Source organism: Streptomyces sp. NPDC104581 (assembly GCF_055583685.1).
In genome coordinates this window covers 1-50,125 of record NZ_JBVJNN010000007.1, presented here as the reverse complement: position 1 = coordinate 50,125, position 50,125 = coordinate 1, and the positions used below count along the sequence as shown (strand labels likewise).

General features: G+C 72.1%; 52 protein-coding genes and 1 tRNA gene. 28 read left to right on the top strand and 25 right to left on the bottom strand.

Translation table 11 applies throughout. The features are described 5' to 3' along the window. Window positions 1-122 precede the first annotated feature (122 nt). Both chpH and ACZ61E_RS08435 read right to left on the bottom strand, forming a co-directional pair. Window positions 123-356, bottom strand: a complete 234-nt coding sequence (gene chpH / locus ACZ61E_RS08440) for a chaplin ChpH (protein ID WP_078078129.1) — start codon at window positions 354-356, stop codon at window positions 123-125. 135 nt (window positions 357-491) lie between these two features. Then, window positions 492-1,817: a M20/M25/M40 family metallo-hydrolase gene (locus tag ACZ61E_RS08435; RefSeq protein WP_469698708.1), complete on the bottom strand. Its 1,326-nt coding sequence runs from the start codon at window positions 1,815-1,817 to the stop codon at window positions 492-494. Window positions 1,818-1,944: 127 nt separating this feature from the next. Here ACZ61E_RS08435 and ACZ61E_RS08430 point away from each other — a divergent pair. Continuing rightward, a tRNA-Leu gene (locus ACZ61E_RS08430) sits at window positions 1,945-2,029 on the top strand. A gap of 55 nt (window positions 2,030-2,084) precedes the next feature. On the opposite strand, the gene ACZ61E_RS08425 is transcribed toward ACZ61E_RS08430, so the two are convergent. The 3 genes from ACZ61E_RS08425 to ACZ61E_RS08415 form a co-directional block, all read right to left on the bottom strand. Then, the gene (locus ACZ61E_RS08425; RefSeq protein WP_469698707.1) at window positions 2,085-2,714 is read right to left on the bottom strand and encodes an MBL fold metallo-hydrolase; all 630 of its coding nucleotides are present in this window, start codon (window positions 2,712-2,714) and stop codon (window positions 2,085-2,087) included. Beyond that, window positions 2,714-3,799 carry an S-(hydroxymethyl)mycothiol dehydrogenase gene (locus ACZ61E_RS08420; protein WP_469698705.1) on the bottom strand — a complete coding sequence of 362 codons (1,086 nt, stop codon included), beginning with the start codon at window positions 3,797-3,799 and terminating at the stop codon, window positions 2,714-2,716. The genes ACZ61E_RS08425 and ACZ61E_RS08420 overlap by 1 nt, the downstream gene beginning before the upstream one ends. A 70-nt stretch (window positions 3,800-3,869) precedes the next feature. After that, window positions 3,870-4,571, bottom strand: a complete 702-nt coding sequence (locus ACZ61E_RS08415; RefSeq protein ID WP_469698703.1) for a FadR/GntR family transcriptional regulator — start codon at window positions 4,569-4,571, stop codon at window positions 3,870-3,872. 131 nt (window positions 4,572-4,702) lie between these two features. Here ACZ61E_RS08415 and ACZ61E_RS08410 point away from each other — a divergent pair, with 131 nt between their 5' ends. Further along, window positions 4,703-5,233: a gluconokinase gene (locus ACZ61E_RS08410; RefSeq protein ID WP_469698701.1), complete on the top strand. Its 531-nt coding sequence runs from the start codon at window positions 4,703-4,705 to the stop codon at window positions 5,231-5,233. A 93-nt stretch (window positions 5,234-5,326) separates the two neighbouring features. Next, window positions 5,327-6,733 (top strand): GntP family permease, encoded by a 1,407-nt coding sequence (locus ACZ61E_RS08405; RefSeq protein WP_469698699.1) that lies wholly within the window; start codon window positions 5,327-5,329, stop codon window positions 6,731-6,733. Window positions 6,734-6,779: 46 nt separating this feature from the next. Here the strand turns inward: ACZ61E_RS08405 and ACZ61E_RS08400 are convergent, their stop codons facing one another. Together ACZ61E_RS08400 and ACZ61E_RS08395 are read right to left on the bottom strand one after the other, a co-directional pair. Continuing rightward, entirely contained in the window at window positions 6,780-7,490 is a 711-nt protein-coding gene (locus ACZ61E_RS08400; protein ID WP_469698697.1) for a cytochrome b/b6 domain-containing protein, read from the bottom strand. After that, window positions 7,432-8,097, bottom strand: a complete 666-nt coding sequence (locus tag ACZ61E_RS08395; RefSeq protein WP_469698930.1) for a molybdopterin-dependent oxidoreductase — start codon at window positions 8,095-8,097, stop codon at window positions 7,432-7,434. The genes ACZ61E_RS08400 and ACZ61E_RS08395 overlap by 59 nt, the downstream gene beginning before the upstream one ends. Before the next feature lie 147 nt (window positions 8,098-8,244). Here ACZ61E_RS08395 and ACZ61E_RS08390 point away from each other — a divergent pair, with 147 nt between their 5' ends. Then, complete coding sequence (locus ACZ61E_RS08390; protein ID WP_469698696.1) at window positions 8,245-8,679, top strand: ASCH domain-containing protein; 435 nt, start codon at window positions 8,245-8,247, stop codon at window positions 8,677-8,679. A 113-nt stretch (window positions 8,680-8,792) separates the two neighbouring features. Here the strand turns inward: ACZ61E_RS08390 and ACZ61E_RS08385 are convergent, their stop codons facing one another. Continuing rightward, complete coding sequence (locus ACZ61E_RS08385; protein ID WP_469698694.1) at window positions 8,793-10,448, bottom strand: FAD-binding dehydrogenase; 1,656 nt, start codon at window positions 10,446-10,448, stop codon at window positions 8,793-8,795. A gap of 90 nt (window positions 10,449-10,538) precedes the next feature. Here ACZ61E_RS08385 and ACZ61E_RS08380 point away from each other — a divergent pair, with 90 nt between their 5' ends. The 6 genes from ACZ61E_RS08380 to ACZ61E_RS08355 all read left to right on the top strand — a co-directional run bounded on the left by ACZ61E_RS08380 (window position 10,539) and on the right by ACZ61E_RS08355 (window position 15,142). Then, window positions 10,539-11,069, top strand: a complete 531-nt coding sequence (locus tag ACZ61E_RS08380; protein ID WP_469698693.1) for an NUDIX hydrolase — start codon at window positions 10,539-10,541, stop codon at window positions 11,067-11,069. 45 nt (window positions 11,070-11,114) lie between these two features. After that, complete coding sequence (locus ACZ61E_RS08375; RefSeq protein ID WP_469698691.1) at window positions 11,115-11,507, top strand: YidH family protein; 393 nt, start codon at window positions 11,115-11,117, stop codon at window positions 11,505-11,507. Then, window positions 11,507-11,830: a DUF202 domain-containing protein gene (locus tag ACZ61E_RS08370; protein WP_469698689.1), complete on the top strand. Its 324-nt coding sequence runs from the start codon at window positions 11,507-11,509 to the stop codon at window positions 11,828-11,830. The genes ACZ61E_RS08375 and ACZ61E_RS08370 overlap by 1 nt, the downstream gene beginning before the upstream one ends. A gap of 604 nt (window positions 11,831-12,434) precedes the next feature. Next, on the top strand, window positions 12,435-12,731 hold the full coding sequence (locus tag ACZ61E_RS08365; RefSeq protein WP_469698687.1) for a hypothetical protein: 297 nt from the start codon (window positions 12,435-12,437) through the stop codon (window positions 12,729-12,731). A 165-nt stretch (window positions 12,732-12,896) separates the two neighbouring features. Beyond that, window positions 12,897-13,919: a phosphotransferase family protein gene (locus tag ACZ61E_RS08360; protein WP_469698685.1), complete on the top strand. Its 1,023-nt coding sequence runs from the start codon at window positions 12,897-12,899 to the stop codon at window positions 13,917-13,919. An 8-nt stretch (window positions 13,920-13,927) separates the two neighbouring features. Further along, window positions 13,928-15,142 (top strand): acyl-CoA dehydrogenase family protein, encoded by a 1,215-nt coding sequence (locus tag ACZ61E_RS08355; protein WP_469698683.1) that lies wholly within the window; start codon window positions 13,928-13,930, stop codon window positions 15,140-15,142. An 8-nt stretch (window positions 15,143-15,150) separates the two neighbouring features. Here ACZ61E_RS08355 and ACZ61E_RS08350 read toward each other — a convergent pair whose 3' ends face one another. Genes ACZ61E_RS08350 through ACZ61E_RS08340 form a run of 3 tightly spaced genes read right to left on the bottom strand, consistent with a single transcriptional unit; the run spans window position 15,151 to window position 16,679 of the window. Next, window positions 15,151-15,744 (bottom strand): TetR/AcrR family transcriptional regulator, encoded by a 594-nt coding sequence (locus ACZ61E_RS08350; RefSeq protein WP_329032471.1) that lies wholly within the window; start codon window positions 15,742-15,744, stop codon window positions 15,151-15,153. Window positions 15,745-15,762: 18 nt separating this feature from the next. Beyond that, window positions 15,763-15,912 carry a hypothetical protein gene (locus ACZ61E_RS08345; RefSeq protein WP_469698682.1) on the bottom strand — a complete coding sequence of 50 codons (150 nt, stop codon included), beginning with the start codon at window positions 15,910-15,912 and terminating at the stop codon, window positions 15,763-15,765. Continuing rightward, window positions 15,909-16,679 carry an SDR family oxidoreductase gene (locus ACZ61E_RS08340; RefSeq protein ID WP_469698680.1) on the bottom strand — a complete coding sequence of 257 codons (771 nt, stop codon included), beginning with the start codon at window positions 16,677-16,679 and terminating at the stop codon, window positions 15,909-15,911. The genes ACZ61E_RS08345 and ACZ61E_RS08340 overlap by 4 nt, the downstream gene beginning before the upstream one ends. Window positions 16,680-16,933: 254 nt before the next feature. Here ACZ61E_RS08340 and ACZ61E_RS08335 point away from each other — a divergent pair, with 254 nt between their 5' ends. Beyond that, entirely contained in the window at window positions 16,934-17,545 is a 612-nt protein-coding gene (locus tag ACZ61E_RS08335; RefSeq protein ID WP_469698678.1) for a hypothetical protein, read from the top strand. 130 nt (window positions 17,546-17,675) lie between these two features. Here ACZ61E_RS08335 and soxR read toward each other — a convergent pair whose 3' ends face one another. After that, window positions 17,676-18,146 (bottom strand): redox-sensitive transcriptional activator SoxR, encoded by a 471-nt coding sequence (soxR, locus tag ACZ61E_RS08330; protein WP_469698676.1) that lies wholly within the window; start codon window positions 18,144-18,146, stop codon window positions 17,676-17,678. A gap of 118 nt (window positions 18,147-18,264) precedes the next feature. Here soxR and ACZ61E_RS08325 point away from each other — a divergent pair, with 118 nt between their 5' ends. Then, window positions 18,265-18,726: a MaoC family dehydratase gene (locus tag ACZ61E_RS08325; protein WP_469698675.1), complete on the top strand. Its 462-nt coding sequence runs from the start codon at window positions 18,265-18,267 to the stop codon at window positions 18,724-18,726. Between the two features lie 55 nt (window positions 18,727-18,781). On the opposite strand, the gene ACZ61E_RS08320 is transcribed toward ACZ61E_RS08325, so the two are convergent. After that, window positions 18,782-19,411: a TetR/AcrR family transcriptional regulator gene (locus ACZ61E_RS08320; protein WP_469698674.1), complete on the bottom strand. Its 630-nt coding sequence runs from the start codon at window positions 19,409-19,411 to the stop codon at window positions 18,782-18,784. A gap of 149 nt (window positions 19,412-19,560) precedes the next feature. Here ACZ61E_RS08320 and ACZ61E_RS08315 point away from each other — a divergent pair, with 149 nt between their 5' ends. From ACZ61E_RS08315 to ACZ61E_RS08305, 3 genes are read left to right on the top strand one after another with little or no spacing between them, the layout of a single operon-like run. Further along, window positions 19,561-20,217: a TetR/AcrR family transcriptional regulator gene (locus tag ACZ61E_RS08315; protein WP_385795854.1), complete on the top strand. Its 657-nt coding sequence runs from the start codon at window positions 19,561-19,563 to the stop codon at window positions 20,215-20,217. Between the two features lie 14 nt (window positions 20,218-20,231). After that, window positions 20,232-21,011 (top strand): ArsR/SmtB family transcription factor, encoded by a 780-nt coding sequence (locus tag ACZ61E_RS08310; RefSeq protein ID WP_469698672.1) that lies wholly within the window; start codon window positions 20,232-20,234, stop codon window positions 21,009-21,011. A gap of 44 nt (window positions 21,012-21,055) precedes the next feature. Continuing rightward, a complete protein-coding gene (locus tag ACZ61E_RS08305; protein WP_469698671.1) occupies window positions 21,056-22,054 on the top strand; it encodes a DMT family transporter in 999 nt (332 codons plus the stop codon). Between the two features lie 6 nt (window positions 22,055-22,060). Here the strand turns inward: ACZ61E_RS08305 and ACZ61E_RS08300 are convergent, their stop codons facing one another. From ACZ61E_RS08300 to ACZ61E_RS08275, 6 genes are all read right to left on the bottom strand, one after another. Next, a complete protein-coding gene (locus ACZ61E_RS08300) occupies window positions 22,061-23,140 on the bottom strand; it encodes a Zn-dependent alcohol dehydrogenase (RefSeq protein ID WP_469698670.1) in 1,080 nt (359 codons plus the stop codon). A gap of 19 nt (window positions 23,141-23,159) precedes the next feature. Next, window positions 23,160-24,572 (bottom strand): aldehyde dehydrogenase family protein, encoded by a 1,413-nt coding sequence (locus tag ACZ61E_RS08295; protein WP_469698668.1) that lies wholly within the window; start codon window positions 24,570-24,572, stop codon window positions 23,160-23,162. Window positions 24,573-24,693: 121 nt separating this feature from the next. Next, entirely contained in the window at window positions 24,694-26,055 is a 1,362-nt protein-coding gene (locus ACZ61E_RS08290; RefSeq protein WP_469698667.1) for an ABC transporter ATP-binding protein, read from the bottom strand. 204 nt (window positions 26,056-26,259) lie between these two features. After that, the gene (locus ACZ61E_RS08285) at window positions 26,260-27,555 is read right to left on the bottom strand and encodes an MFS transporter (RefSeq protein ID WP_469698666.1); all 1,296 of its coding nucleotides are present in this window, start codon (window positions 27,553-27,555) and stop codon (window positions 26,260-26,262) included. Continuing rightward, window positions 27,555-29,003, bottom strand: a complete 1,449-nt coding sequence (locus ACZ61E_RS08280) for a CitMHS family transporter (protein ID WP_469698664.1) — start codon at window positions 29,001-29,003, stop codon at window positions 27,555-27,557. Before ACZ61E_RS08280 ends, ACZ61E_RS08285 begins: the two co-directional genes overlap by 1 nt. A 121-nt stretch (window positions 29,004-29,124) precedes the next feature. Continuing rightward, window positions 29,125-31,398 (bottom strand): molybdopterin oxidoreductase family protein, encoded by a 2,274-nt coding sequence (locus ACZ61E_RS08275; protein WP_469698662.1) that lies wholly within the window; start codon window positions 31,396-31,398, stop codon window positions 29,125-29,127. A 296-nt stretch (window positions 31,399-31,694) separates the two neighbouring features. Here ACZ61E_RS08275 and hmgA point away from each other — a divergent pair, with 296 nt between their 5' ends. The 3 genes from hmgA to ACZ61E_RS08260 all read left to right on the top strand — a co-directional run bounded on the left by hmgA (window position 31,695) and on the right by ACZ61E_RS08260 (window position 35,214). Next, window positions 31,695-33,056, top strand: coding sequence for a homogentisate 1,2-dioxygenase (hmgA, locus tag ACZ61E_RS08270; RefSeq protein ID WP_469698661.1), 1,362 nt, complete (start codon window positions 31,695-31,697; stop codon window positions 33,054-33,056). 45 nt (window positions 33,057-33,101) lie between these two features. Next, window positions 33,102-33,851 carry a GntR family transcriptional regulator gene (locus tag ACZ61E_RS08265; protein ID WP_469698660.1) on the top strand — a complete coding sequence of 250 codons (750 nt, stop codon included), beginning with the start codon at window positions 33,102-33,104 and terminating at the stop codon, window positions 33,849-33,851. A 169-nt stretch (window positions 33,852-34,020) separates the two neighbouring features. Beyond that, window positions 34,021-35,214 carry a type ISP restriction/modification enzyme gene (locus ACZ61E_RS08260; protein ID WP_469698658.1) on the top strand — a complete coding sequence of 398 codons (1,194 nt, stop codon included), beginning with the start codon at window positions 34,021-34,023 and terminating at the stop codon, window positions 35,212-35,214. Window positions 35,215-35,255: 41 nt separating this feature from the next. Here ACZ61E_RS08260 and ACZ61E_RS08255 read toward each other — a convergent pair whose 3' ends face one another. Further along, window positions 35,256-35,969: a TetR/AcrR family transcriptional regulator gene (locus tag ACZ61E_RS08255; protein ID WP_469698656.1), complete on the bottom strand. Its 714-nt coding sequence runs from the start codon at window positions 35,967-35,969 to the stop codon at window positions 35,256-35,258. Window positions 35,970-36,043: 74 nt separating this feature from the next. Between ACZ61E_RS08255 and ACZ61E_RS08250 the strand changes: the two genes are divergently transcribed. Both ACZ61E_RS08250 and ACZ61E_RS08245 read left to right on the top strand, forming a co-directional pair. Further along, window positions 36,044-37,027: an ATP-binding cassette domain-containing protein gene (locus ACZ61E_RS08250; protein WP_469698655.1), complete on the top strand. Its 984-nt coding sequence runs from the start codon at window positions 36,044-36,046 to the stop codon at window positions 37,025-37,027. Beyond that, window positions 37,024-37,806 carry an ABC transporter permease gene (locus ACZ61E_RS08245; RefSeq protein ID WP_469698653.1) on the top strand — a complete coding sequence of 261 codons (783 nt, stop codon included), beginning with the start codon at window positions 37,024-37,026 and terminating at the stop codon, window positions 37,804-37,806. The genes ACZ61E_RS08250 and ACZ61E_RS08245 overlap by 4 nt, the downstream gene beginning before the upstream one ends. Before the next feature lie 236 nt (window positions 37,807-38,042). Here ACZ61E_RS08245 and ACZ61E_RS08240 read toward each other — a convergent pair whose 3' ends face one another. Together ACZ61E_RS08240 and ACZ61E_RS08235 are read right to left on the bottom strand one after the other, a co-directional pair. Then, entirely contained in the window at window positions 38,043-38,306 is a 264-nt protein-coding gene (locus ACZ61E_RS08240) for a hypothetical protein (RefSeq protein WP_469698652.1), read from the bottom strand. Between the two features lie 268 nt (window positions 38,307-38,574). Continuing rightward, on the bottom strand, window positions 38,575-39,378 hold the full coding sequence (locus ACZ61E_RS08235) for an SGNH/GDSL hydrolase family protein (protein WP_469698650.1): 804 nt from the start codon (window positions 39,376-39,378) through the stop codon (window positions 38,575-38,577). A 565-nt stretch (window positions 39,379-39,943) separates the two neighbouring features. Between ACZ61E_RS08235 and ACZ61E_RS08230 the strand changes: the two genes are divergently transcribed. The 6 genes from ACZ61E_RS08230 (at window position 39,944) to ACZ61E_RS08205 (ending at window position 45,123) form a co-directional block, all read left to right on the top strand. Then, window positions 39,944-40,855: a glycosyltransferase family 2 protein gene (locus tag ACZ61E_RS08230; protein WP_469698649.1), complete on the top strand. Its 912-nt coding sequence runs from the start codon at window positions 39,944-39,946 to the stop codon at window positions 40,853-40,855. A 53-nt stretch (window positions 40,856-40,908) separates the two neighbouring features. Continuing rightward, window positions 40,909-41,964: a glycosyltransferase family 2 protein gene (locus tag ACZ61E_RS08225; RefSeq protein ID WP_469698929.1), complete on the top strand. Its 1,056-nt coding sequence runs from the start codon at window positions 40,909-40,911 to the stop codon at window positions 41,962-41,964. Beyond that, the gene (locus tag ACZ61E_RS08220; protein ID WP_469698647.1) at window positions 41,961-42,854 is read left to right on the top strand and encodes a polysaccharide deacetylase family protein; all 894 of its coding nucleotides are present in this window, start codon (window positions 41,961-41,963) and stop codon (window positions 42,852-42,854) included. Before ACZ61E_RS08225 ends, ACZ61E_RS08220 begins: the two co-directional genes overlap by 4 nt. Before the next feature lie 100 nt (window positions 42,855-42,954). Continuing rightward, window positions 42,955-43,410: a MarR family winged helix-turn-helix transcriptional regulator gene (locus ACZ61E_RS08215; protein ID WP_469698645.1), complete on the top strand. Its 456-nt coding sequence runs from the start codon at window positions 42,955-42,957 to the stop codon at window positions 43,408-43,410. After that, a complete protein-coding gene (locus ACZ61E_RS08210) occupies window positions 43,407-44,303 on the top strand; it encodes an ATP-binding cassette domain-containing protein (protein ID WP_469698643.1) in 897 nt (298 codons plus the stop codon). The genes ACZ61E_RS08215 and ACZ61E_RS08210 overlap by 4 nt, the downstream gene beginning before the upstream one ends. After that, entirely contained in the window at window positions 44,263-45,123 is an 861-nt protein-coding gene (locus ACZ61E_RS08205) for an ABC transporter permease (RefSeq protein ID WP_469698642.1), read from the top strand. Before ACZ61E_RS08210 ends, ACZ61E_RS08205 begins: the two co-directional genes overlap by 41 nt. A 93-nt stretch (window positions 45,124-45,216) precedes the next feature. Here ACZ61E_RS08205 and ACZ61E_RS08200 read toward each other — a convergent pair whose 3' ends face one another. Further along, window positions 45,217-45,591 (bottom strand): GntR family transcriptional regulator, encoded by a 375-nt coding sequence (locus tag ACZ61E_RS08200; RefSeq protein WP_469698640.1) that lies wholly within the window; start codon window positions 45,589-45,591, stop codon window positions 45,217-45,219. A 97-nt stretch (window positions 45,592-45,688) separates the two neighbouring features. On the opposite strand from ACZ61E_RS08200, the gene ACZ61E_RS08195 reads away from it, so the two are divergent. Together ACZ61E_RS08195 and ACZ61E_RS08190 are read left to right on the top strand one after the other, a co-directional pair. Further along, a complete protein-coding gene (locus tag ACZ61E_RS08195) occupies window positions 45,689-46,609 on the top strand; it encodes a GNAT family N-acetyltransferase (protein WP_469698639.1) in 921 nt (306 codons plus the stop codon). Next, window positions 46,590-47,138 (top strand): ribonuclease FAU-1 family protein, encoded by a 549-nt coding sequence (locus ACZ61E_RS08190; protein ID WP_469698638.1) that lies wholly within the window; start codon window positions 46,590-46,592, stop codon window positions 47,136-47,138. Before ACZ61E_RS08195 ends, ACZ61E_RS08190 begins: the two co-directional genes overlap by 20 nt. Here ACZ61E_RS08190 and ACZ61E_RS08185 read toward each other — a convergent pair. Both ACZ61E_RS08185 and ACZ61E_RS08180 read right to left on the bottom strand, forming a co-directional pair. Next, window positions 47,104-48,240 (bottom strand): methyltransferase domain-containing protein, encoded by a 1,137-nt coding sequence (locus ACZ61E_RS08185; RefSeq protein ID WP_469698637.1) that lies wholly within the window; start codon window positions 48,238-48,240, stop codon window positions 47,104-47,106. The two genes, ACZ61E_RS08190 and ACZ61E_RS08185, sit on opposite strands and share 35 nt — an antisense overlap. A 119-nt stretch (window positions 48,241-48,359) precedes the next feature. Next, complete coding sequence (locus ACZ61E_RS08180; RefSeq protein WP_469698635.1) at window positions 48,360-49,865, bottom strand: tripartite tricarboxylate transporter permease; 1,506 nt, start codon at window positions 49,863-49,865, stop codon at window positions 48,360-48,362. Window positions 49,866-50,125 lie beyond the last annotated feature (260 nt).

Sequence of the window (50,125 nt, the reverse complement as noted above, 5' to 3'; positions counted from 1 at the left end):
TCTCCCCCCCCCCCCCCCCCCCCCCCCCCCCCCTCCTCCTCCCCCCCCCCCCCCCCCCCCCCCCCCCCCCCCCCCCCCCCCCCCCCCCCCGGGCTCAGACCCTTACGGGTTGAGGTACAACGTCACGCGTTGACGCAGGTGTTGCCGAAGGTGGGGTTCAGCAGCCCGATCACGGAGACCGTGTTGCCGCAGACATTCACCGGAATGTGGATGGGCACCTGGACGACATTGCCCGAGAGCACACCGGGGGACCCGACAGCGGCACCCTGGGCACCGGAATCGGCAACGGCCATGCCCGCACCCGCGAGCACGAGACTGCCGGTGGCAGCCGCAGCGGCGACGACCTTCTTGATCATTATTCCTCCTCGTTGGCAAACGCGGTCCCGACCTCGGACCGCACACCTGTAACGAGAAGGAAGTAATCGGGCTACGAGCGTATGGTCGCATTCACTCTTCTCAGTCAAGTGCGTACATGCTGCCGAATACCGGCCTCAGCACGCGTCGATGAAGCGGTCGAGCACCCGTGTGCCGAACTTCAGGCCATCGAGCGGCACCCGCTCGTCCACACCGTGGAACATCCCGGCGAAGTCCAGCTCCGGCGGGAGCTTGAGCGGGGCGAAGCCGAAACCGCGGATGCCGAGGTCGTCGAAGGACTTGGCGTCCGTGCCGCCCGAGAGCATGTACGGGACGGCCCGCGCGATCGGGTCCTCGGCGACGAGCGCGGTCTGCATGGCGTCCACGAGCCTGCCGTCGAAGCTGGTCTCCAGGGCCTTGTCGCCGTGCACGTCCTCGCGCCGCACCCGCGGGCCGAGGATCCGGTCGATGTCGGCGAGGAACTCCTCCTCGTACCCGGGCAGGAAGCGGCCGTCGACATGGGCGGTCGCCTGGCCGGGGATCACGTTCACCTTGTAGCCCGCGCCGAGCATGGTGGGGGCGGCGGAGTTGCGCAGGGTGGCGCCGATCATCTTCGCGATGCCGCCGAGCGTCGCGAGGGTGCCCTCCATGTCCTCCGGGTCGAGCGGCACGCCCAGCGCGTCGGACAACTCGTCGAGGAACGACCGCACGGTCTTGGTCATCCGCACCGGCCACTCGTGCCGGCCCAACCGCCCCACCGCCTCGCAGAGTTCGGTGATGGCGTTGTCGGTGTTGGTCATCGAGCCGTGGCCGGCCGTACCGTCCACGGTCAGCCGCATCCAGTGCATGCCCTTCTGCGCCGTCTCGACGAGATACAGCCGCAGGTTCTCGTTGACGGTGAAGGAGAAGCCGCCGACCTCGCTGATCGCCTCGGTGACGCCCTCGAAGAGATCCGGGTGGTTGTCGACGAGGTACCGCGCCCCGTACGTACCACCCGCCTCCTCGTCGGCCAGGAAGGCGAGGACGATGTCGCGCGGGGGCTTGCGCCCGCTGCGGAGCCGGTCCCGCACCACGGCGAGCGTCATGGCGTCCATGTCCTTCATGTCGACCGCGCCGCGCCCCCAGAGGCAGCCGTCGGCGATCTCGCCGGCGAACGGGTCGTACGTCCAGTCGTCCGCGTTGGCGGGGACGACATCGGTGTGGCCGTGGATGAGCAGCGCGGGCCTGGAGGGGTCCTCGCCGGCGATCCTGGCCACGGTGGAGGCGCGGCCCTTGTGCGATTCGACGATCTTCGGTTCGAGTCCCACCTCGGCCAGTTTCCCGGCCACGTACTCGGCGGCGAGCCGTTCACCGGGGCCCGAGTGGTCGCCGTAGTTGCTGGTGTCGATCCGGATCAGGTCGCGGCAGAGGTCGACGACCTCGTCCTCGCCCCGGACCGTCCCGCCCGTGTTCGGCTCGCTCACGCTGCTCACTCCCGCTGTCGTTGCCGGTGGTCGTCCCATCCTCCCACCGGGGCGGGATCGGGCAGTGCCCGATGTTTGCTATGGTTTTCCACGTCGGAACGGCCTCTGGCCGCCCGGCGGACACCTTGTCCGGGTGGCGGAATGGCAGACGCGCTAGCTTGAGGTGCTAGTGCCCTTTATCGGGCGTGGGGGTTCAAGTCCCCCCTCGGACACTCGATCGGAAAAGCCCCTGCTGAGCAGGGGCTTTTCGCTGTTCGTGGGTCGTGTTCAGCCGCCGGACCTGATCCATTCGTCCAACTGCGGCGCCTCGTCGCCGATACGGGTCGAGTCGCCGTGGCCGGTGCGGACCACCGTCTCCGGCGGCAGTGTCAGCAGCCGTTCGCGGATCGACTCGATGATCGTCGGGAAGTGCGAGAAGGACCGCCCGGTGGCGCCGGGTCCGCCCTGGAAGAGCGTGTCACCGGAGAAGACCGTGGACAGGGCGGGGGCGTACAGACAGACGGCGCCGGGCGCGTGGCCCGGGGTGTGCAGCACCGTGAGGGTGGTGCCGGCCACCGACAGGGCCTGGCCGTCGGTGAGTTCGCCGTCCGGGAGGCGGTCCGGGTGGGTCTGCTTCCACAGCGGGAGGTCGTCCGGGTGGAGCAGGATCGGCGCCCCGGTCGCGGCGGCGAGGGCCGGGGCCGCGTCGATGTGGTCGTTGTGGGCGTGGGTGCAGACGACGGCGCGCAGGGCCCGGCCGCCCAGCGCGCGCTCGATGGCCCCGGCGTCGTGGGCCGCGTCGATGACGATCGCCTCGGTGTCGTCGCCGACGATCCAGACGTTGTTGTCGACGTCCCAGGTGCCGCCGTCGAGCGAGAAGGTGCCCGAGGTGACGAGGTGGTCGATACGGCCGGCCATCAGAGCGTCACCACCGAACGCAGGACGTCACCCTCGTGCATCCGGGCGAACGCCTTCTCCACGTCGCCGAGTCCGATGGTCTCGGTGACGAACGCCCCGAGGTCGATCCGGCCCTGCTGGTGCAGGTCGATGAGCATGGGGAAGTCGCGGGAGGGCAGACAGTCGCCGTACCAGGACGACTTGAGCGAGCCGCCGCGGCCGAAGACGTCGAGCAGCGGCAGTTCGAGCTTCATGTCGGGGGTGGGGACGCCGACCAGGACGACCGTGCCGGCCAGGTCACGTGCGTAGAAAGCCTGTTCGTACGTCTCCGGGCGGCCGACCGCCTCGATGACGACATCGGCGCCGAAGCCTCCGGTCAGCTCCCGGATCGCCTCGACGGCGTCGGCGGAGCGGGAGTTGACGGTGTGGGTGGCGCCCATGGACTTCGCGGTGGCCAGCTTGCGGTCGTCGACGTCGACGGCGATGATCCGGGCCGCGCCCGCGAGACGGCTGCCGACGATCGCCGCGTCGCCGACCCCGCCGCAGCCGATGACGGCGACCGAGTCGCCCCGGCCGACGTTGCCGGTGTTGATCGCCGCACCGATGCCGGCCATGACGCCGCAGCCCAGCAGACCGGCGACGGCCGGTGCGACGGCCGGGTCGACCTTGGTGCACTGTCCGGCGGCGACGAGAGTCTTCTCCGCGAAGGCCCCGATGCCGAGCGCGGGGGACAGCTCGGTGCCGTCCGTCAAGGTCATCTTCCGCTTCGCGTTGTGGGTGTCGAAGCAGTACCAGGGCCTGCCCCGCAGGCAGGCCCGACAACTGCCGCAGACGGCACGCCAGTTGAGGATGACGAAATCACCGGGGGTGACATCGGTGACTCCGTCGCCGACCTCCTCGACCACACCCGACGCCTCGTGTCCGAGGAGGAAGGGGTAGTCGTCGTTGATCCCGCCCTGCTTGTAGTGCAGATCGGTGTGGCAGACACCGCACGCCTGGATCCTCACCACGGCCTCGCCGGGTCCGGGATCGGGGATCACGATCGTCTCGACCCGTACCGCCTCGTTCTTGCCGGGCGCCACGACGCCTTGCACCTGCTGCGACATGCCAGGACCTGCCTCTCCATCGAGCCTGAAGAGGCAAGTCTGACACCGTCGCGGGCGCACGCGCCCCCGGTCAGGGTGCCAGGACGTCGAGTTCCTGGAGGGCGCCGACGGCGATCTCGCGGGTCAGTTCCTCCGCGCGGGCCGCGTCCCGCTCCCGTACGGCCTCGGCGACCTGTACGTGCAGGGTGACGGCCGCCGGGTCCGGGTCGTGGAACATCACCTCGTGCCGCGTACGGCCCGTCAGGACCTCCGCCACCACATCACCGAGCCGGGCGAACATCTCGTTGCCCGACGCGTCGAGGACCACCCGGTGGAAGGCGATGTCGTGCCGGAGATAGCCCTCCAGCTGGTGACCGCGCGAGGTGGCGACCATGCCGAGCGCCTGCTCGGTGAGGGCCGCGCACTGTTCGGGCGTGGCGTGCACGGCGGCGAGACCGGCGGCGACCGGCTCGACGGCGGAGCGCAGGACGGTCAGGGAGCGCAGCTGGCGCGGCCGGTCGCTGCCCGCGAGACGCCAGCGGATGACCCGCGGGTCGTAGACGTTCCACTCCCGGGCGGGCAGCACCGTGACGCCGACGCGGCGACGCGACTGGACGAGGTGCATCGACTCCAGGACGCGGACCACTTCGCGGACCACCGTGCGCGAGACGTCGAAGCGCTGGGCGACCTCGTCGGTGCGCACGACACCGCCCTCGGGGTACTCGCCCCCCGTGATCGCGAGACCGAGGGTGTCGAGCACATGGGTATGCAGGCCCCGGCCTTCTGTGGTCATGCCGGAAGCCTACGGGGCGGGTACGGCGAAGAAAAAATATGACGTGTGGGTTACGACACCTTGAATACGTCGTACATATAGGTTTCAGTAGCGCGGAGGCAGCGGAGCCCCTGAAGACAGCGAGGCATCAGATGAGCACCCCCCACGTCGTCGTGGTGATGGGCGTGGCAGGCACCGGCAAGACCACCGTCGGTCCCCTGCTGGCCAACGCGCTGGGCGTCCCGTACGCCGAGGGCGACGACTTCCACCCCCCGGCGAACATCGCCAAGATGTCGGCCGGCACCCCGCTGGACGACGACGACCGCCGGCCCTGGCTCGACGCCATCGGGCAGTGGGCGCACGGCCGGGCCGGTCTCGGCGGAGTGGTCAGCAGTTCGGCGCTCAAGCGCGCCTACCGCGACCGGCTGCGGGCGGCGGCGCCCGGCGCCGTCTTCCTGCATCTCACCGGTGACCGCGCCCTGATCGAGCGCCGGATGGCGGGCCGCAAGGGGCACTTCATGCCGACCGGCCTGCTGGACTCGCAGTTCGCCACGTTGCAGCCGCTCGGCGACGACGAGGCGGGCGTCGCCGTCGATGTGACGGGCACCCCCGAGGAGATCACCGAACGGGGTGTCGCCGCGCTCCGCCGCCTGGACCGTCCCCAACGGCCCGAACCCGCCTGACGGGCAGGGCCCCGTCCCGGAGGCACTCCTCCGACTCCCCCCGAGTCCCCGACCCCCGGATCTCTCCCCGACTCCCCGAACTAAGGAACCCCCGTGACCAGTCTCAGCGTCGAGACGCTGGCAGCGGACGCCGTGGAACCGATCACCTCGGCCGGCAACACGCAGCTGGGCATCGCCGTTCTCGCCGGTATTGCCGTCATCGTCCTGCTCATCACCAAGTTCAAGGTGCACGCCTTCCTCGCCCTGACCATCGGCACCCTGGCGCTCGGCGCCTTCGCCGGCGCGTCCCTGGGCGACACGATCACCAGCTTCTCCGCCGGTCTCGGCTCCACCGTCGCGAGCGTCGGCGTCCTGATCGCCCTCGGCGCGATACTCGGCAAGCTGCTCGCGGACTCGGGCGGCGCCGACCAGATAGTCGACACGATCCTCAGCCGGGCGAGCGGGCGCGCGATGCCCTGGGCGATGGTCCTCATCGCCTCGGTGATCGGGCTGCCGCTGTTCTTCGAGGTCGGCATCGTGCTGCTGATACCCGTGGTGCTGCTGGTCGCCAAGCGCGGCAACTACTCCCTCATGAGGATCGGTATCCCGGCGCTGGCCGGCCTCTCCGTCATGCACGGGCTGATACCGCCGCACCCCGGCCCGCTCGTCGCGATCGACGCCATCGGCGCCGACCTCGGCATCACCCTCGCGCTGGGCCTGGTGATCTCCGTACCGACGGTGATCATCGCGGGTCCGCTGTTCTCCCGTTACGCCGCGCGCTGGGTGGACATCCAGCCGCCCGAGCGGATGCTCCAGACACTGGAGAAGCGCCCGTCCGACGAGACCGAACGGCGCCCCAACTTCGGCGCCACCGTCGCGACCGTCCTGCTGCCCGTCGTCCTCATGCTGGTCAAGGCGCTGGTCGACATCGTCGTGGACGACCCGGAGAACCAGGTCCAGAAGGTCGCCGATGTCGTGGGCTCCCCGCTGATCGCGCTGCTCGCCGCCGTCGTGGTCGGCATGTTCACCCTGGGGCGCGCCGCCGGGTTCACCAAGGACCGGCTCGCCTCGACCGTCGAGAAGTCCTTCGGGCCCATCGCGGGCGTGCTGCTGATCGTCGCCGCGGGCGGCGGTTTCAAGCAGACCCTGATCGACGCGGGCGTGGGCCAGATGATCCTGGACATCTCCGAGGACTGGGCGATCCCTGCGCTGCTGCTGGGCTGGCTGATCGCGGTGGCGATCCGGCTGGCGACCGGTTCGGCGACGGTCGCGACGATCTCCGCCGCAGGTCTGGCGGCGCCGCTCGCCGCGGACATGTCCACCTCGCACGCGGCGCTGCTGGTGCTGGCGATCGGCGCCGGATCGCTCTTCTTCAGCCATGTCAACGACGCCGGATTCTGGCTGGTGAAGGAGTACTTCGGGATGGACGTCGGCCAGACGGTCAAGACCTGGTCGGTGATGGAGACGATCATCTCCGTGGTCGGACTCGGCTTCGTGATGCTGCTGTCGCTGATCCTCTAGCGCGGCAGCGCCCGCGCTGCGGACCGGGCGGACCGGGCGGGGCGGGTCACTCCTCTTCCTTCCAGAGTGGGTGCTCCCGCTCCGCCCACGGCCGTTCGACCGATCCGGTCCGCATGCCCCGCCGCGCCTGTGGGTCCGCGTACGCCATCCCGATGTGCCCGGCGAGCACGAGCCCCACGGCCAGCGAGAGCCAGTCGTGCACGAAGGTGGCGCTCGTCCGCCACACCAGCGGTGTCAGCCGGGTGAACCACATCATCAGGCCGGTGGCGAGCATGACCAGTACGGCTCCGGCGATCCAGCCCGCGTACACCTTCTGACCCGCGTTGAACTTGCCCGAAGGCCGCGCCCCCGGCCGGAAGTCGCGCCGCCGTACCGCCCGCAGCCACTGGCTGTCGTGCGGCGCGAAACGGTTCAGCCGGCGCAGATCCGCCCGGAACGACGGGGACGCGAGACCCACGAGGAACGGCGCGGGCAGCAGCAGTCCCGACCACTGGTGCAGCGTGACCACCAGATGGCGGCGGCCGACGAGTTCGGCGAGTTGCGGCACGTACAGACAGGCCGCCGTCACCACGCACAGCAGCATCAGCGCGGCCGTGGAGCGGTGGACCAGCCGCTCGGCGCGGCTGAACCGCCGCCGCGGCCGGGGCGCCGTGTCCGGTGCCGTGTCCCGCCGCCCGTCGGACGGTTCGCCGTCCCGGTCAGACCGTCGGGGTGTCGGTGCGGCCGTTGGACCGCCCGACCCAGGCGTCGACGTCATAGCCGCGCTCCTCCCAGTAACCGGGGCGGACGTCGGAGGTGACGGAGATCCCGGAGAGCCATTTCGCCGACTTGTAGAAGTACATGGGCGCCACGTAGAGCCGTACTGGACCGCCGTGCCGGTGTTCCAGCGGCTTGTCCCGCATCCCCAGCGCCACCAGCACGTCGGGCCGCCGGGCCTGCTCCATGGTCAGGCTCTCGGTGTACGTGCCGTCGAAGCAGGTGAAGCGGACCGCCTTCGCGCCGGGCCGTACCCCCGCCGCGTCGAGGATCCGCGACAGCCGTACGCCCTCGAACGGCGTGTCCGGCACCCGCCAGCCGGTGACGCACTGGACGTCGCGGACCATGCGGGTCCGCGGCAGCCTCCGCAGGGCGTCAAGGGTGTAGGTGGTGGGCCGCTCGACCAGCCCGTCCACCGTCAGCCGGTAGTTCTCGGGGCCCTTGCGGGGTACGGAGGTCGCCACCGAGTAGTAACGGAACCCGCCGCCGTTGGGCAGCAGTCCGGTCAGTCCCGTGGGGTCACGGTCCGACGCAGCGCCGAGGAACGCTTCGAGTCCGCGCTGGAGATACGGCGCGGTGACGACGCCCGCCGCGCCGAGTCCGAGCATGGAGAGGACCAGGCGGCGCCCGACGGGCGTGCCCTCCCGGTCGTCCTGTGGAGTGGTCACCCACCGATTCGAACACCGCCGGTGCCGGAAGACCAGGGGCGCCGTGATGACGTCATGGTTTCGTCAGAGTCCGGCAGACTGACGCCCATGGAGAAACCCCAGGAGCACCGCGAACCCCTCCCACCCTTCCTGCTCGCCTTTCCCGGGCCGCTGCGCGATCAGCTGGTCGCCGCCGTGCTCCGCGGCGAGAAGGTCTCGACGACGGGCCTCCTGGCCGAGTACGAGGCGGAGAAGGAGGAGCTGCCGCCGGTCGGTGAACGCTCGGCGCTGATCGACTCGCGGGGCCGCGCGGTCGCCGTCACGGAGCTGACGGAGGTGCGGGTGCTGCCGCTGGGGCAGGTCGATCTCCAGCACGCGCTCGACGAGGGCGAGGGATACGAGTCGGTCGAGGCGTGGCGCGCGGGCCACGAGGCGTTCTGGCACAGCGAGGAGATGCGGGAGGCGCTGGGCGACCCGTCGTTCACGGTCCACGACGGGACGCTGGTGGTGGCGGAGCGCTTCCGGGTCGTGGAGCGCCTGTAGCGCGGTGCGCCGGTGCGCCGGTGCGCCGTACGCCGCTTCGGCGCCCGCCGCTCAGCGCCCCCGCGCGCCCCGTCCGGCCGCCCGCGCGACGCCCACCGACTCAGCCCACCGCCTCAGCCCACCGCCTGCGCCGCCGCCCGTCCGGCCGCCCGGCCCGAGAAGACACAGCCGCCCAGGAACGTCCCCTCCAGCGAGCGGTAGCCGTGCATGCCGCCCCCGCCGAAGCCGGCGGCCTCCCCCGCCGCGTACACACCCGGCAGCGGTGCCCCGTCCCGCCGCAGCACGCGCGACGACAGGTCGGTCTCCAGGCCGCCGAGCGACTTGCGGGTGAGGATGTGCAGCCGTACCGCGATCAGCGGACCCGCCTTGGGGTCGAGGATGCGGTGCGGCGCCACCGTACGGATCAGCTTGTCGCCCAGATACGAGCGCGCCCCCCGTACGGCCGTCATCTGGAGGTCCTTGGTGAACGGGTTGGCGACCTCCCGGTCCCGGGCGGTGATCTCCCGGCGCAGTTCGGCCTCGTCGATCAGCGGCTCGTCGGTGAGCGCGTTCATCCCCCGTACGAGCGCGGCCAGATCCTTCTCCACGACGAAGTCCGCGCCGTTGTCCATGAACGCCTTCACCGGTCCCGGCACGTCCTGCCGCGCGCGGTTGATCACGTCGCGGACCGACCTGCCCGTCAGATCGGGGTTCTGCTCGGAGCCCGAGAGTGCGAACTCCTTGCCGATGACACGCCGGTTGAGGACGAACCAGGTGTGGTCGTGGCCCGAGTGCATGATGTGGTCGAGCGTGCCGAGGGTGTCGAAACCGGGGAACAGCGGCACCGGGAGCCGTCTGCCGCGCGCGTCGAGCCAGAGCGACGAGGGACCGGGCAGGATCCGGATGCCGTGCCGGGCCCAGATCGGGTTCCAGTTCTCGATGCCCTCCGTGTAGTGCCACATCCGGTCGCGGTTGATGTGGCGGGCGCCGGCGCTCTCGGTGATGCCGAGCATCAGGCCGTCGACATGGGCGGGGACGCCGGAGAGCATCTTCCCGGGCGGGGTGCCGAGGCGTTCGGGCCACTGCGCGCGTACGAGGTCGTGGTTGCCGCCGATACCGCCGGACGTCACGACGACGGCCTGCGCCCTGAGTTCGAACGCGCCGGCCGTGACACGGCTGCTGGCCGTGCCGCGTTCGGCGTCGCTCGGCTCCAGCACCTCACCCGTCACGGTGTCGACGGCGCCGGCCGTGGCGCCGAGTCCGGTGACCCGGTGCCGGAAGCGGAACGTCACCAGCCCCCTGGCGACACCTTCGCGGACCTTCCGCTCGAACGGCTCGACGACTCCGGGGCCGGTCCCCCAGGTGATGTGGAACCGCGGCACCGAGTTGCCGAGCCCGCGCGCCCCGTAGCCGCCGCGCTCGGCCCAGCCGACGACCGGGAAGAACCGCACACCCCGCTCGCGCAGCCAGGAGCGCTTCTCCCCGGCGGCGAAGTCGACGTAAGCCTCGGCCCACTTGCGCGGCCAGTGGTCCTCGTCGCGGTCGAAACCGGCGGTGCCGAGCCAGTCCTGGAGGGCGAGTTCGCGGCTGTCCCTGACGCGCAGCCGCCGCTGTTCGGGGGAGTCCACGAGGAACATCCCGCCGAAGGACCAGTGCGCCTGCCCGCCGATGGAGGCCTCGGGCTCCTGGTCGAGCAGGATGACCGAGCGCCCGGCGTCGACGAGTTCGGCGGTGGCGACCAGCCCCGCCAGTCCCGCGCCGATCACGATCACATCAGCGTCGTACGCCATGGGTTCCCACCTTCTCGGGGCGACTGAGGTGGTCCGATCCTCCGTACGGGCCGGTAACGAGTCAACCGTCCGGCATGCCAGGCTGTCCCCATGAGCGCCGCAGACGAAATCCTCGACGTCGTCGACGAGCACGACCGTGTCGTCCGGCGGGCCACGCGCGGCGAGGTGTACGCGAAGGGGCTGCGGCACCGCTGTGCCTTCATCCTGGCGCGCGACGCCGACGACCGCGTCTTCGTCCACCGCAGGACCGCGACCAAGCTGGTCTTCCCCTCGCACCACGACATGTTCGTGGGCGGGGTCGTGGGCGCGGGCGAGACGTACGACGACGCGGCGCTGCGCGAGGCCGAGGAGGAGCTGGGCGTCAAAGGGCTGCCACGGCCCGTGCCGCTGTTCTCGTTCCTCTACGAGCCCGAGGGCGGCGGGCAGGGGTGGTGGTCGCGCGTCTACGAGGTCCGCTGCCCACTGCCGGTCTCCCCGCAGGCGGAGGAGATCGACTGGCACGCCTTCCTCACGGAGGAGGAGCTGGACCGGCGGCTGGCGCGGAGCGCCGAGGGCCGCGGGTGGCTGTGGACGCCGGACGGCCTGGCGGCGTACGACCGGCTCAGGGCGGCCCGCGCGTGAGGTGCCCGCCCCGGGGCCCCGTGGGCGGGCCGTAAGGTGCGACGGGTGATCGACTTCGTGAGGAACCTGCGTCTGTGGTTCGCGCCCCGGCGGATCGGCGACGAGGGAACGACCCCCGACTACCGCTTCTCGCTCGCCAACGAACGCACGTTCCTCGCCTGGATCCGCACCGCGCTCGCCCTGGTCGGCGGCGGATTCGCGGTGGACCAGTTCCTGCCCGACCTGCGTTGGGGCGTTCGCGTGGGACTGGCCGTGGTCCTCTTCGCGATCGGCGCGCTCAGCGCGCTGCGGGCGATCAGCCAGTGGGTGCGCAGCGAGCGGGCGATGCGCCGGGGCGAGGACCTGCCGGTGACACCGTTCCCGACGCTGCTGGGTCTGTCGGTCGCGGCCGTCGCAGTGATCATGCTGGTCGTGGCCTTGACCGACCGGTCCGGCTGATGGGGAGCCCGGCCGCGCACGGCGCCGCGCGGGACCCCGGCCTCCAGCCGGAGCGGACCCGGCTGGCCTGGCGGCGTACGACGCTGACGTACACGGTCGTGGCGGTGCTCGCGGGCCGACAGGCCGTCAGGGGCGAGGTGACGGGGGCGGGGCTCGTGGCGGCGGCGCTGGGCGCGCTGGTGTGGGTGGCGTTGCTGTGGGTGGCGCACCGGCGGATCGTGGCGCTGGACACGGCGCGCCCGCCTGCGCTGCCGGTGCGCGCGGGTGTCGCGACGGTGGTCTGTGTGCTCTGTCTGGCCGCGTACGGCACGACCGTGCTCTGAGCGCCCGCCGGTGCGGGACTCCCCGGTGGGAAGGGTGTCCCCCGTGCGAGCTACGCGCAGGTGTCCACCGTGGGGTGACCGATTCGCGATCAAGCCGGCCGGGCCGAGGGTGAGACAGACGGCGGGCCACCGTCGGCACAGGGCGAGCGGAAGGCACCGGAGGGCGACCGCGACGACGGCCGCCGCGTCGTAGGGGCGGTTCGGCACACCGCCGAGCACCGTGCCGTGGCCGCGCAGCGCGGGCACGAGCGACCCGGCGAGGAGGAGCAGCCCGAGCGAGAGGTACCGGACGGTGCCGTCGACCCGGCGCAACAACTCCGGGGCCCGTCGCGGACTGATCACCGGCGCGAGTCCAGCGAGCCTCCGGGGAGCCGCGCCGCCGGGTGGTACGTGAACGCCCGCGCCGCCCGAACCGGCCCCGGGTGTGGGGGCTGGGCGGTGGCGCGGTTCCGGTGGTCGTACGCCCCAGGTGAGCACCGCCCGGACCGGGTGGTCGTCCGATTTCCGGGACGCGGAACCGGACCCGCCGGTCGGGGCGGACAGGGCTGGTAGCGTCCCGTCCGCCCGGACAGACCACCCCAAGAGCAAATAAAAGGTGCACATCATGACCGCCACCCACCAGGAACACCCGACACACGAGCACACCCACGGACCGACCTGCGGCCACACCGAGGTGCGGCACGGCGACCACGTCGACTACGCCCATGACGGCCATCTGCACCGCAGGCACGCCGAGCACTGGGACGAGTGCGAGCCAGTCGCCCATGTCACCCACGAGAACCACCCCCACCGGCACGGCGAGGGCTGCGGCCACCCCGCCGTGGCGCACGGCGACCATCTCGACTACGTCCACGACGGCCACCGCCACGCCGCCCACGACGGGCACTGGGACGACCACTGACGCGAGCGGGCCCGCCGGGTCCGCCCACCCACGGACCCGGCGCACCGCCCCCCCCTTCACACCCTTCGGCGGTTTCCCGCCACGCACTGGACGGCATACCGACTGGTCGGCATCATTGACGGCGACGACATCCCCAGCCGCCCCGCCGTCATGGAGGTACCACCGATGAGTGCCAGTCCCCCGCCAGGACTCGACCCGGAGAAGCTGCGCGGCCGTCTCGACCGCGACAGCCCCGGACTGGTGGAGGGACCGCTGAGCGCCCGTCTGATCGAGGGCGGCCGGTCCAACCTGACGTACGCGGTCACCGACGGCGTCCATGAGTGGGTGGTCCGCCGGCCCCCGCTCGGCCATGTGCTGGCCACGGCGCACGACATGACGCGTGAGTTCCGGGTGATCAGCGCGCTGCACCCGACGGCCGTGCCGGTGCCCGGACCACTGCTGCTGTGCGAGGACCCGGAGGTGCTCGGGGCGCCGTTCTACGTCATGGAGTACGTGACGGGGACCCCGTACCGCACGGCCGAGCAGCTCGCCCCGCTCGGCCCCGGGCGGACCCGTGCCGCGGTTCTCGGTCTCGTCGACACCCTCGTCGAACTGCACGCGGTGGACCCCGCCGCGGTGGGACTCGGCGACTTCGGCCGCCCCGAGGGTTTCCTCGACCGCCAACTGCGCCGCTGGGGAAAGCAGTTGGACGCCTCGCGCACCCGCGACCTGCCCGGTGTCGACGAGCTGCACGCGACCCTCGGGCGCTCCCTGCCCCACTCCCCCGCCCCCACCGTCGTCCACGGCGACTACCGGCTCGACAACGTGCTGATCGGTGACGACGACCGCATCAAGGCCGTGCTCGACTGGGAGATGTCCACGCTCGGCGATCCGCTGACGGACCTCGGCCTGCTGGTGATGTACAGCGCGCCGCTGGAGATCCCGGGCTCGCCCATCAGCACCACCGCGGGAGCGGCCGGCCATCCGGCCCCCGCCGAGCTGATCGAGCGCTACGCCGCCGGTTCCGGCCGTGACACCACGGCGATCGCCTGGTACACGGCCTTCGCCTGGTTCAAGCTCGCGGTGATCCTCGAAGGCATCCACTACCGCTACACGCTGGGCCGGACGGTCGGCGGCGGTTTCGAGCGCATCGGGGATCTCGTCCCCGTCTTCATCGAGCACGGCCTCACCACCCTTCAGGAAGGCTGACCGGATCCATGGACTTCGCATTCGACGCCCGCACCGAGGAACTCCGCAGCGAGCTGCTGGCCTTCATGGACGAGCGGATCCGTCCCGCCGAGGCGATCGCCCACGCACAGCGGGCCGAGCTCGCCGACCCGTGGGACACCCCGGCGATCGTGGCGGAGCTGAAGGCCGAGGCCCGTGAGCGGGGGCTGTGGAATCTGTTCCTCCCGGACGCGGAGCACGGCGCCGGGCTCACCAATCTCCAGTACGCGCCGCTCGCCGAGATCACCGGCCGCAGCCCGCAGCTGGCCCCGACGGCGCTCAACTGCGCGGCGCCGGACACCGGAAACATGGAGGTCCTGGCGCAGTTCGGCAGCGACGAGCAGAAGAAGCGCTGGCTGGAGCCGCTGCTCGCCGGTGAGATCCGCTCGGCCTTCGCGATGACCGAGCCGGAGGTCGCCTCGTCCGACGCGACGAACATCCGCACCCGGATCGACCGCGACGGCGACGACTATGTGATCAACGGCCGCAAGTGGTACATCTCCGGGGCGATGAACCCGGACTGCCGGATCTTCATCGTGATGGGCAAGACCGACCCGGACGGCGCCGACACCCGGCGCCAGCAGTCGATGGTGCTCGTCCCGCGCGACACCCCCGGTCTGACCGTCGAGCGCGCGATGAGCGTGTACGGCTACGAGGACCACCACCACGGGGGCCACGCCGAGGTGGTCTTCTCCGACGTCCGGGTCCCGACGGCCAATCTCATCGGCGAGGAGGGCGGCGGCTTCGCCATCGCCCAGGCCCGGCTCGGCCCCGGCCGGATCCATCACTGCATGCGGCTGATCGGCATGGCCGAGCGCGCGATCGAGCTGATGTGCACGCGGGCGGTCTCCCGTACGGCCTTCGGCAAGCCCATCGCCCAGCAGGGCGTGGTCCAGAACTGGATCGCGGACGCGCGGGTGAGCGTGGAGCAGTTGCGGCTGCTGGTGCTCAAGACGGCCTGGCTGATGGACACGGTGGGCAACCGGGGGGCGCACACGGAGATCCAGGCCATCAAGATCGCTACGCCGCGCGCGGTGGTCGACATCATCGACAGCGCGGTGCAGCTGCACGGCGCCGGCGGGGTCGGCCAGGACTTCCCGCTGGCCGAGCTGTGGGCCGCCGCGCGGACGCTGCGGCTGGCCGACGGACCGGACGAGGTGCACCAACGGTCGCTGGCGCGCCGTGAGCTGAAGAAGTACCTGTAGCCGGGCGACTACGGGCGCAGCGCGCGCAGCAGCAGGTCCGCGAGGTGGTCGGCGACCTGCTGCGGTGTGAGCGGGCCGTCCGGCCGGTACCAGGTGGAGAGGTGGTGGACCGATCCGAAGTGGTAGTCCACCACCAGGTCGGAGGGGGTGGCGGAGGTGAACACCCCGCTGCGCTGGCCCTCTTCGACCAGTGCGCGGAACCTCTCGTGGTAGCGCCGCCGCTCGGCCCGTACCTGCTTGTTCTTCTCGGGGCTCAGATGGTGCATCGAGCGGAAGAAGATCGCCGCGTCGTCCAGATTGTCGATGGTGGTGACGACCACGTCGGCCGCCGCCGCGCGCAGCCGGCGCTCTACGGGCTCGTCGGCGTCCGCGAAGGCGTCGAGCCGCTCCTGCTGGAGGCGGAGCACGCGGGCGTACACCTCCTGGAGGAGGTCTTCCTTGGAGCCGAAGTAGTGGTAGAGCGCGCCCTTGGTGACGCCGGCCGCCTCCACGATCTCCTGGACCGACGTACTGCCGTACCCCTGCTCGGCGAAGAGCCGGGTGGCGGCGGCCAGGAGGCGCTGGGGAACGGGGGTGCCGTTCCCGTCCGTCGTTCTGGCCACTGTCGCCACCCGCCTCTCTCAGCTCGCGGCGGTGTCCGCCGCCGCGGTGTGCGGCACCGTCGCGTTCGGTGCCGTCCCCTCGCGTGAACGCGGTTCACGCCTGAGGATCTTCCCACTCGTGGTCCTGAACGGCTCGGCCAGGACCCGTACACCGTACGGCTCCGTCATCGCCCGGCCTCTTCCCACTTCCGCTGGATCTGGTTCATGCCGGTCAGCCAGCGGTCGGGGTCGGTGGAGCGGGCCCGGTAGTAGTCGGCCACCTCGCTGTGCGGCAGCACCAGGAACCGGTCCTCGGCCATCGCGTCGAACAGCGCGTCGGCGACGGCCTCGGGCTCGATCGCCGTCGGCGCGAGTACGAGATCGCCCGCCGACCCGGCGGAGGTGAGCATGTCCGTACGGACGCCCTGCGGGCAGATGGCATGGACCTTGAGCCCGCGGTGACGGTAGGTCAGCGAGAGCCATTCGGCGTAGGCGAGCGCGCCGTGCTTGGTGACGCTGTACGGCGCGGCGCCGATCATCGTGAGCAGTCCGGCGGCGGAGACGGTGGAGACGAACCGGCCGGCGCCGCGATCCAGCCAGTCGGGCAACAGGATCCGGGAGGCGCGTACATGCGCCATGACATTGACGTCCCAGGCCGAAGCCCAGACGTCCTCGTCGGCGAAGGCGTCGCCCGGCGAGCCGAGGCCCGCGTTGGCGCAGTAGATGTCGACGGCGCCGCCGAGCGCGTCGCGGGCCTCTCCGACGACCTCGGAGGCGTCGCCCGGTACGGCGACGGCGCCGGAGCCGATGGACGCGGCGACGGCCTCGGCCTTCGCGGTGTCGAGGTCGTTGACGACGACGCGGGCGCCGCCGGCGGCGAATCCCCGGGCGAGCGCGGCACCGATGCCGCCGCCGGCTCCTGTGACCACCACACGCGCGCCCTGCACCGAACTCATCGGACCTGCCTCTCCGGTTCACCTTGGGACACCACCACTCGACACCGGCAGACTAACCAGTCGGTATGTCGCGACGGAAGGGGTCGGGGCGCCCGGGTCCGAGGGGTGGGCGGGGTCCGCCGGCCGGTCCGACGGCAGCACTCAGGAGTGAAAAATCGCCTGATGGCTGCCATCGGATTTTCGATGGAGCCGGATGGGGCACGCGTACGTCTATTGGATGACGCTGGTACAGCAACCGACGGAGGTGGCAGGCGATGGCCGGATTCCGGAGTCTCGCGAGACAGGTGCGCGATCCACGATGTGATCTGGCGCTGCGCCGGTATTCACTGCGTAAGTGCCTTGAGCGATTCGCCCCTTACGGGCATCGAGCCACCTGGGACCATCTGTGCGAACGGCACGACATCGAGCCGGAGGACCGAGCTCCCGATCCGGCGCGGCTGACGGCCGCGCTCGACGAACTCGAAGAGGCGCGGGCCGTCTGGCTCGCCTACGAGGTCAAGTTCGCCAAGCGCCGTAAGCGCGAGAAGCACGACGGGCTCAGAAGACCGCGAACATTCGACGACTGGCACCGCAGGACCTGGGGCGGCAACGGGGTGGTGCGGTGCGACGACCCGGCCGTCCACCCGTCGGAGCCGCTCGCCGAGGTGCTGCGCCGGCTGATCGCCGGGCTGGAGTCGGGACCGGGCGGAGTGTGCCCGGTGTGTACGGAGAAGGGGATCGTCTGGCGGCCGGATCTTTCGCAGGCTCCCTGGTCGGGACCGGTGTGCATGGGCTGTGGCATTGTCGTGCCGCGGCCCGTTCTCACATCTGAGGCCATGGAGCGGGCCAAGCGCGAACGGCAGCGGGAGCTGGCCTCGGTCGCCTGACCCGCCGTCGGCGGCGGGCCCGTTGACGACGGACGGCGCCGTAGGGACCGGTTCGGGGCGCACCGGTCCGCCGAGGATGTACGGCATGTCGGAATGGGCCCGCGGGGACGCACGCGGCGGTGCGCGGAGACTACTTCGGCGCGCGCCCGCGCTCGGCCAGGAGCCGGGAACCGGACATCCGGTCGCCGAACGCGTCGTCCGGGTTGGAGAGCACGCACGATTCGAGTGACAGACAGCCGCAGCCGATGCAGTCGGTCAGATGGTCCCGCAGCCGGCCGAGTTGTCTGATGCGCTCATCGAGTTCGGAGCGCCATGCCTTGGAGAGCCGGGCCCAGTCGTCATGGTTCGGCGTACGGCCCTCGGGAAGCTCGGCGAGGGCGTCCCTGATGGTGGCGAGCGGGATGCCCACGCGCTGGGCCGCGCGCACGAAGGCGACCCGGCGGAGGGTGTCCCTGCTGTAGCGGCGCTGGTTGCCACTGGTCCTGCGGCTGCTGATGAGCCCCTTGGCCTCGTAGAAGTGCAGGGCCGACGTCGCGGCACCGCTGCGCGCTGACAGCTGCCCGACGGTCAGTTCTTGGACATTCTCCGGAATCTTCGGCACCCGGCCGAGCCTACGTCGGTCCACGTGTCACGCGTTGACAGGACAGTCGGCCCCAACCATGCTGAGCAAGCGCTTGGACACCGCGCGGACGGCGCTTGAGAGGCAGGTATCGACAGACATGGCTGAGCCGAGGATCTTCACTTCCGCGGACGGACTGCGCGCCGCCGTAGGCGAGCAGTTGGGGCACAGCGACTGGCTGGAGGTCGACCAGAAGCGGATCGACCTCTTCGCCGAGGCCACCGGTGACCATCAGTGGATCCATGTGGACCCGGAGCGGGCGGCGCAGGGGCCGTTCGGCACGACCATCGCCCACGGCTATCTGACGCTCTCGCTCCTGCCGGTGCTCGTCCCGCAGGTCCTGGGCATCGAGAACGTGCGGATGGGCGTCAACTACGGCGTCAACAAGGTCCGTTTCCCCTCCCCCGTGCCCGTGGGCTCGCGGCTGCGCGCGACGGCCGCGCTCAAGGAGGTCGCCGAGGCGGGGGGCGGCATCCAGGTCACCACGGTCGTCACGGTGGAGCGCGAGGGCGCCGAGAAGCCGGCGTGCGTGGCGGAGTCGGTGTCCCGGTACTTCTTCTGAGTCCCGGTACCGCCCGCCGCTTGTGAGTCCCGGTACCGCTTCCGGCCGCCCGGCCTCATGAGTCGCGGGCGACCACCATGCGGAGCACGAGGTCGGCGTAGAGCGCGCCGACCTCGTCGGGCGTGCGGCGCCCCTGCGTGTTGAACCAGCGCGCCACGTCGATGCAGAGCGACAGCACGGCCAGGGTGGTGCCCGGCACGTCCGGGACGTCGAACTCCCCGTCGCGCACACCGTCCTGGAGGATCCGGCGGACGGTCGCGTCGCTGCGCCTGCGCAGTTCGACGATCTCCGCGCGGTGCTCGTCGGCGAGGGCGTCGAGTTCGTACTGGACCACGCGCGCCGTGGTGTGGCGTGCCGCGTGCCAGCGGACGAAGGAACGGACCGCGTCGGTGAGCCGCTCGGCCGCCGTGCCGTCGCGGCCGGCGGCGGCCTCCAGGATCTCCAGGGCCTTGTCGTGGCCGATCCGGCTGATCCGGTGGAGCAGCTCCTCCTTGGTCTTGTAGTGGATGTAGAGGGCCGCCGGGCTCATCCCGGCCCGGCTCGCGATGTCGCGGGTGGTGGTCGCGTGGTACCCGCGTTCGGCGAACGCCTCCACGGCGGCGACGAGCAGCCTTCTGGCCGCCTCGGGGGTGACCTCACCCCACGGCACGCCCTCGCCGTCGGCCGTCCGTTCCGCCGTACGCATCGCTCTCGCCCCTTCCGGTCAGCAGAACGCACACCCTACCCCGAAGGTGAGCAAGCGCTTAGGTCTGTCGCGGAACTGCCACCGCCCCGTTGCCGGGCGGCGGGCCGCGGGCCGGGACCGGTGCGGCGACCACCCATACGATGTGCGCCATGGCCCGACCCCGCAAGCCGCTCCTCAGCAGAGACCGCATCGTCGCGACCGCGGGCGCGCTCGTGGACGCCGAGGGGCTCGGCGCCGTCTCCACCCGCCGGCTGGCGGCGGAGCTGGGGGTCAGCGGGCCGTCCCTCTACAACCACTTCCGCAACAAGGACGAGATCCTGGACGCGGTCGCGGACTCCGTCAGCGCACAGGTCGATCTGTCGATGTTCGACGAGGACGACGTACGGGACTGGCGCACCGCGCTGCACGACTACGCCGTCTCCTACCGCGCCGCGCTCACGGCCCACCCGCACATCGTCCCCGTGCTCGCGCAGGGACCGGGCCGCCGCCCGGCGGGGCTGCGGGTGGCCGACGCGGTCTTCGGCGCGATGGTCAGGGCGGGGTGGCCGCCGGCCCAGGCGACCCATATCGGGGCGCTGATGCGGTACTTCATCACGGGGTCGGCGCTCGGGTCGTTCGCCCGCGGCTTCGTGGACGACGAGACGGCGTACGACCCCGCCGACTATCCGCACCTCGGCCAGGCGCATCTGCTGGCCGAGCGGCAGCAGCGGGTGGACGAGGGAGCGTTCGAGACGGGGCTCAGGGCGCTGATCGACGGGCTCGCGGGGCAGTACGAGACAGTTCGGGCCACACCGAAGAGTTCTTGAGGCACCCTGGAGGCATGCCGCAGACCTCCACGCCGAGAGCGGCCGGTTCCCCGGCGGAACCGGCCACCGCCGACCCCTTCGGACTGCCCGCCCCGTCGGCCTCGCCCGGCTCGCTCCTCGCCGGCTTCGCCGCGCTGCTCGCCGACGAGACACGGGCCGTCTTCTGCCTCTCGCTGCTCGACGGGCGCGCCTGGACGGCGGGCGAGCTGGCCCGGGAGGCGGGTGTCGCCGCGTCCACCGCGAGCGAGCACATCGGGAAGCTGATCGCCGCGCGGCTGGTCACCGAGGAGCGGCAGGGCCGCCACCGGTATGTGCGGCTGGCCGACGCGACCACCGCCGAACTGGTCGAGTCACTGGCCGCGCACGTCATGCCGGGCCGTGACAGCCCGCATGTCGTACGCGCGTCGAGGGCGAGTGGCGCCATGGCGCGCGGGCGCACCTGTTACGACCACTTCGCCGGGCGGCTCGGGGTGACCATCACGGAGGCCATGGGGCGGCGCGGACTGCTGCTGACGGACGCCGGGTTCGCCCTCACCGAGCCGGGCACGGAGTGGTTCCGCGAGCGGGGCATCGCGCTGGAGAGCCCCGGCCGCCGTCCGGCGGTCAGCTCGTGCCTGGACTGGACGGAGCGGCGGCGCCATCTGGCGGGGGTGGCGGGCGCGGGGCTCTGCCGGCTGGCCCTGGAGTCGAAGTGGTGTGTGCGCATCGGTACGGAGCGGGCGGTGCGGGTGACACCGACCGGTGAGCACGCGTTCGCCGAGCTGCTGGGGATCGAGGCCGCGAAGCTGCGGTAATACTTCGGTGACAGCCGAACTATTCAGGGCTTAACATCGCTCGCATGGCGAAATTCTCCTCGCGTGCCCAGGCGCGCCCGGCCGCACCGGCGGCCGTACCGACCGCCGCTCGCGGCACGTCCACCGCGGCCGGCGGATCCGCCGGCCGCGCGCAGCCGCTGGCCCTGGCCGCCGCCGGGGTCACCGTCGTCCTCTGGGCATCGGCCTTCGTGTCCATACGCAGCGCGGGCGAGGCGTACGCGCCGGGCGCGCTCGCGCTCGGCCGGCTGCTGACCGGATCGCTGGTGCTGGTCGCGATCCTGCTGATACGCCGCGAAGGGCTGCCGCCGCGCGCCGCCTGGCCCGGCATCGCGGTGTCGGGACTGCTCTGGTTCGGCGGGTACTCGGTCGTCCTCAACTGGGGCGAGCAGCTCGTCGACGCGGGCACGGCGTCCCTCGTCGTCAATATCGCGCCGCTGCTCATGGCGCTGCTGGCGTTCCGGCTGCTGGGCGAGAGTCCGGCGCCCCGGCTGCTCACGGGTATGGCCGTGTCCTTCGCCGGCGCCGTGGTGGTGGGCCTCTCGATGGCCGGTGACGGCAGCACCTCCGTACTCGGCGTGGTGCTCTGCCTGGTGGCGGCGGTGGCGTACGCGGGCGGTGTCGTCGCACAGAAGCCCACGCTGGCGTACGCGACCCCGTTGCAGGTGACGACGTACGGCGCCCTGATCGGGGCGGTCGGCTGCCTCCCGTTCGGCTGGCAGCTCGTCCAGGACGCCGTGCACGCCCCGCTGTCGGCGACGCTCAACATGGTCTATCTGGGCGTCTTCCCGACCGCGCTGGCGTTCACGACCTGGGCGTACGCCCTGGCCCGGACGACCGCCTCGCGGATGGGCGCCACGACGTACGCGGTACCGGCGATCGTCGTCCTGATGGCCTGGCTGCTGCTGGACGAGATCCCCGGCGCGCTCACGCTCGCCGGTGGTGTGCTCTGTCTGGCGGGAGTCGCGGTGGCGCGCTCCCGCCCGCGCCGGACGGGTGCCCGCACGGCCCCGGACACCCCTTAGCCGCTGTCAGAAGACGACCAGTGCCCGGCCGCCGCGGCCGGCGAGCATGGAGTCGAACGCGGCCGGGATGCCGTCCAGCGTGATCCGTGTCGTCACCAGCGAGCCGAGATCGAGGCGCCCCGCCCGTACGTGCTCGGCGAGGACCGGCAGATCGCGGACCGGGTCGCAGTTGCCGTACACACAGCCCGACAGTGTGCGGCCCCAGTGGAAGAGTTCCAGCGCGTTGAACGTCACCCGCTGGTCCTTGCCGCCGATGCCGACCACCGTGGTCCGGCCGCCCCTGCGGGTCGACTCCCACGCCGTGCGGATGGTGGCGGCGCGGCCGACGCACTCCACCGCGACGTCCGCGCCCTGTCCGCCGGTGAGCCCGCGGATGTCCTTGGCGGTGGTGGCGGAGGAGAGGAGCCAGTCGGTGGCTCCGGCGGCGCGCGCCAACTCCTCCTTCTCCGGGGAGACGTCGACGGCGACGATCGTGGACGCGCCCGCGACGCGGGCGGACTGGAGCACCGCGAGGCCGACCCCTCCGACGCCGAGGACGGCCACGGTCTCACCGGCGCGTACGCGGGCGCTGTGGTGCACCGCGCCGTATCCGGTGAGGACGGCGCAGCCGAGCAGCGCGGCGTCGGTGAGCGGGATGCCGTCGGGGACGGGCAGGACGCAGTTCGCGGCGACGACCGTCTCCTCGGCGAACGCGGCGACGTTCAGGCCGGGGTGGAGGTCCGTGCCGTCCGCGGCACGGGCGTGGATCGCGCCCGCGCCGGTCAGCGCCGAGGAGCAGAGCCAGACCTCGCCGAGGCGGCAGTGGTGGCACCCGCCGCAGGACGGCGCCCAGTTGAGGACGACGCCGTCGCCGGGTGCGACATGGGTGACGCCCTCGCCGACGGACAGGACCGTCCCGGCGCCCTCGTGGCCGAGGACGGCGGGCACGGGCAGCCGCATGGTGCCGTCGGTGAGCGACAGGTCGGAGTGGCAGACCCCGGCGGCGGCCAGCCGGATCCGGACCCGGCCGGGGCCGGGCTCGGGCAGTTCGATGTCGGTGATCTCCAGCGGAGCTCCGACGGCGGGCAGTACGGCTGCGCGGACCACGATCGGTTCGCCTCCCGGCTCAGAACTGGAGGGACTTGGTCTGGAGGTACTCGGTGAGACCGTGCGGGCCGAGTTCCCGGCCGACGCCCGACTGCTTGTAACCGCCGAACGGAGCCAGGGGGTTGAACCGGCCGCCGTTGATGTCGACCTGCCCGGTGTCCATCCGGCGCGCGAACGCGACGGCCTCGTCGTCGTCGCCCGCCCAGACCGCCCCGGCGAGCCCGTAGACGGTGCCGTTGGCGATCCGCAGGGCGTCCTCCTCGTCCTCGTACCTGAGGATCGACAGGACGGGTCCGAAGATCTCCTCCTGGGCGACGGTCATCCCGGGGGTGACGTCGGCGAGGACGGTCGGGGCGACGAAGTAGCCGATGTCGTGCGGGGGCCGGACGCCGCCCGCGACCAGCCGGGCGCCCTCGGCGACGCCCTTCTCGATGTAGCCGCGCACCCGCTCCCGCTGTGCCGCGTTGACGAGGGGGCCGACCCGGCACAGTTCGTCGTGCGGGTCGCCCGCCCGGTACGAGGCGACGGCGGCCCCGGCCGCCTCCACGGCCTCGTCGTACCGGTCGGTGTGGACCAGCATCCGGGTCCACGCGCTGCACGTCTGGCCGGAGTTGGCCATGACGTTGGCGACTCCGGCCCTGACCGCCTTCGCGAGGTCGGCGCTCGGCAGGATCACGTTCGCGGACTTCCCGCCCAGCTCCAGCGCGACGCGCTTGACGGCCGCTCCCGCCGTGGCGCCGATCCGCCGGCCGACGGCGGTGGAGCCGGTGAAGGAGACGAGGTCGACGTCCTCGTGCGCGGCGAGCGCCTGTCCGGCGACGGCGCCGATGCCGGTGACCACGTTGACGACCCCCGCGGGCAGCCCGGCCTCGTGGACGGCCTCGGCGAAGAGCTGGGCGGTCAGCGGGGTGTCCTCGGCGGGCTTGACGACGATCGTGCAGCCGGCGGCGAGCGCGGGAGCGACCTTGGCGACGATCTGGTGCAGCGGGTAGTTCCAGGGGGTGATCGCGCCGACGACACCCACCGGTTCCATCAGCACCGTCGAGTTGCCGATCCGCTCCTCGAAGGCGTAGCCGGCGGCGAGTTCGGCGTACGAACCGGCGACGGCCACCGGCGCCGAGGCGTGCACCGCCCTCGACAGCTTGAGCGGCGAGCCGAGTTCGGCGGTGACGGTCTCGGCGATCTCCTCCTTGCGGGCGGCCATCGCGTCCCGCAGGGCCGCGAGGCGCGCCGCGCGTTCGGCGGGCGGGGTGGCCGCCCAGCCGGGGAAGGCGGCGCGCGCGGCGCGTACGGCGGCGTCGATGTCCTCGGCGGTGCCCGCGGGGACCTCCGCGACGACCCGCTCGGTCGCCGGGTTGACGACGGCGATGGTGTCGGCACCGGCGGCGGGGCGCCACCGGCCGCCGATGTACATGCTGTCGTGTGCCTTCATCGCTGTTCCTCCCGGAGACTGCCGCGCACGGCCGGTTCGGCACCGGCACACCCAAACTAGCGGTGTTAGTTTTCCGGCGCCAGGGAACTCCGGGGTCCCGAATGTCACATCCGGTACGGCGTCACACGTCGAGGCCGGCCATGTCCGTGGGGGCGGGACAGATCCGCCGGCCGTAGTGGTCGAAGACGTAGAGATGCGCCAGGTCCACCAGGAGCGGCACCTGCGCCCCGGTCCGCACCCGTGTGTCGGGCCCCGTCCGCACGACGAGGTCGCTCGCGGTGATCGCGGGACGGTCCGGGGTGTACGCGGACGGGCCGGGCTCCGGCTCGTCCAGCGCGACGACGGGACCCGAGACATGCGCGGGGACCCGGCCGGGGACGGCCGCGGCTGCCCGCTCCCGCAGACGTTCCAGGACCCCGGGGCCGCTGCGTCGGCGGCGCGGCGCCGTCCTCGGGCGGGGCGATTCGAGGTCGGGCACCACCGCGGGCTGCGAACCGGTGTTGAGGTGCACCAGCGCCTCGTGCCCCTGGTACTCCATGTGCTCGACGATGCCGCTCAGCGCCACCTCGCCGGGGCGCGCCTGGCTCGGTGGCGCGATGCGCGCCGCCTCGGACCGCAGTCCGACGATGATCTGGCGGCCCTGCTGGATACGGAGCAACTGGTGGTCGGGGCTGAGCGGTTCGGGCAGCGGCAGCCGCTGCCGGCCGAGATCGATCGACATCCGGCCTTCGAGCGGCGCGTACACGACGGCCTGGAGCAGATTGATGCGCGGGGTGCCGATGAAGGCGGCGACGAAGACGTTGCGCGGCAGCGCGTACGTCTCACGCGGCGAACTGACCTGCTGGAGCACACCGCCGCGCATCACGGCGACCCGGTCGCCGAGTGACATCGCCTCGGCCTGGTCGTGCGTCACATAGACGGTCGTGACCCCCAGCTCGGCCGTCAACTGCGCTATCTCGGCCCGCAGATGGTTGCGGAGCTTGGCGTCGAGATTGGACAGCGGCTCGTCCATGAGGAACGCGGAGGGGCGCCGTGAGATGGCACGCCCCATCGCGACGCGCTGGCGCTCCCCGCCGGAGAGCTGACTGGGGTAGCGGTCCAGTACGTTCTCGATCCCCAGCATCCGGGCGGTGGCCTCGACGCGCGCCGAGCTGTCCTGCCGGGGCTTCTCCAGCCGGAGGGGGAAGCCGATGTTGTCGCGGTTGGTCATGCTCGGGTAGAGGGCGAAGTTCTGGAACACCATCGCCATACCGCGTTCGCGGGGCGGCATGAGGTTCGAGCGCTCCCCGTCGAGCAGCAACTCGCCCTCGGTGATGTCCTCCAGACCGGCGATCATGCGCAGCACGGTGGACTTGCCGCAGCCCGACGGGCCGAGCAGCACCACGAACTCGCCGGGCTCGATGTCCAGGGAGAGACGGTCGACGGCGCGTGTGGTCCGTCCGTACACCTTGCTGACACTGTGCAGAGATATGGCGCGCGTCATGAGGATTCCGCCCGGAAGGTGAGGTGGAGCGTCCGCGACGCCTGAAGTTAGCCGACCGCGCGGGGTCAGGGAATGACTTGCGGCGCCGCGACGTGCCCCGGGGCGGTACGGGGCGGGGGCGGTACGGCAGTTGCGGGGGGCGGGGTCCGGACAGGTGTCGTAGGGCGCCTCGTCCGGGGCCCGGCTCCGGGCTCGGGTCAGGGCTCAGCCGCGAGGCCGGCACTCGTCGGCGGGGACGGGTGGCTCCCGCGGTTCCCTCTCCTCCGGCCGGGCTGGAGCCGGGGCCGCGCCGCGCGGAGCGCTCCGTACGCCGAGACCGGCCGCGCCGAGCAACAGCACACCGAGCATCAGGAACGGCGCGCCCGTGCCCGCGACTCCGGCGACGAGCCCGGCGGACGCGGGTGCGGCGACCTGTCCGAGGCGGTTGCCTGTGAGCCTGAGCGCGAGGGCGGTCGAGCGGGCCTCGGCGGGCGCCGCCCGGACGACGGTCGTCATCGACAGCGGCTGGCCGACGCCCAGACAGAAACCGAGCGCCACCAGCATCAGCGCCAGCCCCCACACGGGCACGGGCAGGGCGATCCCCGCGCACAGCAGGCCGCCGATCAGACAGGACGCGGTGAGCAGGACCGTACGCCCCACCCGCTGGATCATCGGTGTCATCACCAGGCGGCAGGCGATCGCGGCGGCGGCGCGCAGACTCAGCAGCACCCCGATCGTGGCCGGGGAGATGCCCCGGTCCTCGCCGATGACCGGGAGGTACGCGGTGAGGATGTCCGTGGCGGAGAGCACGGCCAGGCTGACGAGGATGCCGCTGGGGACACCGCGGCTGCGCAGGATGCGCCGTACCGGCACCTTGCCGGACCCGGCCCGCCGGACCTCGCGGCGCCGCCGGGCCTTCCCCCGCTCCGGCTTCGCCGTGCGCGGGCCGGCCGGCGGCTCGAGCCGCCGCAGCCAGAGGAGGGAGACGGCGGCGACCCCGGCCGAGACGACCAGGGCCAGCGCGCTCGTACGCCCCATCGCGCCGTCCCGGCCGGAGACCAGCAGCCCGGCGGCGACCGGCCCGACGAGCTGGCCGAGCGAGGCGCCGATGGTGAAGTGACCGAAGTTGCGGTCCTGGTCGGCCGGTGCGCTGCGGCGGGCGACGATGGACTGCGCGCCGATGACGAAGCAGAGATGGCCGAGGCCCATCACTCCGCTCCAGGCGGCGAGCGCGGCCAGTGAGCCCGCCGTACCGCTGAGAGCGCAGCCCATGCCGATGAGCGCGGCGCCGACGGCCAGGAGGGGGACGCAGCGCCCCCGGTCGGTCCTGCGCCCCAGGGGTACGGCGGCGAAGAGCGGCAGCAGCGCGTACACACCGGCGATGACGCCGACCGCGCGCTCGTCGGCGCCGAGTGCGAGGGCCCGGTAGGAGACGGCGGGCCGCGCCATCGACACCGCCGCCTGGGAGAAGGCGAAGGCGATGACGAGGCGCAGCAGCCAGCGCCGGTCCCCCGCCGGCATCAGATGGTGCCGAAGAGGATCGCGGCGGCGAGCACGACGAGGGAGGTGAGCACGGCCCATTTGACGGTGAACCTGGTGTGGTCGCCGAATTCGACCTTGGCCATGCCGACGAGGACGTAGACGGCGGGGACGAGCGGGCTCGACATGTGCAGGGGCTGGCCGACGATCGAGGCGCGGGCCACCTCCAGCGGGGAGACCCCGTGCGCGGCGCCGGCCTCGGCGAGGACGGGCAGGACGCCGAAGTAGAAGCCGTCGTTCGACATGAAGTACGTGAGGGGCAGGCTCAGGAGGCCCGTGACGAGTCCCATCTGCGGGCCCATGCCCTCGGGGACGGCGCCCACCAGCCAGTCAGCCATGTGTTCGACCATACCGGTGCCGGTCAGGACGCCCGTGAAGACGGCCGCCGCGAAGACCATGCCGGAGACGTTCAGCACGTTGTCGGCGTGGGCGGCGATCCGGGCCCGCTGGTCCTTCATGGAGGGGAAGTTGACGGTGAGGGCGAGTGCGGCACCGAGCAGGAAGAGGACCGGGATCGGCATGAGCTGCATGATCATCGCGGTGAGCAGGACGAGGGTGAGTCCCGCGTTGAACCAGTAGAGGCGGGGGCGCAGGGTGGGCCGGTCGGGGTCGAGGCCCTTGAAGTCGTCGTCGTCCGCGGGCTCCTGGGGACCGGCGTCCTCGTCGGGGGAGGGGCCGGCACCGGCCGTGCCCGCCGCGCCGCCGCCCGTCCCGGTCCGCCCGGCTCCCCCGCCGGCCGTACCGCCGCCGGCCTGCACCAGCACCGTCTCGGCGACCGGCTCGGTCACCGGCTCCAGCACCTCGTCCAGCGTGAGCGTGCCGAGCCGCTTGCGCTCGCGGAGTCCGAGGACATAGGCGAGGACGAAGACGGCGAGCAGTCCGACGGCGAGCGCGGGGATCATGGGGACGAAGATGTCGGTGGCGTCCACCTTCAGGGCGGTGGCCGCCCGCGCGGTGGGTCCGCCCCAGGGGAGGGTGTTCATCACGCCGTTCGCGGTGGCGGCGACACCCGTCAGCACGACCAGGCTCATCTTCAGCCGCTTGTAGAGCGGATACATCGCAGAGACGGTGATCATGAAGGTGGTCGAGCCGTCGCCGTCGAGCGAGACGATCGCGGCGAGCAGGGCCGTACCGACCACGATGCGCATCGGGTCGGCCCGGCAGAAGCGCAGGATGCCGCGGACGATCGGGTCGAAGAGGCCGACGTCGATCATCACGCCGAAGTAGACGATGGCGAACATCAGCATCGCCGCGGTCGGCGCCAGATCGCCGACTCCCTCGATGACGTAGTCGCCCAGCTTCGCGCCCTGGCCGACCAGGACGCAGAAGAGGGCGGGGATCAGTACGAGTGCCGCGATCGGCGACATCTTCTTCGTCATGATCAGCACCAGGAAGGTGGCGATCATGACGAATCCGAGGATTGTCAGCATTGGAGGTACCTCACGTTCACCCTTGAACTCCCACCCGGGTCGGCGGTGCGGATGACGTTAGGTGCCGTTTCCTCGCGTTAACAAGGTGTTGACGTGCGAGCAATACGCGCAAAACCCCAGGTCACGCCGGGGTCTCGGGTGGTGCGGGGTGGGCGGGGGCCAGCTCGACCGGAAAGCCGTTGAGGACCGCCGTCCCCGACAGCGGATCGCGCCGGCTGCCGTCGAGCAGCTGGTTGACGTTGACGCCCGGCCGCGCGCGGGCCACCGCCATACGGGTGCCCGGACGGTCGTGCCCCCAGCCGTGCGGCACGCTCACGACCCCCGCCCGGACGGTGTCGGTGATCTCCACCGGGATGGTGATCCCGCCCGCCCCGGTGGTGACACGCGCCGCCGCGCCGTCGGCGAGACCGAGCCGTTCGGCGTCCTCGGGGTGGACCTGGACCGTGCAGCGGTTCGAACCGCCGTTGAGCGTCGGCACGTTGTGCATCCAGCTGTTGTTGGAGCGCAGATGACGGCGGCCGACGAGGACGAGCGACTCGGGCCGCTCGGCGAGCGCGTCGCGCAGCCGGGGCAGATCGGCGGCGATCGGCGCGGGGAAGAGTTCGACGCGCCCGCTGCGGGTCCTGAGCAGCCCGGGGACACGCGGTTCGAGCGGCCCGAGGTCGACACCGTGCGGCCGGTCGAGCAGCCGGGCGAGGGTGAGCCCGGCCGGGTCGGCGCCGAATCCGTCCCCGTACGGGCCCAGGCGCAGCATCAGGTCGAGCCGTCGCTGCGGGCCGCCGGTGTGGGGGATCTCCGCGGCGAGTTCCTTCGCGTCGCGTCCGTTCACGGGCGACAGCGGGTCGGCGACCGCCTTCGTGAGCGTGCGGTCGATGACCTGGTCGTCCACGGCCGACGGGTCGGCACCGTGCGCCCCGCCCGCGGCCAGCACCAGGCGCGCCAGGATCTCGCACTCGTCCATCAGCCCGGCGGCCAGCGGGACGGCGGGCGGGCTGTACCGGGCCTGGTTGCGCACGGCGAAGCCGTTGAAGGCGAAGTCGAAGTGGGCGCTCTGGGAGGGTGGCGGCGGAGGCAGGACGACATCGGCGTGGCGCGAGGTCTCGTTGAGGTACGGGTCGACGCTGACCATGAAGTCCAGGCCGTCCAGCGCCCGGTCGAGACGGTCGCCGTCGGGCGCGGAGAGCACGGGGTTGGCCGCGAGGGCGATCAGGGCCCGGATCCGTCCCTCTCCGGGTGTCTCGATCTCCTCGGCGAGTACGGCGATGGGCAGTTCGCCCTTGGCCTCCGGGTGGCCGCCGACCCTGCTCGCCCAGCGGCCGAGCGCGAACCCCTTGCCGGGGCCCGCCGGGCGGGGCGCGCGGTCGGTGGCGGAGAGCGGGAAGAGGGCGCCGCCGGGCCGGTCGAGATTGCCGGTCAGGACGTTGAGGACGTCGACGAGCCAATTGGTGAGCGTGCCGTACTCGACGGTGCAGCTGCCGATGCGCCCGTAGACGGCCGCGGTGGGCGCGGCGGCGAGTTCACGGGCGAGGGTTCGGATGTCCCCGGCGTCCAGGTCGCAGGCGGCCGCGGCGGCCTCGGGTGTGAAGTCCCCCACCGCGCACCGTAGTTCGTCCAGCCCTTCGAGGTGGCCGGCGAGCGCGCCGGGGTCGGCGAGCCCTTCGTCGAACAGGACGTGGACGAGGGCGGCGAGCAGGAGCGCGTCGGTGCCCGGCCGGATGGGGAGGTGCCGGTCGGCGATCCGCGCGGTGCGGGTACGGCGCGGATCGACCACCGTGAGGGTGCCGCCGCGCCCGCGCAGGGCCTTGAGCCTGCCGGGGAAGTCGGGCGCGGTGCAGAGGCTGCCGTTGGAGTCCAGCGGGTTGGCGCCCAGGAGGAGCAGATGGTCGGTGCGGTCCAGGTCGGGGACGGGGATCGCGTGCGCGTCGCCGTAGAGCAGGCCGCTCGACACGTGCTTCGGCATCTGGTCGAGGGTGGAGGCGGTGAAGAGGTTACGGGTGCGCAGCACGCCCAGCAGGACGGGCGGGTAGAGGGCACCGGCCATGGTGTGGACGTTGGGGTTGCCGAGCACGACGCCGACGGAGTGCGGTCCGTACTCCTCGGTGAGCGCGGGCAGCCGGGCGGCGATGAGGTCGAAGGCCGTCTCCCAGCTCGCCTCGCGCAGTTCGCCGTCGACACGGACCAGCGGTGTGCGCAGCCGGTCGGGGTCGGCGTCCAGCTCTCCGAAGGAGGCGCCCTTGGGGCAGATGAAGCCCTTGCTGAACACGTCGTCGCGGTCACCGCGCGCTCCGGTGACCCTGGTCCCCTCGATGGTGAGGGTCAGTCCGCAGGTGGCCTCGCAGAGGGGGCAGACACGCAGCGCGGTGCGGGCGGGACGCGTGGAGCCGGTGGGCGGCATGGGTCCTCCAGGGGCGGGCGAGGGCGCAGACGCGCGGGCCCTCCCGAGCATACCGACCGGTACGGATGAGGGAAGGGGCCCGCCGGCCGGGCTTCCGGTGCGCAGACCTCCGCGGGCGTCGGCGCCGGCTCCGCGCCCATGGCGGGCCCACCCTTCGCGAGCCGTCCGGCGGTCGCGGGCCGCGCGGGGACCTCTTTCCGCCAACGGGACCACTCCCGTTGACGTGCCGCGCCCGGAATCCTACGGTTGAGCATAGGATTCGAGAACCGGGCAGGACAGCGAGACGGGGAGCGACGATGAGCGGCACCGAGCGGGCGCGGAAGACGGCCGACGCGCTGGAGTACGTCACCGGTTTCGGCAACGAGCACAGCTCGGAGGCCGTACGGGGCGCGCTGCCCGTGGGACGCAACTCACCGCAGAGAGCGCCGCTCGGCCTGTACGCGGAGCAGTTGAGCGGCAGCGCCTTCACCGAGCCCCGTACGCAGAACCGCCGCTCCTGGCTCTACCGCATCCGCCCGTCGGCGGCGCACCCGCCGTTCACCCGGAGCGGCAACGGCGCCCTGCGCGGCGCGCCGTTCACCGAGTCCGTGCCCGACCCCAACCGGCTGCGGTGGAACCCGCTGCCGGAGCCCGCGCCCGGGACGGACTTCCTGGCCGGGCTCTGGACGCTCGGCGGCAACGGCGACGCCGCGCGGCGCACGGGTATGGCGGTGCATCTGTACCACGCCGACTCCCCCATGACCGACCGGGTGTTCAGCGACTCCGACGGCGAGCTGCTGATCGTCCCGGAGCGCGGCGGACTGCTGATCTTCACGGAGTTCGGCCTGCTCGCCGCCCGGCCCGGTCATGTCGCGCTGATCCCGCGCGGGGTGCGCTTCCGCGTCGAGCTGCTGGACGGGACGGCGCGCGGCTACGTCTGCGAGAACTACGGCCGCCCCTTCGTCCTGCCCGACCTCGGCCCGATCGGCGCCAACGGACTGGCGAACGCACGGGACTTCCTGGCCCCGGTCGCCGCGTACGAGGACATCGAGCGCCCGACCGAGGTGGTCAACAAGTTCTGCGGGAATCTGTGGACCGCGACGTACGACCACTCCCCGCTCGACGTGGTGGCCTGGCACGGCAATCACCTGCCGTACGTCTACGACCTGCGCCGCTTCAATGTCATCGGCACCATCAGCTACGACCATCCCGACCCGTCGATCTTCACGGTGCTCACCTCGCCGTCCGACACCCCCGGACTGGCGGGGGTGGACTTCGTGGTCTTCGCGCCGCGCTGGCTGGTCGGTGAGAACACCTTCCGGCCGCCGTACTTCCACCGCAATGTGATGAGCGAGTACATGGGCCTGATCGAGGGGGCGTACGACGCCAAGGCGGAGGGCTTCGTCCCCGGCGGCGGTTCGCTGCACAACATGATGTCGGCGCACGGGCCCGACCGGGAGACGTTCGAGCGGGCGAGCGCCGCCGAGCTGAGGCCGCAGCGGATCGACGACGGGCTGGCGTTCATGTTCGAGACGCGCTGGCCGGTGACCGCCACCGCCCAGGCCGCGGCGGCCGGGCATCTCCAGACGGGGTACGACGACGTGTGGCAGGGTCTGGAGCGCCACTTCACGCCCACGCCGGGGCCCGCGTCGGCGCCGACGTCGGAACCGGCCGGGTGAGACGACCCTGATCCGGTCCGACCCGCCAGATTTCCGGAGTCCGCCGTGACCGCATTCGCACCCGATTCGCTGGTCCTCAACCGCAAGCTGCCGCTCTGGTACCAGGTGTCGCAGTCGTTGCGGGCGTCCATACTCGGCCGGCGCCCGCACGACCCGCTGCGTCTTCCCACGGAGGAGCAGCTCGCCGGGCATTACGGCGTCAGTGTGCTGACGATGCGTCAGGCCCTCAAGGAGCTGGAGCAGGAGGGCCTGATCAGCAGGCACCGGCGGCGTGGCACCTTCATCGAGCCGGGCGCGCGGCGCGGGGCGCCCCGCCGGCTGCTCGGCTCCATCGACGCGGTCGTGGCTCAGCAGTCGGGCGAGCGGACGACGGTGACCGGCCACGGCCGGGCGCCGGTGCCCGGCGAACTGGCCGAGTACTTCCCGGGTGTCGACGAGGTGGCCCTCTACCGGCGGCTGCGCCGCGACGGCGAGAGCGGCGAGCCGACCAACTGGGCCGAGAACGCGGTGCGTACGGAGATCGCGGACCGTCTCGATCCCGCGGATCTGGAGCGCTGGCCGATGACCAAGGTGCTGCGTGACGTGCTGGGGGTGCGGATCAGCCGGATCACGGACACGGTCGAGGCCACGCTCGCCGATCCGGCCACGGCCGATCTGCTCCAGGTGCCGCTGCTCAGCCCGATCCTGCACTACACGGGTGTCACGTACGACACGGACGGCCGGATCGTGGACGTGGCCAGGATCCGCTACCGGGGGGACCGCTTCTCGTTCTCGGTGACGATGGAGACGGACTGACACCGCGGCCGACCGACGGACCGGCGACGGACGGACCACCGGCCACCGACCGCCCGGCCGACGGCGGACCTCACGGCCCCGGCGGTCACCGGCGGGGAGGCGGCCCGGTTCGCCCGGTCGGTACGCTCCTCATGACGGCACGCGACGGACCGGGGAGGGGTGTGCCCGTATGACGGCCCCGCTGCTGAGCGACCTCATGCCGTGGTCGGTGGCGCCGCTGCGGCTCGGCCGCGGCTGGATCCTCGCCCCCGACGCGGCCTCGCTCACCGCGCGCTGGGACACGCTGATACGGGCCACGGGCGCCGAGCGTACGGCGCTGTTCCGCGCGACCCGCTCCCGTACGCCGGACAGCGCGGTGACCGCGCTGCCGGGGCAGCTCACCGGCACGGGCAGGTTCGCGCGGGAGTCAGGACGGTGTCCGGCCCCGCTGCGGGTGGGACACGGGCCCTTCGACGAGCGCTATCTGATCCCCGACCACCGGCTGATCGACGCGGCCAGACCGGAGCTGTGGCGGGTGGCCGACGAGCGTCAGCTCTTCGCCGTGGAACAGGGGTTCGTCCCCGGCGCCGCCGGCCCCGCGCTGCTCGTGAGCGCCCTGCTGCCGGACGGCCGCTCACCCGCCGGGCGTCCCGGCCGGATCCGTCCGCTGTACCGGCGGCCGGGCGGCGCCGAACCCAATCTGACGCCGGGCCTCACGGAGTCCCTGACCGCGCGCCTCGGACAGGAGGTCACGCCGGGCCGGTTGCTCGACTGGGCGCTCGCGGCGGCCCGGCCGTCGCCGCGCGGCTGTGTGGTGCCGCTGACCGCCGATCCGGACCTCTGGGCGGCCGGGGTGGCGCTCGGCGCCCGGCTGGCCGAGGTCCAGCTGCGCGGCGCGCACGGCGGGGAGCGTCCCCGGCTGCCGGGCGGCCGGCGCCCGTACGTGCGGGCCGCCGTCCCGGCCGGACCCATGACGATCGGTTACGACCCCGAGGACGAGACGCTCCACATCGGTGACGGCCGGATCTCCCCCGTACCGGCCGAGGCGTGGGACTTCCAGGTCGGCGGCGTCCGGATGATCGAGCTGTGGTTCGAGCGGCGCGCGGCGCGGCCGGAGCCGGGCACCCTGGAGGCGATCGGCCCGCGAGCCTGGCCGCAGGAGTGGACCTCGGAGCTGCTGGAGCTGATCACCGTGCTCGCGCTGCTCGCCGGACTGCGGCCCCGGCAGCGGGAGTTGGGCGCCGCGCTGGACAGCGGGCCGGTGATCGGCACGGACGAGCTGCGGGGAGCCGGGGTGCTGCCGGTGCCCGGCGCGGCCCGGCGCCCGGCGTCGGTGCTCGACCACCACGAGGAGGGCCCGGAGGGGCAGTTCGCCCTGATCTGAGCCGTGCCGGCGGATCGTCGGGAGCGGCGGCCGATGATCCGTCAGCCGGTGTCGAACGAGTCCAGCACCCTGCCGAGCGCCCGGTCGAAGACGCCCTCCATGTCGATCGGCCCCGAGTCCTCCATGAACGCCGCCGCCAGCCGGGGGTAACGCCCGCTGACGATCTGCTCCTCCAGATAGGCCGTCCGGATCTCGTGCTCCCGCTCGACCGACCAGGGCAGTGAGCGGGTGCGCTCGGCGACCTGGATCTCGTTGGCGACATAGGTGGTGACGACGCCGTTCACCATGGCCACCAGCTCCATCTTCCGGCCGTACGGCAGATCGAGCGGGTCCAGGCACCAGAGGCTGAATTCGAGGAACTTCATCGAGTTCGGACTGAAGCCGTAGGCCGACGACATGAGGCGCGACATCCACGGGTGGCGCCGCATGATCGCCCGCGCGCTCCGGGCCAGACCGGTGAGATCGGCCCGCCAGTCCCCGGAGGGCCGCTCGGGCAGGTCGTGCTCCGCCGCGACCAGGTCGACCATCAGCTCGTACAGGTCCTCCTTGCGCGGCACGTAGTTGTAGAGCGACATCGTGCCGCAGCCCAGCTCTCCGGCGACGCGGCGCATGGAGGCGGCGTCCAGGCCGTCCGCGTCCGCGATCCGCACGGCGACGGCCGCGATCTCGGCGCGGGTGTACGCGGGCCTGGGGCCACGGGCGGCGCGCTCGGGACGCGACCAGATCACTTCGGGTTCAGCAGGTCGCCCCGCCATCGGTCATCACCTCGTGCGTCATTCTCCCCCAGGGTTGGTTACGTACAGCGTACGTAGTGAGGTACGGTGAGCCCATGAATACTACGTACGCCGTACTTAGTGAAGGTCTGGAGAAGCGCTTCGGCGATGTCCACGCCCTGCGCGGACTGGATCTCGCCGTCGCCCCCGGAACGGTCTGCGGGGTGCTCGGGCCGAACGGCGCGGGCAAGACCACAGCCGTCCGCGTCCTCACCACGCTCACCGGCCCCGACGGCGGATCCGCCTCCGTCGCCGGGCACGACATCGTGAAGGAGGCGGCGGAGGTCCGCGCGGCGATCGGTGTCGCCGGCCAGCACGCCTCCGTCGACAGCGAGTTGACCGGCCGGGAGAACCTCCGGCTCTTCGCCAGGCTGCTGCGCCTGCGGGGGGCGGCGGGCCGGGCCCGCGCCGACGAACTGCTGGAGCGCTTCGAACTCGGCGAGGCGGCGGACCGGGCCGCCCGCACCTACTCGGGCGGTATGCGCCGCCGCCTCGACCTGGCGTCCAGCCTGCTCACCCGGCCGCGCGTGCTCTTTCTCGACGAGCCGACGACCGGACTCGACCCGCGCAGCCGCAACCAGATCTGGACCGCCGTGCGCGAGCTGGCCGACGAGGGCACGACCGTCCTGCTGACCACCCAGTATCTGGAGGAGGCGGACCGGCTGGCCGACGACATCGTGCTGATCGACCACGGCCGGGCGGCGCACACCGGCACGCCCGCCGCGCTCAAGTCCCGTATCGGGGCGTACGCGGAGGTGGTCGTCGCCGAGGACGCCGCGGAGGCGGTCCTGCTCGCCGCCGCGGGCGTGCTCGACCAGCTGACCGGCGCCGAGCCGGTGATCGACCGGGCACGCCGGGCGCTGGGCGTCGTGGCGAGCGACGGCACGCTCACCCTTCCCCGGATCGTCCGCGAACTGGACGCGGCGGGGGTGCCGGTGGTCGACGCGAGCCTGCGCCCGCCGACCCTGGACGAGGTGTTCCTGCGGCTGACCGGCGACGCGGTCGCGCCCCGTACGGCCGACGGGAGGAGCGCCGCGTGAGCACCGTCGCCTACGACAGCACGGCCGTACTCGGCCGCCATCTCCAGCGGATCAGGCACTCCCCCGGCGTGGTGATCCTCACCCAGACCATGCCGATCACGATGCTGCTGTTCTTCGGTTACGTCTTCGGCAGCGCGCTCGCGACACCGGGCGAGGAGTACCGGGCCTTCCTGACGCCGGGGCTGCTCGCGGCGACGGCGGCCGGCGGCATCATGACCGGGATGTTCCAGTCGGCGCAGGACGCGCAGCGCGGTGTGACGGACCGCTTCCGCACCATGCCGATGAGCCGGGTCGCCGTACCGCTGGGCCAGACCGCGGCCGACGTCCTCACCACGGCGATCGGCATCGTGCCGCTGGTGCTCGTGGGGGTAGCCGTGGGCTGGCGGATCGAGGGCGGCGCGCCGGGCGCGCTCGGCGCCTTCGGTCTGCTGCTGCTCTTCCGCTTCGCGACCACCTGGGTCGGCGCGTATCTCGGTCTGCTCATCCGCAACGAGGAGATCGCGGGCCAGCTGGGCAGCGTCACCTTCGTCCTGCCGCTGCTGTCGAACGCGTACATCCCCACGGAGGGTCTGCCGGGGTGGCTGCGGGTCGTCTCCGAGTGGAATCCGATCAGCGCGGTCGCCGCCGCCGTACGCCAGTCGTGCGGCAACGCGTCGCCGGCGGCGGACGCCGCCTGGCCGCTGGCGAACCCGGTGGCGGGCACGCTGCTGTGGAGTCTGGTGCTCCTGGTGGTGTTCGTACCGCTGACGGTGCGCCGGTACACAAGGAGCGGCACATAGCCGCCCCGCACCGGTCCGTCCGTCCGTCCCGTCAACGCCCCTTCCGCCGCCGCCGGTTCACCTTGCCGGGTGGTGAGACGGGCGGCACAGCCGAGGGGCGGCCCCGGCGCTCGGCGAGCACACCGACGCACCGCCGCCGGCCCTGGGAGTGACGGGCGGGCGGGGAGCGGCGCTGCGTCGGGACGGTGTGGTCGTCCGTGCGCTGTCCGGGGGTCGGCGACCGCCGACCGGACGGGTCAGCGGCGGCTGCCGAAGAGGGACCGTCGCAGCCGCCTGAGCGGTGCGAACAGGGAGACGCGCGCGCTCTTGCTCCTGCGGGTCCGCACGTCGTCGCGCGAGGTCAGCTCCCGCATCAGGCTCGTCGCCTCGGCCGCCTCGCGCTGCGGGACGGCGGGGCCGCCGAGCACCGAGAGATGACGGTCGAGCCGTGAACTGGTCGCGCTGCTCCCACATGTGATGGCAGGTACTCGCGCCCTGCTGTGCATTGTTATCTGATCCATGTCACTCCCCACCCGTACGAGGGCACCCGGCTCGGGCAGGTTAACCCTATCTCCCCCATGGGACACACGTGTATCCCGCCTCACGGATTGACAGCACCCGTTCGGGGACGGCACCACGCCTGCCGAATCCATTGTATTCCAGGGCGAGTTGGACAGCCGACCGCCGGACTGTTCGATGAGACCGAACACCGATTCCGGTCCGCCCGCCCCAGGAGGGCGGGCGGACCGGTACCGGCCCCGCGGTCAGTTCGTACGATCCGCGATTGGGTCAGACGGCCGAAGAGAAGGCCGGCAGATAACCACCCGACTGGCCCTGTGCGGTGGGGTGGTAGGACTCACCGAGGTTCGGCACGCTCACGCTGTGCAACCAGGACGCCGACGAGCAGATCTCGTGTCCGGTGAAGGGGCCGGTGACGTCCGCGTAGCTGTAGCCGTGGTCGGCGGCGCGCTTGGCGAGCAGGGAGTTGAGGTGGTCGGCGGCGCCGTTGATGGCCCGCCGCTCGTTCTCGGTCAGGCCGACCACGCACGATCCGTTGAGCTGGTAGAAGCGCGGGTAGCCGAGGACGACGACCTTGGCGGCCGGGGCCTTGGCGCCGATCGCGTTGTACACCGAGTCCAGTTGACCGGGCAGCGTCGTGTCGACGTAGCTGCGCGCCTGGTTCACCCGCGAGACACAGCTGGCCTCGGACTGGAGGACACAGGTGAGCATGACGTCGGCGAAGCCGGCGTCGTTGCCGCCGACGGTGATGCTGACGAGGTCGGTCCCGGAGTTGACGGGGCCGAGCTGACTGCCGGTCACATCACCCGTACGAGCGCCGGAGCACGCGGTGAAGGCGAAGGACGAGGGTGAGTTGGCGTTGGCCCACAGCTGCGGGTAGGCCACACTGCTGCGCTTGCAGGAGCCGCTGTCGCCGTAGGAGCCGGCGCCGAGACCGGACGAGTAGGAGTCACCGAGGGCGACGTAGTCGAGCGCGGCGGACTCGCCGGCCTGGGCCGTGCTCGCGCCGGTGAGCGTGAGGACGGCACCGAGCAGGAGGGACGACGAGAGAGCGGCGAATCTGGACAGCTTCATGTGGGGGGTCCTCCAGGTAGGCGGGATCTCTGCCTCAACGTTCGTACCAGGCAACGGACTTCGCAGGAAGTGTCCATGCCAAGTAGATCCGGTGAAGCTTGCAGATGGACGCGCGTATACCGCTCGAAGTGGCAGGAACAGGCGCGCACCCGATAACGGATTGAGTAAATCCGAACACGGAGGTTCCGGAAACCACCGGCCGAAGTACGGCCAAATAGCAAATAGGCGCGGTGACGTCGCAGCCCTTGCCATACAGTCGTAAGTATCAATACCTTCTGACATTCACCCGCAACGGTCCGTCGGGCAGCGCGACTTCAGGGGAGGGCTCGGACGTCGCGACGGCTCCCGGCGCGGGGCGCGGTAGGGGGTGCCGCGCGACGCACGACCTGTCTTCACTCACCTGGCAGGCCGGAGATCAAGGCTGTCACGTACAGGGTGGGAACCCCCTTTTCGAACCGGCACATCATTCCGGACCGCCCGGGGGCGGGCGGTCCACCGGTGGAGAGGGAACAGATCCGTGAGCTCATTCCCGCGCCCGGCGGTCCCGGGCGAAGACCCGTTGGCCATGCCGTTTTCCGGCGACACGCACGGCGGCGAGCCGCTCGGCGGCGAACTGGACGGACTCGACGAGCTGCTCGACCAGGAATTACTCGACCACGAACTGCTCGGCGACGACCCACTCGGCCGCCCGGCCGGCCACTACCGGCCGGTCTCCTCGCATCTCGCGATCGCGCCGCCGGTGAGCGTGGTGATCCCCGCGATGAACGAGGCGGAGAACCTGCCGTACGTCTTCAAGACCCTGCCCGGCTGGATCCACGAAGTCGTCCTGGTGGACGGGAACTCCACCGACGACACGGTCCGGGTCGCACGCGGACTCCGGCCGGACGTCAAGGTTGTCAAGCAGCTCGGCAGGGGCAAGGGCGACGCCCTGATCAGCGGATTCGCCGCCTGCACGGGTGACATCATCGTGATGGTGGACGCCGACGGGTCGGCCGACGGCCACGAGATCGTCAGCTATGTGTCGGCCCTCGTATCGGGCGCCGACTTCGCCAAGGGGTCACGATTCGCCAACGGCGGCGGCACGGACGACATGACCCTGATCCGCAAGCTCGGCAACCATGTGCTCTGCTCGGTCGTGAACGCCAAGTTCGGCGCCCGCTACACCGACCTCTGCTACGGCTACAACGCCTTCTGGCGGCACTGTCTGGACCGGATCACGCTCGACTGCACCGGGTTCGAGGTCGAGACCCTGATGAACATACGGGTCGTCAAGGCCGGCCTGAAGGTGCAGGAGATACCGAGCCACGAGTACGACCGGATCCACGGCGTGAGCAATCTCCGTGCCGTCCGGGACGGGCTGCGGGTCCTGCGGGTCATCCTCAGCGAGAAGGGCGTCCCCAGAGCGGCCAGGCGCCGGCCGCGCGCCGTGAGACGGGCGCTCCCGCTCACCGTCGTCGGGCAGGGAGAGCGCTCGTGATCGACCGTCATCTCCACCGCTCGTTCTCCGTGGTCATCTGCGTGTACACGCAGATGCGCTGGGACGACATCCTCGCCGCCGTCGACTCCGTACGGAGGCAGTCGATGCCGCCCACGGAGATCCTGCTCGTGGTCGACCACGAGGAGGCGCTGCGCATGCGCCTACTGGCCCGGTACGGCTCCGAGTCACCGGCGGACGGCGGGGAGGTGCGGGTGCTCGCCAACGCGGGCCCCCGCGGTCTGTCCGCAGGCCGCAACACCGGAATCGCCGCAGCACGGGGCGAGTTCGTGGCCTTCCTGGACGACGACGCCGTCGCGGAACGCGACTGGCTGCGGTACCTCGCGGCGGGATACGCCGACCCCCGGGTGATGGCGGTCGGCGGCCGGACGCTGCCCGCCTGGTCATCGGGGGGCCGGCCGGTCTGGTTCCCCGAGGAGTTCGACTGGATCGTCGGCTGTACCTACCGGGGTCTGCCGCCGGGCAGGGTGCGGGTCCGCAACGTGCTCGGCGGCAACGCCTCGTTCCGCCGTACCGCGTTCGACGCGGCCGGGGGGTTCGCCACCGGCATCGGGCGGGACGGCGACAAGCGGCCGCTGGGCTGCGAGGAGACCGAGCTGTGCATCAGGCTCGGCAGGGCGCTCCCGGACGCCGTGCTGCTGATCGACGACCGCGCGGTGATCCACCACAAGGTCCCCCCGGCGCGTGCCCGGTTCGGGTACTTCCGCGAACGGGCCTACGCCGAGGGCCTCTCGAAGGCCCTGGTGGCCCGAAGTGTCGGCGCGGGCAAGGGACTTGAGTCCGAACGGCGCTATGCCACCCGGGTCCTGCCGGCGGGGGTGGCGCGCGGGCTGCGCAACGCGGTGCGCGGGCCCGGCCGCGGACGCGGCGGCGCGGGGCGGGCCGGGGCGATCGTGGCCGGGGTGCTGACGACGGCGACCGGGTATCTCGTGGGCACCGCCCGCGCGCGCCGGGGCCCCGTCACGTTCTCGTCCGGACCGGTCGCACCGGCCCCGGCTGTGCCTGTCGCGGCGCCGGGTGACGCGGCGGCCGGTGCGGCGGCACCCGTCGCGGCGCCGGCCCGGGAGAGTCCGCGCGGAGCCACCGTATGAGCACCGGCACGGGCGGGGGTTCGCCGCCGGGAGCCGGACCGGACGCGGAGCGGCCGGTGCCGATCCTGATGTACCACGCGCTCGCGCACCGGCCGGCCCCGTCGGTGCGCGCCCTGTCCGTGTCGCCCGGGGCGTTCGCGGAGCAGATGGCGCTCCTCGGCGAACGGGGGTTCACCCCGCTGACGACGGCGGCGCTGGCCGCCGTCTGGCGGGGGCGCGGGCGGCTGCCGGAGCGGCCGGTGCTGATCACGTTCGACGACGGGTACGAAGGCGTGCACCGGTACGCCCTGCCCGAGCTGGCCCACCACGGCTTCGCGGCCACCCTGTTCGTCTCCACGGGGTGGCTGCGCGGCCCGTACGACGCGGGCGGCGCCCTCGACACGATGCTCGACTGGGACCAGGTGCGCGAACTGGCCTACGCGGGGGTGGAGATCGGCGGTCACAGCCACACCCATCCGCAGCTGGACCAGCTCGACGACCGGCGGCTGGGCCACGAGGCGGCGCGCTGCCGGGAGATCGTCGCGACCGAACTGGGCGCGGCGCCGGTCTCGTTCGCGTACCCGTACGGCTACTCCACCCGCCGGGTGCGGCGGGCGGTGCGGACCGCCGGGTTCGAGCAGTCGCTCGCCGTGGGGAACGCGCTCGCCCGCCGGGGTCAGGGCCCGTACGCGCTGGAACGGGTCACCGTCCGGCGGTCCACGGGGATCGGGGAGTTCGCGCGGCTGGCCGACGGCCGGTCCGTCGGCCGTCTCCTCGCCGGTGACCGCGCGCTGACGAAGGCGTACGCGGTGGTCCGCGGGGTCCGGCGGGCGGGACGGGCCCTCGGGGCGCTCGGCCCGGCATCGGTCCCCGGCCGGCCGAGGGGCGCGGACGCGGGGCTGTACCCGTAGATCCCGGACGCGGATCCGCGCACCCGGACGCCGGTCCGGGACACCGGCCCCGCCTGTCCGATTCTTGGCGATATCTCCTTGTCAGAGCTAAAATGACCGCATGACTCCGGTCGAGCTTTCCGACTCGCTCGCCGATGTGCTGGCAGGGATTCAGCGCATGATCCGGCGGCGGCTGAGGGCCGGTCTGACGGCCCCGCGGCTGCGGGGCGCGCAGATCGATCTGCTGCGGCTGGTCGGGAGCAGTCCCGGCATCCGGGTGTCCGACGCGGCGAAGGAGCTGTACCTCGCCGGGAACTCGGTCTCCACCTTGGTCAATCAGCTCAGCCGGGCCGGTTATCTGCGCCGCGAGACCGATCCCGCCGACCGCCGGTCCGTCCTGCTGCTGCCGACCGAGGCGGCGACCTCGCGACTGGCCGACTGGCAGGCGCGGCGCGCCGCGCTGGTGCGCGAGCAGGTGGACCGGCTGACCGGCGAGGAGCGGGCCGCCCTGGCGGCGGCGCTGCCGGCGCTGCGCAGGCTCGCCCGGAATCTGCGCGAGGAAGTGGAGGGCGTATGACCGACGAGGACCGCACCGCCGCCGGGGCGGCGGCCGGATCCGCCGGCACCACCGGCGAGGCCGTGACCTGCCGCGGGCTGGACTACTCGTTCGGCGACACCAAGGCCGTCGACGGCCTCGGTCTGTCCGTCCGCACGGGTGAGATCTTCGGGCTGCTCGGACCCAACGGCGCGGGCAAGACCACCGCGATCCGCTGTGTCACCACGCTTCTGCCGGTTCCGGCGGAGCGGGTGAAGGTGTTCGGGCACGACGCCGCGAAGGAGAAGATGGCGGTGCGGCGCCTGCTCGGCTACGTGCCGCAGCAGCTGTCCGCCGACGCCGCGATGACCGGCCGCGAGAACGTGACCCTCTTCGCGCGCGTCTTCGACGTGCCCCGCCGCGAACGCGCCGCACGGGTCGGGCAGGCGCTGGAGGCGGTCGGTCTCGGCGGCGCGGCCGACCGGATGGCCGCGACCTACTCCGGCGGCATGATCCGCCGGCTGGAACTCGCGCAGGCCCTGGTCAGCGCGCCCCGGCTGCTGATGCTCGACGAGCCGACGATCGGTCTCGACCCGATCGCCCGCAGCGGTGTCTGGGAGCACATCAACTCCGTGCGGCGGGCCACCGGCATGACCGTGCTGGTGACGACCCACTACATGGAGGAGGCCGAACAGTACTGCGACCGGGTCGGGTTGATGCACCGGGGCCGGATCCACGCGCTCGGCACCTCCGACGAGCTCCGCGCGGAGCTGCGCGAACGCCGCCGCGCGGCGGCCGGCCCGGCGGCGCGGAACGACTCCGTACCGACGCTGGAGGACGTCTTCCGCGAGGTGGCGGGCCAGGGCCTGGACGAGGAGGGAGGCGACTTCCGCGATGTCAGGAGCACACGGCGGACAGCGTCCCGCGTCGGCTGAGGCCGCCGGAGACGGCAGGTTCGATCTGCTGCTCGCACCGCCCCGGCCGCGAACGGGCTGGCGGGTGCTGCCCGCCCGGGTCCTGGCCATGTGCGTGGTCGAACTCCAGAAGCTGCGCCACGACCGCACCGAGCTGTACACCCGGGCCGTCCAGCCCGCCCTCTGGCTGCTGATCTTCGGCGAGACGTTCACCCGGATCAAGGCCATCCCGACCGGCGGCATCCCCTACATCGACTTCCTGGCGCCCGGCATCATCGCCCAGTCCGCGATGTTCATCGCGATCTTCTACGGCATCATGATCATCTGGGAGCGGGACGCCGGCGTCCTGAACAAGCTCCTGGTCACCCCGACCCCGAGATCCGCCCTGGTCAGCGGCAAGGCGTTCGCCTCCGGGGTGAAGGCGCTGATCCAGGCGGCCGTGGTGATCCTCATCGCCGCCGCACTCGGGGTGGGGCTGACGTGGAATCCGCTGAAACTGCTCGGGGTCGCGGTCGCGGTGATCCTCGGCTCGGCGTTCTTCTCGTGCCTGTCCATCACGATCGCGGGAATCGTGCTCACCCGCGACCGGCTGATGGGCATCGGCCAGGCCATCACCATGCCGCTCTTCTTCGCGTCCAACGCCCTCTATCCGGTGGCGATCATGCCCGGCTGGCTCCAGGTGGTCAGCAAGATCAATCCACTCAGCTACCAGGTGGACGCCCTGCGCGGACTCCTGCTCGGTACGCCGTCCCATCTGCTGCTCGACTACGGCGTGCTGACCTTCGCGGCGCTGGTGGGCATCACCGCGGCCTCGTCGCTGCTGGGCCGGCTGGCGAGATGATCCGGACGGGCACGCTCCCGGGCGACGCGACCGGCACGCGGCACCCGGCACGCGGCACCCGGCGCTCACCGCTCACCGGTCAGCGGTCAGCGGTCAGCGCGAGTAGGCCGCCCGTACCGCGTCCTCGGCCAGGGACAGCGCGTCCGCGCGGGACAGGCCGAGACGCCGCGCGTGCTCCGCGTACTCCTGGGCGGCGGTCGCCGCCCTGCGGTCCGCCGCGTCGCCCGCCGCCGCGACGAACGTGCCGTTGCGACCGCGCGTCTCGATCACCCCGTCCGCCTCCAGGGCGCGGTACGCCTTGGCGACGGTGTTCGCCGCGAGGCCGAGTTCGCCGGCGAAGCCGCGTACCGTCGGGAGCTTGTGCCCCACGGGCAGCGCGCCCGAGCGGGCCAGTTCGGAGATCTGGGCGCGCAACTGCTCGTACGGAGCGGTCGCGGCGTCGTCGTCGATCGAGATCCTCAAGGTCACAGCCCCGATTGTCCCCCATCCCCCGGCGTCCGCAGCCGCGTTCCGGAACGGAAAATGGGAGGCGTCGCGGCGCTGCTCCCCCGTAGCGTGCCGGTTCATGAGTGTGATCGTTCGTGATTTCCGCCCGGCCGACGCCCCGGCCGTCGTCCGTGTCAGACGCGCCTCCGTGCCGTACGCCGTGACGACCGAGGAGGCCCTGCTCTTCGCCGTGCGGAGCGCCAACCCGGCGTCGAAGTACCGCATGCTGGTGGCCGAGGACGGTGGTGAGGTGATCGGCACCTCGCACGTCGCGCTCGCCTACGACAGTACGGAGCCCGGTCGGGCGCGGGTCAACCCGCATGTGCACCCCGACCACAGGGGCAGGGGCGCGGGTTCCGCGATCCTGCGGGCCGCCGAGGAGCATCTGGCCGCCGAGGGCGCCACCACCCTCCTCACCTGGGTGAACGACGAGCCCGCGGCCCTCGCCTTCGCCGCCCGCCGGGGCTACTCGCCGCTGCGTACCGCGCACTTCCAGCGGCTGGATCTGACGGCTGCCGCGCTGCCCGAGCCGCCGGGGCTCCCCGCGGGCTGCGCGCCGGCCACGGCGGCGGACCTCGGTGACGACCCGCGGCCGCTGTTCGAGGCCGACGCCGAGGCGGCGTCGGACGAGCCGGGTGACATCAGCACCAGCCTGGACGACTACGAGGACTGGCTGAACAACACCTGGCGTCACCCCTGTCTGGATCGTCGGCTCAGCAGTCTCGTCGTCGCCGACGGCAGGATCGTGGCCTTCACCCTGGTCCACACGGACGGTGACACGACCTATCTGTCCGCCATGACGGGCTCGCTGCGCGACCACCGCGGCCGGGGTCTGGCCAAGGCCGTCAAGGCGGACTCCCTGCGCCGGGCCCGCGCCGCCGGTTACACGGACGCGTTCACCAACAACGACGCGGGGAACGAGCCGATGCTCGCGGTCAACTCCCGGTTCGGCTACCGGATCTGCGCCTCGGAGGTACGCCATGTCCGAGAGCTCGTCTGACGCCGCGCGGGACCCCGGGGTGCGGGTGGAGGTGCATCTGGTGAAGGCGGGCCGCACGAAGATCCGCTACCCCGCCACCCTGATCACCGACGACGGCGCACGCGTGGTGGTGCGCGCCCCGTGGGCGGCCGACGGCGTGCGGGACTTCGGCTTCGTGCGCTTCGAACCCGGCGACGTCTTCACTGAGCACTACTGGCGCGACCGGTGGTACGCGGTCAAGGAGGTCCGCGCGGGCGACGGCACGCTCAAGGGCTGGTACTGCGACGTGACGCGGCCGACGGTCGTACGCGGTCTCGGCCCCGGTGAACTGCGGTACGAGCTGCTGGTCGAGGACCTGGATCTCGATCTCTGGGTGTCGGCGGACGGCGGGACGGTCCTGCGTCTCGACGAGGACGAGTTCGAGGAGAGCGGCCTCGCCGAACGGGACCCGGTCGCGGCGGACGCGGCGCGCCACGCGCTGGACGAGCTGGAACTCCTCGTACGCGACGGCGCGTTCAGGAGGCTGTCGGACCGCCTTCCGTCGTCGTGACGCCCGTGTCCGTCTTCGGCAGCAGTGTCGCGCGCTGTGTGCCGTCCGGGTCGTGGGCGATCGAGTCGGCGTCCTCGTGCCAGTGGATGACGAAGCGCTCCCCCGCCCGGTACGCCTCCAGGCCCGCGCGGCAGTACGCGACGATGTCGTCCGGGAGTGCGGAGAGCGGGTGCCAGGAGAGGCCCGAGCACTTGTCGGGCTCCCTGTTGTACGGCTCCCAGGGCGTACGCCCCGACTCGTACCGCGCCTCGAAGAACCAGCCCGTGCGCGGCCGGCCGCCGGGGCCCCGGTGGTGCATGACCAGGGCCGTGCGCAGGTCGCCCGGGTCCAGCTCGGCGCCGATCTCCTCGGACGCCTCGCGGATCATCGCCGCGCGGACGTCCTCACCGTCCTCGACGTGGCCCGCCGGGCTGTTGAGCAGACCGTCCCCGTACCCGGTGCCGGAGCGGCGGGCGAGCAGCACCTCGTCGCCCCGGCGCAGGATCAGATGGACGTCGACCACTTCCGTGTGCCGGCGGCGCTGCGCGGTGTGGGCGAGCAGGGCGTAGCGCTCGTCGTCGACGGCGCGGCCCCAGAGGGCGGCGTCGGCCGAGAGGTGCTCGTGCTGGACACGCTCGACGAGTGGGGCGATGGACATGGTGACGCGGGTCGCCGGCAGTCCGGCCCCCGACCAGACGCCTTCGATCAGTATCAGCCGCCCGCCGGGGCGCAGCAGGGACAGCCAGTGGTTCAGCGCCCGGTCCGGGTCGGGGAGCAGCCACAGCACATGGCGGGCCATGATCACGTCGAACGTGCGCTCCCCGACGGGGGGTCTCGCCGCGTCGCCGACCAGCACCTCCGTGTCCGTGCCGGAGAGTTTGGCGCGGGCGAGTCCGACCATGCGCGGGGAGAGGTCGACGGCGGTGACGCGGTGGCCCGACTCGGTGGCGAGAAGGGCGAGGCTGCCGGTGCCGCAGCCGAGGTCGAGCACCCTGGACGGCTCGGGGGGCAGCCAGCCGGCGAGCTTGGCGGCCCACGCCTTGCGCACGGTCGGATCGAGCAGCCCGTGGTCGGGCTCCTCGTCGAAGGAGTCTGCGGCGTCGTCCCAGTCGATCGGGGTCATGCCTCGATGGTCCCATCCACGACCGACAGTTCGGACCGGCAGGCGCCGGGTCACCCGCCGCGCGGTCCGAACTGCCGGGCGGACGGGGCCTGTTCGGGATGCCCCCGCCGGTCCGAGGGTCAGGCCGAGACCCCTGTCTCCTTCCGGCGGCCGAGCACGTACTTCCGCACCAGCGGCCAGCAGACGATCAGCAGGACGACGGCGTAGACGGTCACCGAGAACGGCGTGTTGACGAGGCCGGTGGCACTTCCGTCGCTGATCTGGAGGGCCCTGCGCATCTGCTGTTCCGCGGCCGGGCCCAGGATGACGCCGATGACGGCCGGCAGCACCGGCAGCCCGTAGCGCCGCATGCCGAACCCGATCAGGCCGATGATCAGCAGGATCACCAGGTCCAGCGCCTCTCCGCCGACCGCGTAGGCGCCGACCGCCGCGAAGAAGAGGATGCCCGCGTAGAGATAGGGGCGCGGGATGCGCAGCAGCTTCACCCAGACCGGGGCGAGCGGCAGGTTCAGTGCCAGCAGCAGCACCATGCCGACGAACAGCGAGGCGATCAGGCCCCACACCAGCTCCGACTCGCGCTCGAACAGCAGCGGTCCCGGCTGGATGCCGTACTGCTGGAAGGCGGCCAGCATCACGGCGGCGACGGCGGTGGTCGGCAGCCCGAGCGTCAGCATCGACACGAGGGTGCCGGCGGCCGAGGCCGACGCGGCCGACTCGGGTCCGGCGACGCCCTCGATGGCGCCCTTGCCGAACTGCTGCTTGTTCTTGGAGAGCCGCTTCTCCGTGACGTACGAGAGGAAGGTCGGGATCTCCGCGCCACCGGCCGGGATCGCGCCGAACGGGAAGCCGATGACCGGTCCGCGCAGCCACGGCTTCCAGGTGCGCCGCACGTCGTCCTTGCCGAGCCAGGGGCGGCCGACCGGGACCGGTTCGCCCGAGGAGCGCCGCAGATGGGCGGCGACCCACAGGGCCTCGCCGATCGCGAAGAGACCGACCGCGACGATCACGACGTCGATGCCGTCGGCGAGTTCGAGCGTGCCGAAGGTCAGGCGCTGCTGACCGGTCATCTGGTCGAGTCCGACCAGACCGATGGTGAGGCCGATGAGCAGTGAGGCGAGGCCGCGGATCCGGGACGAGCCGAGGACCGAGGTGACGGCGATGAACGCCAGGACCATGATGGCGAAGTAGTCGGGGGCGCCGATGTCGACCGCGAGTGAGGCGACGGTCGGGGCGAGGACGACCAGCAGGATCGTGCCGATCATGCCGCCGACGAAGTGGCCGCCGGCCGCGGCGGCGAGCGCCTGCGCGCCGCGTCCCGCCTTGGCCATCGGATTGCCCTCGATGGCGGCGACCACCGCCGCGCTCTCACCGGGGGTGTTGAGCAGGATCGAGGTGGTGGAGCCGCCGAACATGGCTCCGTAGTAGATACCGGCGAACATGATGAACGCGCCGGTCGGCTCCAGACCGTAGGTGACGGGGAGCAGCAGGGCGACGGCCATGGCGGGGCCGATGCCGGGCAGGACGCCGATCGCGGTGCCGAGCAGTACGCCGACGGCGGCCCAGAGCAGGTTGATCGGCGTGAGCGCCGTACCGAAGCCGTCGATCAGGGAGTTGAGGGAGTCCATGGTCAGGGCCCTTCTTGTGGATCAGGCTGGATCAGGGAGCGGGGTCTGGTGTCGTGGATCGCGAGGCGGAGGAGAAAGGCGTGGCGGAGCCACGCCGACCGACGACAACGCGGCGAGGCGCGGCACCAGGGCACGCGAGCCCGGCCGGGTTCCACGAGAAGGGCCCTTAGGCCGTGTCTGACAAATCCCGCCTGGCCCGCGGCGCCTGGTACGGCACCTCGCCGCGTTGCCGGACTCGGCCGAGTACGCCCGGTACGAGT

What these genes read in the sequence shown, in the direction of transcription:
- chpH (WP_078078129.1), bottom strand. Translation starts at nt 356, where the DNA reads ATGATCAAGAAGGTCGTCGCCGCTGCGGCTGCCACCGGCAGTCTCGTG.
- ACZ61E_RS08425 (WP_469698707.1), bottom strand. Translation starts at nt 2,714, where the DNA reads ATGGCCGGCCGTATCGACCACCTCGTCACCTCGGGCACCTTCTCGCTC.
- ACZ61E_RS08420 (WP_469698705.1), bottom strand. Translation starts at nt 3,799, where the DNA reads ATGTCGCAGCAGGTGCAAGGCGTCGTGGCGCCCGGCAAGAACGAGGCG.
- ACZ61E_RS08415 (WP_469698703.1), bottom strand. Translation starts at nt 4,571, where the DNA reads ATGACCACAGAAGGCCGGGGCCTGCATACCCATGTGCTCGACACCCTC.
- ACZ61E_RS08410 (WP_469698701.1), top strand. Translation starts at nt 4,703, where the DNA reads ATGAGCACCCCCCACGTCGTCGTGGTGATGGGCGTGGCAGGCACCGGC.
- ACZ61E_RS08400 (WP_469698697.1), bottom strand. Translation starts at nt 7,490, where the DNA reads ATGACGTCGACGCCTGGGTCGGGCGGTCCAACGGCCGCACCGACACCC.
- ACZ61E_RS08395 (WP_469698930.1), bottom strand. Translation starts at nt 8,097, where the DNA reads ATGCTCGGACTCGGCGCGGCGGGCGTCGTCACCGCGCCGTATCTCCAG.
- ACZ61E_RS08390 (WP_469698696.1), top strand. Translation starts at nt 8,245, where the DNA reads ATGGAGAAACCCCAGGAGCACCGCGAACCCCTCCCACCCTTCCTGCTC.
- ACZ61E_RS08385 (WP_469698694.1), bottom strand. Translation starts at nt 10,448, where the DNA reads ATGGCGTACGACGCTGATGTGATCGTGATCGGCGCGGGACTGGCGGGG.
- ACZ61E_RS08380 (WP_469698693.1), top strand. Translation starts at nt 10,539, where the DNA reads ATGAGCGCCGCAGACGAAATCCTCGACGTCGTCGACGAGCACGACCGT.
- ACZ61E_RS08370 (WP_469698689.1), top strand. Translation starts at nt 11,507, where the DNA reads ATGGGGAGCCCGGCCGCGCACGGCGCCGCGCGGGACCCCGGCCTCCAG.
- ACZ61E_RS08365 (WP_469698687.1), top strand. Translation starts at nt 12,435, where the DNA reads ATGACCGCCACCCACCAGGAACACCCGACACACGAGCACACCCACGGA.
- ACZ61E_RS08360 (WP_469698685.1), top strand. Translation starts at nt 12,897, where the DNA reads ATGAGTGCCAGTCCCCCGCCAGGACTCGACCCGGAGAAGCTGCGCGGC.
- ACZ61E_RS08355 (WP_469698683.1), top strand. Translation starts at nt 13,928, where the DNA reads ATGGACTTCGCATTCGACGCCCGCACCGAGGAACTCCGCAGCGAGCTG.
- ACZ61E_RS08345 (WP_469698682.1), bottom strand. Translation starts at nt 15,912, where the DNA reads ATGACGGAGCCGTACGGTGTACGGGTCCTGGCCGAGCCGTTCAGGACC.
- ACZ61E_RS08340 (WP_469698680.1), bottom strand. Translation starts at nt 16,679, where the DNA reads ATGAGTTCGGTGCAGGGCGCGCGTGTGGTGGTCACAGGAGCCGGCGGC.
- ACZ61E_RS08335 (WP_469698678.1), top strand. Translation starts at nt 16,934, where the DNA reads ATGGCCGGATTCCGGAGTCTCGCGAGACAGGTGCGCGATCCACGATGT.
- ACZ61E_RS08325 (WP_469698675.1), top strand. Translation starts at nt 18,265, where the DNA reads ATGGCTGAGCCGAGGATCTTCACTTCCGCGGACGGACTGCGCGCCGCC.
- ACZ61E_RS08320 (WP_469698674.1), bottom strand. Translation starts at nt 19,411, where the DNA reads ATGCGTACGGCGGAACGGACGGCCGACGGCGAGGGCGTGCCGTGGGGT.
- ACZ61E_RS08315 (WP_385795854.1), top strand. Translation starts at nt 19,561, where the DNA reads ATGGCCCGACCCCGCAAGCCGCTCCTCAGCAGAGACCGCATCGTCGCG.
- ACZ61E_RS08310 (WP_469698672.1), top strand. Translation starts at nt 20,232, where the DNA reads ATGCCGCAGACCTCCACGCCGAGAGCGGCCGGTTCCCCGGCGGAACCG.
- ACZ61E_RS08305 (WP_469698671.1), top strand. Translation starts at nt 21,056, where the DNA reads ATGGCGAAATTCTCCTCGCGTGCCCAGGCGCGCCCGGCCGCACCGGCG.
- ACZ61E_RS08295 (WP_469698668.1), bottom strand. Translation starts at nt 24,572, where the DNA reads ATGAAGGCACACGACAGCATGTACATCGGCGGCCGGTGGCGCCCCGCC.
- ACZ61E_RS08290 (WP_469698667.1), bottom strand. Translation starts at nt 26,055, where the DNA reads ATGACGCGCGCCATATCTCTGCACAGTGTCAGCAAGGTGTACGGACGG.
- ACZ61E_RS08285 (WP_469698666.1), bottom strand. Translation starts at nt 27,555, where the DNA reads ATGCCGGCGGGGGACCGGCGCTGGCTGCTGCGCCTCGTCATCGCCTTC.
- ACZ61E_RS08280 (WP_469698664.1), bottom strand. Translation starts at nt 29,003, where the DNA reads ATGCTGACAATCCTCGGATTCGTCATGATCGCCACCTTCCTGGTGCTG.
- ACZ61E_RS08275 (WP_469698662.1), bottom strand. Translation starts at nt 31,398, where the DNA reads ATGCCGCCCACCGGCTCCACGCGTCCCGCCCGCACCGCGCTGCGTGTC.
- hmgA (WP_469698661.1), top strand. Translation starts at nt 31,695, where the DNA reads ATGAGCGGCACCGAGCGGGCGCGGAAGACGGCCGACGCGCTGGAGTAC.
- ACZ61E_RS08260 (WP_469698658.1), top strand. Translation starts at nt 34,021, where the DNA reads ATGACGGCCCCGCTGCTGAGCGACCTCATGCCGTGGTCGGTGGCGCCG.
- ACZ61E_RS08255 (WP_469698656.1), bottom strand. Translation starts at nt 35,969, where the DNA reads ATGGCGGGGCGACCTGCTGAACCCGAAGTGATCTGGTCGCGTCCCGAG.
- ACZ61E_RS08250 (WP_469698655.1), top strand. Translation starts at nt 36,044, where the DNA reads ATGAATACTACGTACGCCGTACTTAGTGAAGGTCTGGAGAAGCGCTTC.
- ACZ61E_RS08240 (WP_469698652.1), bottom strand. Translation starts at nt 38,306, where the DNA reads ATGGATCAGATAACAATGCACAGCAGGGCGCGAGTACCTGCCATCACA.
- ACZ61E_RS08235 (WP_469698650.1), bottom strand. Translation starts at nt 39,378, where the DNA reads ATGAAGCTGTCCAGATTCGCCGCTCTCTCGTCGTCCCTCCTGCTCGGT.
- ACZ61E_RS08230 (WP_469698649.1), top strand. Translation starts at nt 39,944, where the DNA reads ATGCCGTTTTCCGGCGACACGCACGGCGGCGAGCCGCTCGGCGGCGAA.
- ACZ61E_RS08225 (WP_469698929.1), top strand. Translation starts at nt 40,909, where the DNA reads ATGCGCTGGGACGACATCCTCGCCGCCGTCGACTCCGTACGGAGGCAG.
- ACZ61E_RS08220 (WP_469698647.1), top strand. Translation starts at nt 41,961, where the DNA reads ATGAGCACCGGCACGGGCGGGGGTTCGCCGCCGGGAGCCGGACCGGAC.
- ACZ61E_RS08215 (WP_469698645.1), top strand. Translation starts at nt 42,955, where the DNA reads ATGACTCCGGTCGAGCTTTCCGACTCGCTCGCCGATGTGCTGGCAGGG.
- ACZ61E_RS08210 (WP_469698643.1), top strand. Translation starts at nt 43,407, where the DNA reads ATGACCGACGAGGACCGCACCGCCGCCGGGGCGGCGGCCGGATCCGCC.
- ACZ61E_RS08205 (WP_469698642.1), top strand. Translation starts at nt 44,263, where the DNA reads ATGTCAGGAGCACACGGCGGACAGCGTCCCGCGTCGGCTGAGGCCGCC.
- ACZ61E_RS08195 (WP_469698639.1), top strand. Translation starts at nt 45,689, where the DNA reads ATGAGTGTGATCGTTCGTGATTTCCGCCCGGCCGACGCCCCGGCCGTC.
- ACZ61E_RS08190 (WP_469698638.1), top strand. Translation starts at nt 46,590, where the DNA reads ATGTCCGAGAGCTCGTCTGACGCCGCGCGGGACCCCGGGGTGCGGGTG.
- ACZ61E_RS08185 (WP_469698637.1), bottom strand. Translation starts at nt 48,240, where the DNA reads ATGACCCCGATCGACTGGGACGACGCCGCAGACTCCTTCGACGAGGAG.
- ACZ61E_RS08180 (WP_469698635.1), bottom strand. Translation starts at nt 49,865, where the DNA reads ATGGACTCCCTCAACTCCCTGATCGACGGCTTCGGTACGGCGCTCACG.